Annotated in this window: 38 protein-coding genes and 1 riboswitch; of the genes, 6 read left to right on the top strand and 32 right to left on the bottom strand. The window is 40.2% G+C overall.

The window, feature by feature from the left end; all coding sequences use genetic code 11:
• The 9 genes from AC075L_RS11540 to AC075L_RS11500 all read right to left on the bottom strand — a co-directional run.
• Nucleotides 1-748, bottom strand: a 748-nt coding sequence (locus AC075L_RS11540; protein ID WP_476387696.1) for an SIS domain-containing protein, incomplete at its 3' end; no start/stop codon positions are given.
• 60 nt (nt 749-808) lie between these two features.
• Nucleotides 809-1,660 (bottom strand): class II fructose-bisphosphate aldolase, encoded by an 852-nt coding sequence (locus AC075L_RS11535; protein WP_062808281.1) that lies wholly within the window; start codon nt 1,658-1,660, stop codon nt 809-811.
• 35 nt (nt 1,661-1,695) lie between these two features.
• Nucleotides 1,696-2,715 (bottom strand): LacI family DNA-binding transcriptional regulator, encoded by a 1,020-nt coding sequence (locus AC075L_RS11530; protein WP_070100031.1) that lies wholly within the window; start codon nt 2,713-2,715, stop codon nt 1,696-1,698.
• 108 nt (nt 2,716-2,823) lie between these two features.
• Entirely contained in the window at nt 2,824-3,837 is a 1,014-nt protein-coding gene (locus tag AC075L_RS11525) for an ABC transporter substrate-binding protein (RefSeq protein ID WP_055152211.1), read from the bottom strand.
• A gap of 93 nt (nt 3,838-3,930) precedes the next feature.
• A complete protein-coding gene (locus AC075L_RS11520) occupies nt 3,931-4,722 on the bottom strand; it encodes an ABC transporter ATP-binding protein (RefSeq protein ID WP_055152213.1) in 792 nt (263 codons plus the stop codon).
• Nucleotides 4,701-5,483, bottom strand: coding sequence for an ABC transporter permease (locus tag AC075L_RS11515; RefSeq protein WP_055152216.1), 783 nt, complete (start codon nt 5,481-5,483; stop codon nt 4,701-4,703). Before AC075L_RS11515 ends, AC075L_RS11520 begins: the two co-directional genes overlap by 22 nt.
• A 54-nt stretch (nt 5,484-5,537) precedes the next feature.
• Nucleotides 5,538-6,704 carry a diphosphate--fructose-6-phosphate 1-phosphotransferase gene (locus AC075L_RS11510; RefSeq protein WP_118611041.1) on the bottom strand — a complete coding sequence of 389 codons (1,167 nt, stop codon included), beginning with the start codon at nt 6,702-6,704 and terminating at the stop codon, nt 5,538-5,540.
• A 391-nt stretch (nt 6,705-7,095) separates the two neighbouring features.
• Nucleotides 7,096-7,665: a chromate transporter gene (locus AC075L_RS11505; RefSeq protein ID WP_055152218.1), complete on the bottom strand. Its 570-nt coding sequence runs from the start codon at nt 7,663-7,665 to the stop codon at nt 7,096-7,098.
• Nucleotides 7,662-8,237: a chromate transporter gene (locus AC075L_RS11500; RefSeq protein ID WP_055152219.1), complete on the bottom strand. Its 576-nt coding sequence runs from the start codon at nt 8,235-8,237 to the stop codon at nt 7,662-7,664. Before AC075L_RS11500 ends, AC075L_RS11505 begins: the two co-directional genes overlap by 4 nt.
• Before the next feature lie 271 nt (nt 8,238-8,508).
• Here AC075L_RS11500 and AC075L_RS11495 point away from each other — a divergent pair, with 271 nt between their 5' ends.
• On the top strand, nt 8,509-9,552 hold the full coding sequence (locus AC075L_RS11495) for a LacI family DNA-binding transcriptional regulator (protein WP_055152220.1): 1,044 nt from the start codon (nt 8,509-8,511) through the stop codon (nt 9,550-9,552).
• Nucleotides 9,553-9,841: 289 nt separating this feature from the next.
• On the opposite strand, the gene AC075L_RS11490 is transcribed toward AC075L_RS11495, so the two are convergent.
• The 9 genes from AC075L_RS11490 to AC075L_RS11450 form a co-directional block, all read right to left on the bottom strand.
• A complete protein-coding gene (locus tag AC075L_RS11490) occupies nt 9,842-12,988 on the bottom strand; it encodes a response regulator (RefSeq protein WP_476387695.1) in 3,147 nt (1,048 codons plus the stop codon).
• A gap of 326 nt (nt 12,989-13,314) precedes the next feature.
• Nucleotides 13,315-14,142: a carbohydrate ABC transporter permease gene (locus tag AC075L_RS11485; protein WP_173684581.1), complete on the bottom strand. Its 828-nt coding sequence runs from the start codon at nt 14,140-14,142 to the stop codon at nt 13,315-13,317.
• Complete coding sequence (locus tag AC075L_RS11480) at nt 14,135-15,034, bottom strand: carbohydrate ABC transporter permease (protein ID WP_055054104.1); 900 nt, start codon at nt 15,032-15,034, stop codon at nt 14,135-14,137. The genes AC075L_RS11485 and AC075L_RS11480 overlap by 8 nt, the downstream gene beginning before the upstream one ends.
• Before the next feature lie 197 nt (nt 15,035-15,231).
• The gene (locus AC075L_RS11475) at nt 15,232-16,521 is read right to left on the bottom strand and encodes an ABC transporter substrate-binding protein (protein ID WP_173684580.1); all 1,290 of its coding nucleotides are present in this window, start codon (nt 16,519-16,521) and stop codon (nt 15,232-15,234) included.
• Between the two features lie 316 nt (nt 16,522-16,837).
• Complete coding sequence (locus AC075L_RS11470; RefSeq protein ID WP_173684579.1) at nt 16,838-17,347, bottom strand: hypothetical protein; 510 nt, start codon at nt 17,345-17,347, stop codon at nt 16,838-16,840.
• Nucleotides 17,348-17,353: 6 nt separating this feature from the next.
• On the bottom strand, nt 17,354-18,292 hold the full coding sequence (locus AC075L_RS11465; protein WP_226824745.1) for a helix-turn-helix domain-containing protein: 939 nt from the start codon (nt 18,290-18,292) through the stop codon (nt 17,354-17,356).
• 122 nt (nt 18,293-18,414) lie between these two features.
• Nucleotides 18,415-19,329, bottom strand: coding sequence for a 4Fe-4S binding protein (locus AC075L_RS11460; protein ID WP_330593730.1), 915 nt, complete (start codon nt 19,327-19,329; stop codon nt 18,415-18,417).
• 66 nt (nt 19,330-19,395) lie between these two features.
• Nucleotides 19,396-19,560: a CD1871A family CXXC motif-containing protein gene (locus AC075L_RS11455; RefSeq protein ID WP_019160354.1), complete on the bottom strand. Its 165-nt coding sequence runs from the start codon at nt 19,558-19,560 to the stop codon at nt 19,396-19,398.
• On the bottom strand, nt 19,561-20,757 hold the full coding sequence (locus tag AC075L_RS11450) for a TlpA family protein disulfide reductase (RefSeq protein WP_476387694.1): 1,197 nt from the start codon (nt 20,755-20,757) through the stop codon (nt 19,561-19,563).
• Between the two features lie 385 nt (nt 20,758-21,142).
• Between AC075L_RS11450 and AC075L_RS11445 the strand changes: the two genes are divergently transcribed.
• Nucleotides 21,143-21,811 carry a response regulator transcription factor gene (locus tag AC075L_RS11445; protein WP_019160352.1) on the top strand — a complete coding sequence of 223 codons (669 nt, stop codon included), beginning with the start codon at nt 21,143-21,145 and terminating at the stop codon, nt 21,809-21,811.
• Between the two features lie 4 nt (nt 21,812-21,815).
• Nucleotides 21,816-22,976, top strand: a complete 1,161-nt coding sequence (locus AC075L_RS11440) for a sensor histidine kinase (protein ID WP_476387693.1) — start codon at nt 21,816-21,818, stop codon at nt 22,974-22,976.
• A 25-nt stretch (nt 22,977-23,001) separates the two neighbouring features.
• Here the strand turns inward: AC075L_RS11440 and AC075L_RS11435 are convergent, their stop codons facing one another.
• The 3 genes from AC075L_RS11435 to AC075L_RS11425 form a co-directional block, all read right to left on the bottom strand.
• Entirely contained in the window at nt 23,002-24,057 is a 1,056-nt protein-coding gene (locus AC075L_RS11435) for a threonine aldolase family protein (protein WP_118340483.1), read from the bottom strand.
• Between the two features lie 104 nt (nt 24,058-24,161).
• Nucleotides 24,162-24,566: a DUF1284 domain-containing protein gene (locus AC075L_RS11430; protein ID WP_022381173.1), complete on the bottom strand. Its 405-nt coding sequence runs from the start codon at nt 24,564-24,566 to the stop codon at nt 24,162-24,164.
• Between the two features lie 169 nt (nt 24,567-24,735).
• On the bottom strand, nt 24,736-25,611 hold the full coding sequence (locus tag AC075L_RS11425) for a DMT family transporter (protein WP_055060621.1): 876 nt from the start codon (nt 25,609-25,611) through the stop codon (nt 24,736-24,738).
• A 753-nt stretch (nt 25,612-26,364) separates the two neighbouring features.
• A riboswitch (TPP riboswitch) is annotated at nt 26,365-26,468 on the top strand.
• Nucleotides 26,469-26,582: 114 nt separating this feature from the next.
• On the opposite strand from AC075L_RS11425, the gene thiW reads away from it, so the two are divergent.
• Both thiW and thiM read left to right on the top strand, forming a co-directional pair.
• Nucleotides 26,583-27,170 (top strand): energy coupling factor transporter S component ThiW, encoded by a 588-nt coding sequence (thiW, locus tag AC075L_RS11420; RefSeq protein ID WP_020993246.1) that lies wholly within the window; start codon nt 26,583-26,585, stop codon nt 27,168-27,170.
• Nucleotides 27,100-27,876, top strand: coding sequence for a hydroxyethylthiazole kinase (thiM, locus tag AC075L_RS11415; protein WP_118575902.1), 777 nt, complete (start codon nt 27,100-27,102; stop codon nt 27,874-27,876). Before thiW ends, thiM begins: the two co-directional genes overlap by 71 nt.
• A 58-nt stretch (nt 27,877-27,934) precedes the next feature.
• Here the strand turns inward: thiM and AC075L_RS11410 are convergent, their stop codons facing one another.
• From AC075L_RS11410 to AC075L_RS11370, 9 genes are all read right to left on the bottom strand, one after another.
• Complete coding sequence (locus AC075L_RS11410; RefSeq protein ID WP_476387692.1) at nt 27,935-29,335, bottom strand: MATE family efflux transporter; 1,401 nt, start codon at nt 29,333-29,335, stop codon at nt 27,935-27,937.
• A 254-nt stretch (nt 29,336-29,589) separates the two neighbouring features.
• Nucleotides 29,590-31,701: a glycoside hydrolase family 36 protein gene (locus tag AC075L_RS11405; protein WP_118617529.1), complete on the bottom strand. Its 2,112-nt coding sequence runs from the start codon at nt 31,699-31,701 to the stop codon at nt 29,590-29,592.
• A 46-nt stretch (nt 31,702-31,747) separates the two neighbouring features.
• Nucleotides 31,748-32,590, bottom strand: coding sequence for a carbohydrate ABC transporter permease (locus AC075L_RS11400; protein ID WP_055060617.1), 843 nt, complete (start codon nt 32,588-32,590; stop codon nt 31,748-31,750).
• Nucleotides 32,591-32,607: 17 nt separating this feature from the next.
• Complete coding sequence (locus AC075L_RS11395; RefSeq protein ID WP_055060616.1) at nt 32,608-33,531, bottom strand: carbohydrate ABC transporter permease; 924 nt, start codon at nt 33,529-33,531, stop codon at nt 32,608-32,610.
• 77 nt (nt 33,532-33,608) lie between these two features.
• Nucleotides 33,609-34,874 (bottom strand): extracellular solute-binding protein, encoded by a 1,266-nt coding sequence (locus AC075L_RS11390; protein ID WP_476387691.1) that lies wholly within the window; start codon nt 34,872-34,874, stop codon nt 33,609-33,611.
• 138 nt (nt 34,875-35,012) lie between these two features.
• Nucleotides 35,013-36,581 carry a response regulator transcription factor gene (locus tag AC075L_RS11385; RefSeq protein ID WP_161234123.1) on the bottom strand — a complete coding sequence of 523 codons (1,569 nt, stop codon included), beginning with the start codon at nt 36,579-36,581 and terminating at the stop codon, nt 35,013-35,015.
• A 1-nt stretch (nt 36,582) separates the two neighbouring features.
• A complete protein-coding gene (locus AC075L_RS11380; protein WP_161234124.1) occupies nt 36,583-38,394 on the bottom strand; it encodes a sensor histidine kinase in 1,812 nt (603 codons plus the stop codon).
• A 5-nt stretch (nt 38,395-38,399) separates the two neighbouring features.
• On the bottom strand, nt 38,400-39,734 hold the full coding sequence (locus AC075L_RS11375; protein WP_055060612.1) for an ABC transporter substrate-binding protein: 1,335 nt from the start codon (nt 39,732-39,734) through the stop codon (nt 38,400-38,402).
• Nucleotides 39,735-40,652 carry an AraC family transcriptional regulator gene (locus AC075L_RS11370; RefSeq protein WP_055060611.1) on the bottom strand — a complete coding sequence of 306 codons (918 nt, stop codon included), beginning with the start codon at nt 40,650-40,652 and terminating at the stop codon, nt 39,735-39,737.
• A gap of 204 nt (nt 40,653-40,856) precedes the next feature.
• Between AC075L_RS11370 and melA the strand changes: the two genes are divergently transcribed.
• Nucleotides 40,857-42,320, top strand: coding sequence for an alpha-galactosidase (gene melA, locus AC075L_RS11365; RefSeq protein ID WP_476387690.1), 1,464 nt, complete (start codon nt 40,857-40,859; stop codon nt 42,318-42,320).
• 333 nt (nt 42,321-42,653) lie between these two features.
• Here melA and AC075L_RS11360 read toward each other — a convergent pair whose 3' ends face one another.
• Both AC075L_RS11360 and AC075L_RS11355 read right to left on the bottom strand, forming a co-directional pair.
• Nucleotides 42,654-43,988 carry a chloride channel protein gene (locus AC075L_RS11360; protein WP_022380440.1) on the bottom strand — a complete coding sequence of 445 codons (1,335 nt, stop codon included), beginning with the start codon at nt 43,986-43,988 and terminating at the stop codon, nt 42,654-42,656.
• A gap of 326 nt (nt 43,989-44,314) precedes the next feature.
• On the bottom strand, nt 44,315-46,315 hold the full coding sequence (locus AC075L_RS11355) for a right-handed parallel beta-helix repeat-containing protein (protein ID WP_215680178.1): 2,001 nt from the start codon (nt 46,313-46,315) through the stop codon (nt 44,315-44,317).
• Nucleotides 46,316-46,613: the final 298 nt, after the last annotated feature.

Below are 46,613 nucleotides of genomic sequence, written 5' to 3'. Positions count from 1 at the left end.
CATGACGGTATTCCAGATCATAATATCCTTCAGAATTGCTGAGTCCCATTTCTTTCATCTTATTCATACATTCATTGGCAACACCATAATAAATACCCTGTCCAAGAATAATGTAGAGATTCAGGTTTTTATGCTCATTCATGATTTTTGCAGACAGTTCATCCATTTCTTTCAGAACCTTTTCAGAATATGGAGCATAATCTTTCATTGCAGCAATTTCATCTTTCTTACCACCTATATACATAGCCATGATAACTGCCATATATAACATACTTGTGAAAGAACGGGTCATGATAACACTGTCTTCAGCTGTATCCGGTGAAAGAATGTAATAGTCATTATATTTTTCACTGTCTTTATCACAGGTAATAGCCAGTGTAGTGACCTGAGGATAAGTACGAACTTTATCAATAGCCATTCTTACTTCTGTAGTATAGCTTTTTCTGGTGATCGGAAGGATCAGCACATTTCTTCCTTCTTTTACATAAGTTTCCGGGAAATAATACAGCTCAGAGCATGGAACTCCCTTTGCCGGAATTCCTGTATAAGTGGAAAAAGCTGCTGCTGAAGCCTGTGCCAGGTAAAGAGAAGTTCCGCATCCTGTAAAGATCAGCTCATCATATTTTTTCTCACCGAAGAATACCTTGTCCAGAGTTTTGAAAATATCCTCCAGAGTATCATTGACAGCCTGAAAAGAAGCCGGCTGCTGGTACATTTCTTTATAAGTCAGTTCACTGTTTTTTTTCATTTATATTTCCTCCTGAATTTAATTTTCCCTTGTGATTTTATTTTAATTGCTTTTATCTTCTCAGGCCTTTCCTTCTGAACCTGCAAGACGGATGATCTTTTTAATGTCTTCTGTCAAAGCATCATTTGCAAGCTGTGACAGTTTCCATGAATGTCCCTGATGATTTGTTTTCAATGCTTCTTCATAATGTTCTACATATTTATAACGGATTTCTGTACCAAAGTTGATCTTCGCAACACCAAGCTTAATAGCTTCTTTGATGATATCTTCTCTCATACCTGTACATCCATGAAGAACAAATGGAATATCTGTAAATTTCCTTACTTCTTCCAGAACTTCCAGTTTGATATCCGGTTCACCCTTATAATATCCATGAGCATTTCCAATTCCAATAGCCAGAGAATCCGGCTGACACAAATCCAGAAACTGACGAACCTGTTCCGGATTTGCTACATTTTTATTTTCCATCTGAACCCCGGCTTCATCTAATCTTAAAAGTTCTCCGATCTCAGCTTCTACCGGAACTCCAAAGCATTTCGCCACCTTGATCACTTCATTTGTGAGTCTGGCATTTTCTTCAATCGGTTTTGTAGAGCCATCAATCATCAAAGAAGTAAATCCATTCTTTAATGATTTCATGCAGATATCAAAGCTGTCACCATGATCCAGATGGATCGCAATCGGTACACTTACTTTATTTGCACACCATTTGCATACTTCTACAAACCAGTCATCTCCTGAATAGGCTCCGGTAGCCACATAATGAGCCAGAATCGCAGGAGAATGCATCTCTTCTGCTGCTCTACAGATTGCCCAAATAATATCGTAGTTTCCCCCCTGTGTATTCATCGCCGGTACTGCATAATGTTCTCTGCGTGCCTTTTCCAGCATTTCCTTGCTTGTAACTAACATACCTTCACTTCTTTCTCCTGCCTTTACAGCAGGTTTTATTTATTTTTGTTTTTCTCTGTGCTTTCCCGTATAATAAGTCTCGCTGCAAAACTTATTTCTTTATCCAATTTTTCATTTCGAATCAATGCAAGAAGTGCTTCCATTGCAGCTCTTCCCACTTCTTCTTTCTGAATCTCTACAGTTGTAAGAGTCGGACTTACATAATTACTTATAAAATCATTATCAAATCCTATCACCGACAGATCATCCGGCACTTTTTTTCCCATCTTTCGCGCTACAGAAAGCGCTACAGCTGCCAGCTCATCATATCGCGCCACTACTGCATCAATAGAAGAATTTTTTTCCAGCAAAGACCGCAGCTTTTCTTCAAGTTCTTTTATATTCTCACATCCGGAAATCTTCTGTTCCGGTGCAAAAACAATTCCCAGATCTTTTACCTGATTCAAAAATCCCTTCAAATGAATATCCCTGTCACAAGGTTTTCCCAGTTTATCAAGATAAATAAAATTTCTGCATCCATTTTTTGACAAATGTCGGACACACTCCCTGCTGCCTTCATAAAGTCCCGTGTCCACCAGAACCGTATCCTGAAGTTCGCAGTTAATCTCCCGGTTTAAAAACAGTACCATAGGAATCCCTGACTTTACCAGAAGTTTCAGTTGACTGTCTGTTACACCGGATGCACTGACAAACAGACCATCGAACTGTCTGCTGAGAATATGGCTTACAAATTCATCTTCCTTCTGACTTTCACAAAGAGAAATCATATACCCCTGTCTGTAGGCATCCCGGCTCATCTGGCTTACCATTTCAGAAAAGTAGCCACTGCTCAGTTCTTCTGCAATAAAAAGAATTTGCAGACTGCCCTTTCCGTGAAGAGCCCTGGCAATATTATTAGGCTGATACTGTAACTTTTCCACAGCTTCAAGGACACGCTGTCTTTTTTCTTCTTTTACATAACGATTTTTATTAAGTACATACGAAACAATAGTTTCAGATACCCCTGCCTCTTCTGCGACATCTTTTCTCGTTACTTTCCTTTGTCTGCTTTCCACCGTCTTGTTCCTTTCCGGAGCATTTTCTTTATTTCCGGTATACACACGAGTGTATATTTTCTCAAAGATTACACAGACATTGCTGTCTGTGTAATCCTGTAATCTTTATTATTCTTCTGCGCAAGCTTCTTCCATTACATCGAAGAGAACATAATTGTCAACTGGTGTTTCTTCACAGTCACCGTTTTCAACGAATTTTTTCTGCTGCAGTTCATAATAGCTCTTAACTTCATCCATATGATCTCTGATAAATTCGCTTGTTGTCCAGTCAGCTACTTCTACCTGATCCAGAAGAGAATCTTTTTCAAGTTTAATCTTGTCTGCAATCCAGCCGCAAACTTCATCGTCATGGCTGTGGTCTGCACGATAATCAAATCCCTTGTAAAGTGCTCTTGCAAATCTTACAAGTACATCACGATTTTCTTCTGCATATTTTGGCATTGCGATCCAGCTTGCAAGAGATACTGTGTCATCAATAAATGTTTTGTTATCTGTCAGCTGTACACCATCATCACCAAGTTCTTCCAGAACTTTCAGAGAGTTCGGTACCCATGTAGCGCAGGCATCAACACTTCCGGAAAGCATTGCTGTTACAATGTTTGTTGCATCCATATCCATTGCTGTGATATCATCCATTGTCATGCCGCCTTTTTCAAGGGTTTTTGTCAGGATATCTTCACTGGATGTTCCAGAGGAATAAGCAATTGTTTTTCCTTTTAATCCTTCAATTGTATCTGTTCCTTTTTCTTTGCTTCCGATTACAGCATCACCATTGGATACATGTGCCAGTGCAAAGATATCAGCCTTACCGTTGATGCAGAGTTTATGAGCTCCCTGTCCGATATATCCTACATCAATAGATCCTGATTCCATAGCCTGAATGATTGTCGGTCCATCGGAGAACTCTGTAAGCTGTACATCAATGTTCTCATCATCAAAATATCCAAGTTCAATTGCAGAGATAAGACCATTTAAGCTTGCATAATCAGGCATATAAGCTACATTTACAGTTACTTTTTCCGGTTCTTCCTCTGTCGCTGCACTTACGCCCATTGCTCCGCCACAAATGACCATAGATGCTGTTACTGCCATTGCTGCTAACTTTTTCCATGTTTTTCTCATTGTCCTACTTCCTTTCTTTTCCGCTTTTTAGGGTAGTATTTAATAGTTTCTCTTTATTCTGAACCGTCCCATACCGGCAACGGCCAAAATTCATTATTTTCTTACTTCCAGATATTCCTGATATACCTGACTCCAGATATGATTTTTCAATTCCATAAATCTCGGGCTCATCTTTGTCTCCTGATCACGTGGATATGGAATATCGATATCTACAATATCTTTAATACGTCCAGGTCTGGCACTCATAACGATAACTCTCTGAGCCAGAATGATTGCCTCATCTACATCATGCGTGATAAAGAAACATGTTTTTCTTTCACTTTCCCATGTTTTCAGAAGTTCTGTCTGCAGCTGGGTTCTTGTCTGGGCATCCAGAGCTCCGAATGGCTCATCCATAAGAAGAACTTCAGGTTTTACAGCATAGGCTCTTGCAATTGCAACACGCTGTTTCATACCACCGGAGAGTTCCTTTGGATAATGATTTACGAAATCTTCAAGCTGTACCATCTTGATATATTTCATTGCAATTTCTTTTGCTTCAGCATCGCTCTTGCCCTGCAGTTTCAAGCCAAACATAACATTTTTCAGGACTGTCAGCCATGGGAACAATGCATACTGCTGGAATACAACGCCTCTCTCTGTACCTGTTCCTTCGATCTTTTTGCCATCGATGTATACAGCTCCACTGGTTGGAGTATCCAGTCCTGCGATAATATTCAGCAATGTAGATTTACCGCATCCGGAAGGTCCTACCACACAGATAAACTCATTTTCTTTAATATCAAGATTGACTCCGTTTAATGCAGTCATCTCGCCCTTACGGGTCTGATAAATTTTTTTAACGTTATCAATCTTAAGTTTTGTCACTCTCTCTTCTCCTGCCATCCTGTTAACCTTCCTTCTAAGAATTTAATGATTTTTTCCATTACCAGACCGATGATACCAATGATGATGATATACATCAGCATACCTGCTGTTTCAAAACTGTTTGCCAGAGAACGGATTCTCATTCCAAGTCCAGCAGTAGCTCCTGTTGTTTCTGCCGCAATCAATGTTGTCAGCGCAACAGAAATACCAAGTCGAACAGCTGTCAAAATAAACGGGGTTGTTGCCGGGAAAATAACTTTCACAAAAATATCTCTGTCTTTTGCGCCAAGGACTCTGGCTGCCTTTACCAGGGTATTATCAATGTTTCTTACGCCCTGATAAATTGTAACTGTCATAATCAGGAATGTTGCGATCCAGATAACAATAATCTGAGGTTTTCTACCTACACCTGCTGTAATAACTACCAACGGTACATATGCCAGAGGCGGGATATTACGAATAAACTGAATCCATGGTTCCAGAACTCCTCTTACCGGCAGATACCATGCCATAAGAAACGCAATCGGTACTGCGGTTACAAAACCGAGTGCAAATCCAGCCAGGATTGATATCATTGAACTGCAGAAGTCCTGTCCAAGCGCGCCATTATCAATCATTCGTTTGGCAGCCTCAAGAATAGCCGGAATAAACGGGAAGCTTCGTGCTGTTTTTGGATTAATGGATAATGCATACCATAACAGGATTGCTGCCGCAAGGGAAATCAGTACCCATGCCCATCCCGGGATAGACTGCATTACTCCTTTTTTCTTTTTTTCCATAGTTACTCTCCTTTCAATGGAACATTTTCATTTTTGTTTTGTATATTTTTCGTTTTAAAGATAATCCTTGAAGTTCAGGAATTCCGGAAGTGGATCTCCGATCAGCGGGCGACACCAGTCAACAAATTCCTGTGTTACATCGTTACCTCTTTCATTTATAAAATTGTCAGGCATCTTCCGTTCATAAAGCATAACTTCTTTGATAGGAACAAGCTTTGTTTTCATCTGATACACCGTTCCCGGGACCCGTTCAAAACCTACCATCACTCCGCTGTTTCCTTCAACAGCACTCCTCAGTGCAACTGTGCCGGCCTGTCTTGCTTCTTCTCTGTCCACCGGTGACTGAAGTGCTACAGAAGCTCTTCCGCAAAGTCCGGGTTTTTCGCTTCTTGCTTTTACGCCAAGTTTCTTAACTACCAGATTCGCAAGATGTGAACTTACATCTCCATAATAAACAGCTCTTTCTGATTTAAAGATCGGAGGAACAATAGATTCTCCATTTGCATCATGAAGTCCCTCACTTACCAGAACTACTACTCCACCCTGCTTTTTCTGAAGTTTGGATACATCCTCAAGAAACTCATCTTCATTAAAGTTTCGTTCCGGCAGATAGATCAGGTGAGGAGCATCTCCCTGTTTCCTTCTTGCAAGTGCGGAAGCTGCTGTGATCCATCCTGCATTTCTTCCCATGGCTTCCATAATACATACATGAATGGGAAGAGATTTTACATCTTCACCAACTTCCTGGGTAGAAGCTGCAATAAATCTTGCCGCACTTCCATATCCTGGTGAGTGATCTGTCATTGCGATATCATTGTCAATCGTTTTTGGAATTCCAACAACTTTGATATCCTGATCCTTACAGACCTCATAAATATGTCCGCATGCATCCATAGTTCCGTTTCCGCCATTCAGAAGAACATATTTAATATCATGTTTTTTAAAGATATCCACCATTTTTTCATAATCTTTTTCATATAGAGGATATCTGGAAGATCCAATTGCCGAAGCAGGTGTATGCAAAAGAAGTTTCAATTTTTCATCATCAAACGAAGTCAAATCTATGAAAGTTTCTGAAAAAATTGCTCCGGTTCCACCAATCGCTCCGTAAACTTTTCCAACCTCCGGATTTCGTTTTGCTTCTTCGATCACACCGTAAAGGGATGCATTGATGACTGCTGTAGGCCCACCTCCATGTACCACTAATACATTTTGTGACATATTCCATTTTCCTTTCTTTGTTCATTGTGCATTTTACAATAAACTTTTTGTTTTTCCTGAATATGTTTTATTTATTTTTACTTTGTACTCTTATCTTAACATATTTTTTCAAAAACAAAAGCACAATTAAAGAAAACGTTATCTGTATATTTTGTATAATTTGTCATGTTATTTTTTGTCTATTTTTTATTATTTTATATTATTCTTTATTTTTCCGTCCGTTTTCACTTTTTTTCAAAGATCTGTACCCATTTTACCGGTTTATAAAAGATAAAGAGGTCAAAAAGACTCTGATCTTTTTGACCTCTTTATTTTCTGTTGTTATATACCTGATTAATTTGACTATTTGCAGTCCGTCATTACACAAACGTTTGCTTTATCATATAGTGATTTACGCTTTTTTTACAGCGCTCAAAACCACATTTGCCACACCACACAAAACCATTGCAAGTATAGGATTTATTTTAAATTTACGAAGCAGTACCAACGCGATCACAAAAAATATGATCATTTCCACACATACATTCTGGCGTATAAGATTTACAGTACCATCAATAAAAAATGCAGAAATTAAAATCGTTACCCCTGCTTTGGCGATCATCGATACAACTGCCGGTCTGAGAGATGCCAGTGTTCCCTGAAGTAAGGACATATTCCGATACTTCATATAAACATATGCCAACAAGGTTACAATAATACAGGATGGAAGAATACATCCCAATGTAGCAATTACTGCACCTAAGATTCCCGCTATCTGCATCCCTACAAAGGTGGCAGAGTTTACCGCAATCGGTCCCGGTGTCATTTCAGCGATCGTTATCAGATTCGTAAATTCACTCATGGAAAGCCAGCTGTGCAGATTCACCACCTGTTCCTGTATCAGCGGCATTGCAGCATATCCTCCGCCAAAGCTCAATGCACCGACCTGAAGGAAACTTAAAAAAAGCTGAATATAGATCATTTATCTCTGCCTCCTTTTACTATTGTCCGTACCATTCCAAATACAGCTACCGAAAGTATTATATAGATAATGTTAACATTCAGGAAATAGCTGAGACAGAAGCTGATAATCATTATCACCACATTAACCCAGTCCTTTGACTTTACAACATTTTTCCCCATATCATACACTACAGACATAATAACTGCTCCAACTCCCGCAGTCATTCCTTTTAATAATGCCGCTATATAATAGTTGGAACAAAACGCATCATAAAATACAGAAATGACAGATAAGATCACCATAGGAGGAATGATCGCTCCAATGACAGATACCAGCATTCCCGGTATGCCGGCAAGCTTATACCCCACAATAATCGCTCCGTTTACTGCGATTGCTCCAGGCGAAGACTGGGCGATCGCAACCAGATCCAGCATTTCATCTTCTTCGATCCAGTGATAATGATCCACAAATTTTTCTTTCAGCAAAGTAACAATTACATAACCGCCGCCGAAAGTAAATGTGCTGAGATACAGACATGCAAAAAATAATTTTCGTAGTACATATCCTTTACTTTTTGGTTTTTCTTCCATTATGATTCCCCCAATTTCAATACATTCTTATAAGAATCCGAACATTTTCCGAAATTCTTATAGTTTCTGGTTTTATCTTATCATGTACTGTAAAAAAATCATTCTTTTTATCAGCAAACGTTTGCCTTATATTTTCTCACATTTTCCATATTATAGCTATTTTTTTCTTCTGAAATCCGCTATACTTATCATTGTAATTACAAATTACCACAACAATACGGCATCTTTATGCCGTCCTAAAAGATTTAGTAACCAGGAAAGGAGATCTCCTATGACACTGAGAGAAATTGCGGCAGAGGCAGGCGTATCGATTTCAACAGTCTCACGCGTGATCAACCAGAATACTAAAAGTCCTGTCAGCAAGGAAGTCCAAGACCGAATATGGGAAATAGCCAAACGTACTAATTATGTCCCAAGGCATTCCAAGAAAAATACTTCCGATTCATCTGACCTGTCTTCCACAGAACAGCTTCATTCCATTGCCTGTCTTTTTGCACGAGTTCCGGATGGAGCCTCAGATTATTTTTTCTCTACATTGGCAAAAAATATTGAACAGGAGGCGTTTCGTCACAATTATATTTTAAAATATACCTTTTCTGCTTTTGATATCGACGACCCTTTTACTCTAAGATTAATTGCAAGTAATAATATTGACGGCATTGCCGTTTTAGGTCGTTGTGATAAAGAACTTCTGAAATTTCTGAAAAAACATTTTCAGTATGTTGTTTATTCAGGGCTGAATAATCTTGACGCAAAATATGATCAAATTATATGTGATGGAACACAGATCAGTTATGATGTCGTAACCCGTCTTATTGAACAGGGACATACCAAAATCGCTTACATAGGCGAAACTCAAAACGAAAACCGATATGCCGGTTATTGTTCTGCTTTAGCCGATGCCGGCATTTCCGTCAATCAGAAATATATAGCCAATATTGTTCATTCCACGGAAGAAGGATATAAAGGTGTTCATCATCTTCTGAACAATGGCTGTGATGCAACTGCTTTCTTCTGTGCGGATGACATAACAGCAATCGGCGCAATGAAAGCAATCAAAGAACATGGACTTCACATCCCGGAGGACGTATCAGTTGCCAGCATAGATGATATTGATACCGCTCAGTATCTGACCCCTCCATTAACAACCACACATATTCCTCTTGATGAAATGGGACAGATGGCAGCCAAAGTGCTGATTGACCGTATTGAAGGCGGGCATACAAAGCATTTAAAAATATTATTTCCTTATGATATCATGGAACGTAAGAGTACTGCTGCCTTACGTAAAATCCATGACAATCCTCAAAAATAATTTGCTTATAGCAATCCTCGTAAATAATGCATCTTAATCCAATTAATTCTGCAGTGGGTGAACGCAAAAAAGAAGGTGCAAACCACATTTCTATGATTTGCACCTTCTCTTATTCTATGTCAATAGCTCAATCTCAGAGAAAACTCTTTCAGCAATCAGTCTTATCAGCCTTCATGTGATGGACTCTCAGTTCTGTAACTCACGCCTTTCTCTACTCATATTTTCGTCATCCGGACTTTTAACTCTGTTTCTGATAATTTACTCATAACAACAGACCTTACAGATGGCATCACTTTCCACAGCACTCCACAATGGTTTTCTCCACATCTTCTATCTGGAAAGGTTTTGCCAGGTGTGCAGTCATGCCGGCTGCGAGACATCTTTTGGCATCTTCCTCAAATGCATTTGCAGTCATTGCAATGATCGGAATTGTTTTTGCATCTGCTCTGTCCATGGCACGTATGGCTTTTGTTGCTGCAATACCATCCATAACAGGCATCATGACATCCATCAATATGGCATCAAAGGTTCCCGGAGGATTATTTTCGAAGTGCTCCACCGCCTGTCTGCCGTTTTTTGCAACTGTAACCTTCGCACCGTCATCTGTCAGCAGCATTTCTATGATTTCAGCATTAAGCTCATTATCCTCAGCTGCCAGCAGATGCAATCCACGAATATCATATTTCTCAGCAATTTCCTCATCCTTTTTCTGTTCCCGGGCAATCTCAAATGGAATGGTAATGACAAACACAGATCCAACTCCCACCTGACTTGTTACTTCAATACTTCCATTCATCTGCTCAATCAAGCCTTTAGTGATCGCCATTCCCAGACCGGTTCCCTGATAAACACTACGGGCATCTGTTTTTTCCTGTGAGAACGGATCAAAAATATGACTCAGGAACTCCGGACTCATCCCTATACCTGTATCAGAAATCGTCCATCTGTATGTACAGATTCCATCATGTACATCTGCAGCCTCCATTACCGTAGTGATCTTTCCTCCCAGCCGGTTATACTTAATACAATTTCCATAGATGTTCAGAAAAATCTGGCGAAGATGCAGTGAGCTTCCATAGACATAAGGATAAGGGATATTCTCCTTATTTTTCTCATAAATCCACTGAATATCCTCATCTGCTGCCTTGTGAGTGATAATACTCTCAATCTCATAGACCAGATCTTTGAGACAGATATATTCATGAGTCAGAACAATATGACCTTCCTCTATTTTACTCATCTGCAGAACATCATTGATAAGGGAAAGCAAATAATCCGCTGCTATCTTCATCTTTTTATGATTTTCCTGTATCAGTTCCTTATCCTCAAAATGAGTCTCGTCAATCTTTAACAGACCAATAATACCATTCAAAGGTGTCCTGATATCATGGCTCATACGGCTGAGGAAATTCGTTTTTGCCCTGCTTTCAGCACGCATCTCATTGAAGGCGGCCTGAAGGCGTGCCTGTTCCTGCTCATCCCGTTCATGTCTCTGTGTGGTATCCTGCAGCAGAATGATCGCATAAATCATAGGCACCTCCGCAAGGATTTCTGTATCAAACACCACCATCCTGGTCATAAGAACTGTTTTCTGTACCCAGCGGATACTTCCATCATCTTCGCGGGCACAATATTCCACAGACATATTTGTTTCTCCGTTCTCAAACCTCTTACGAAGTTTTTCACAGTTATCTGTCATGCAGTAACCGGCAATTGTTTCCTGGGTGATTTTTTTCTCATATTCCCAGCAATAATCCCGATAAGAACATGGAAGCGGGTAGTCCATAAAAAGTTCCCGGCTCTTCTGTTCTTTTCCATTCAGTACAATCCTTCTTTCCAGAGCATCCTTTGTCAGATTTACTGTATAGATCACATCTGACAATTCCAGAAGCGCATCCACATAGCTGTCATTTTCCAGGATTGACTGTTTCAGTTGTTCATAATAGAGCTGAAGCTGCTCTTTTGCACCTGTCTGACCTTCAGAAGTCTTTCGGATGGTTTCAAATGCCAGAAGAAAATGATGCAGCTTTTTGTCCTCATCCCAGTCCACCGGAATCAGTGTAAAGCGGTTATATGCCCCCTGTTTTCCGATATTATACTCATATTCCAGAATATCTTTCTTCGTATGCATCTTCTTTTGAAGTTCCGAAATCTGCAGTCCTTCGCGGATATCTGCCTGACTGGATTTTTCAACCTGTTCCTCTATGATCTGTTCCACTGCTCCGGAATATGCACCATCAGAGGCCAGGAAAAAATTTTCACTGGAACGGATTGCCCGATAAGTATCCATCCTGGCATCACAGTACAGACAATCCGAGAAATTACTGCCATGCTGATTAAGCAGCTTTAACAGCTGATATCCCTGATGCTTTTCTGCAGCAGCTTCTTCCCTTTTTACATGATTCTTATTGATATACATGTTTTTGTCTGCGCAGTTAAACAGTTCTCTCATTGTACTTCCGGGAAAATCGCTGGCCAGTGTAAAGCCTGCTGCATAGCTCAGGGGAGTATCCGGATACACTTTGGATTCCTCTCTCATATCTCTGCGCACCTTTTCAAGGCACTGTGTCATCTGTTCCCTGTCCAGTCCATGGGTAACTGCAAGAAACTCATCTCCACCTGCTCTTCCCACAAACTGCTCTGCCGGCATGGAAGCCCGCAGGCAGATGGCAAATCTACGGATATAAGCATCACCGGCTTCATGACCTCTGCTGTCATTAATACGCCGGAGATTATTAAGATCAAAACTGCAGACACCGGTATCTGCATCCGGTTCTTCCTCACTCAGTAATTCTTCACATTTATTTTTGTTCGGAAGCCCTGTCGCATCATCCAGATATACCTTTCGCTGCAGTAAACGATTCATTGCAGCATATTGTATTGCTTTGATGAATTCATATCCGATCAACAGCATCAGCACAACAATATCTGCTGTGATATATTTTTCAAGCAATGATAAGGATGTGGCTTTTTTCTGCGAATATTTTTCAGCCAGGCCTGTTGCTTCATCGCAGATCACAAAAAACTCCTCACTTTCCGGAATAATATCTGTGTTTCTGGCTCCTTTGAACCTCACAAGATAAATTTTCTTATACAGGTCAGAGAATTTATCATCCAGTTCCTGCATTTTATTCTGAAAATCAACATCATTGAGACGTACAAGATTTAATTCATCATTTCCATTTCGCAAACCGTCAATAAAAGTTCTTATCTCATGGATCATCTCATTTTCCTGCTGCGTGGAAAGCTCCAGTTTTATGAGTCTCTGTGTCTCTCCCCTGACTAAACCGGTATAATTTACAATACGGGCCGTTCCCTGAATATCTGAGACAATTCCCATCATTATGATAATAAGGATAGCCAGAATAACTGCCAGAACACCAATGCTGACCTGAATAATACTTGATTTCTTTTTCTTATTCTTTACTTCGGACATGGCCCTCCCCCTTTTGTTTTATTTTGGAAAAATACTTTCTGCATTCTAACTATTTTACCGTACTTTTTCCGTTATGCCTACCACAAATTTATTAATACTATATCGATTCCATAAAATAATGCTACCTTTTCGGAACCATATGGTTCTGTATAGTTGCAGTAATGCATATTAATTAAGAGGCTTGCTATAAATTTCCAAACAGGCATCAAAAACACCCGGCAAAATTACTTTTCATAATCTGCCGGGTGTTCTCTTTCGCCCTCTCTGTATAGATTATTAATAATGTCTTCCAGACGGTCGAAGTTATATTTTTCTTTTTCAGTTTTTTATTTGACTGCTCCGGTAATACCTTCTGCAAACTGTTTCTGTAATACAAAGAATACGATCATTGTAGGAATAGAACAGAACAATACACCGCACATCAGCATACCATAATCTGTCACATAGCCTGTGATCAGGTTGGCGATCAGCATTGGCATAGTCATCGCCTTGTTGTCTGTCATGATTACCTTTGGCCACAGATAAGAGTTCCATGCATTCATAAAGGTAATAACAGCAGCTGCCGCATATGTAGATTTCATTGTAGGAATGAACATCTGGAAGAAAATCCTTACTTCGCTGAGTCCGTCAATACGTGCAGCTTCAATAATATCAACCGGGAATGATCTGGCATTCTGACGGAACATCATTATCATAAACGGCGTGGAAATAATCGGAAGGATAAAACCTACTGCTGTATTCAAAAGTCCTGCCTTGGAGAACATTTTGAATAACGGAACCATAGTAGCAACCTGCGGAACCATCATAGCCAGAAGCAGGATTGAAAATACTCTGTCTTTCCACTTATCATGGTAAACTTCAAATCCGTAACCTGCGATAGAGCAGACCAGAAGACAGATCACTGTAGTAAGGATTGCATAAAAGAAAGAGTTTCCAAGTGCTCTCCACAGTGGCTGCTGGGATGTAAGATTACGGAAGTTTTCCATAAAATAGCTTCCCGGAATAATTCGTCCACGTGATACATCTGTGGATGTATTAGTTGCAGCTGAAATCATCCAGTATAACGGGAATACTGAAATAAATGACACGATGATCAGAAAAATATAGGTTGGGATCAATCTTCTCTGAATGGCTGATTTGTTTTTCTTAGTCACGTGTATCACCTACTTTCAAATTAATAAATGCAAGTACAGCTACCATAATGAATATGATAAATGACATTGCTGCTGCATATCCAAAGTTTGGTACGTTAATAAAACATGTATTGTAAATATAGTGGGACATTGTGATTGTTGAGTTTGCCGGTCCACCCTTTGTCAGGTTGACAGACTCATCGAACAACTGCAGTGTACCATTAATTGACATGATAAATGTCATAATAATTGTCGGTTTCAGAAGCGGAACAGTAATCTTCCAGAAAGTCTTCCAGCCATTGGCGCCATCAATCTTGGCTGCTTCATATACAGAATATTCAATATTCTGAAGTCCTGCCAGATAGAATACCATGTTATATCCGGTCCATCTCCAGATCAGCGCAAGGATAATTACAATCTTGGCACTGGCGGAATTTCCCAGGAAATTATAGCCGGTAGATAAGATCCCAAGTTTGATCAGAATACTGTTGATCAGACCATCTGTAGCAAACATGGAACGGAAGATCAATGAATAGGATACCAGGGATGTTGCACATGGCAGAAATACACAGGTACGGAAGAATCCCTTAAATTTCAAATCTTTGTTATTCAGAAGCTGTGCCAGAAGAATTGCCAGTATCAGCATGATCGGCACCTGAATGATCAGATACAGGAATGTATTTACAATAGACTGCTGAAATACCTTGTCTGCCAGAATACGTTTATAGTTGCTGAAGATCGGATCTGCAAATCTCATATTTGCTCCGGCTCCGGTCTGCAGGGAAATGATAAATGCACGTATCATTGGATAAAAGCTCATGATCGCGATCATGATAGTTGCAGGAGCCAGGAACGTCCATCCTGCTGCTCTCTGCTTGCCAAGCAGAGACATACCTTTTTTCTTGGAATTCACGTGAACTCCTCCTTTCAAAAAACTCTGTAACTGTTCGGCATTTTGCCGGACAATTACCAACTCTTTGCAGTAAGATGGGGGACTGCTGGCAGTCCCCCGCACTTACCTGTTTTCATTCACTTAATCACTGTCTACAGATTGCTTCACAGTTTCACTGTTCCCGCAATCCTGACATCATCTGATCCTGCGATCAGAATTTATTCAGTCATCTTGAATGCCAGAGTATCCTGAGCTTCCTGAAGGGCGTCTTCTACAGATGTGCCGTTTACGATATTTACAACTGCTGTGTTGACGCATTCTCTTGCTTCATAATGATACGGTGTTTTTGTGAACTCCGGAATATGAGAAGAGTATTCTACAATTGTGGAGAAGATTGGCTGTCCACCAAAGAATTCATTTGGCTCGTTGTAAACCTTAGATTCACCTGCCGGCAGATAACAGGAGATTGCACCTGCTTCCGGAAGGATTGCATCATAGAAATCTGTGCTGGAACCAAATGTACTTGCAAGGAAATCTTCTGCAAGTTCTACATTCTGGCAGTTGGATGTAACATACCAGGAAGATCCACCATTGTTTGCATAGTTTGTGGCTGTGTCAACATCATCTACTTTAGGCATTGTTGTGATCTGCCACAGACCCTTCTGATCTTCTGTAGACATCAGAGTAGCTGTGATCCAGTTACCATTTACAATACCTGCTGCCTCACCGCCTGTAATAGTAGCGATATATTCATCCCAGTTATTTACAAGTTTAACAACGTCATTCTTAACCAGATCTACATAAAGATTGATGCATTTCTCTGCAACTTCATTGCCTACGATGTAAGCTTCGCCATCTTCGTTTACGAAGTTAGCTCCGCAGGACTGCATCATCATCATCAGAGTATCGCCACCTGTAGCTTCACTTGTAAGAAGATATTTTCCGGTTTTTTCATGAACATCTTTACCGATTTCCATGAACTTGGACCATGTGATATCTGTCAGATCATCAATAGTATATCCTGCCTCGTCAAGGATATCTGTACGATAGCATGCAATAACAGCACCATTATCAAACGGAACACCATAGTGTGTATCATCTACCATGGAATAGGACTGTTTCAGTTTACCAAAATCATCCCAGTTAATGTTGATATCTTTCAGATCTGTGAATGCATCCGGATAGCTCTTCAGATATTTCTGATAGCTGTTGTCCTGCATAAGAACGATATCAGGAAGTGTGCTGTAATCGCCTGCATTTGCTGCTGTTGTCAGTTTAGTCTGGCAGTCATCAGAAGATGTCTCTACGATATCTACAGAAAATCCCTCATGATCTTTTGCATACTGATCTGCTGCGATCTGCATGGATTTGATGTTGAAGTTCTGATCCCATGCCCATACGGTTAACTTGTTGTCATCATCAGATTTCGCTGAAACAACTGTAGCTGATCCTGCAAAGGATGCTACCATAGCACCGGTCATTAATACTGCGAGTAATTTTTTTCTCATATTTATGTCCTCCTTTATTAAGCTTATTCTTTCTTCCGAATCGCTTGTAAGCTGATTATAACATCCGATTTTCAGGTATAGTTTGCATAACCGTACACATAATGTGCAATTTCGATCATTTTATGTATTTTGCACTATTAAAAATATTTAAAAATATATTTTTTGTTCACTTTCTCATTTACTATGTTATTTTAATAACAAAGACCACTTTCATGGACAAAAAATATATATTTTTTGTCTTTGAAAATGGTCTTTGTTCTTGTTTCATAAATTTTTTATTCAATTTTTGTACATATTTTACAATTTTTAATTCATTTTATGCAAAATAGACTTTACCAGGACATTGTGTCTTCATCGCATGAAGCAGTTCCTCATTAAGATCAAGAAGCAGTTTTATCTTGTGCCCGTCTTCCCGGATAATCATTGTGTAGTAAGGAGTATCATCATCATAAGAGGTATAATCGTACTTTTTCAGTTTCTCCGTTCCGCCATTCCTTTTGTACCTTGCAACACTTTCATGCCAGTGCGGTGCCACTGTCTCCAGACTGCTCAACTCCAATATATGAGCTGTTTTGCGATACTTCTTGCCATAGATCACATCTATTTCAAACTGACCGTTTTCCATCGTGTATTCATAATCCTTCTGACTGAATATATCAAAGACAAAATACAGCCCTGCAAGCAGAAATCCCGGAAGCATAAATGCCTGGGAAATCGTGATTCCCATAACCACAAAAAGCACTGCAAAAACAATCATTACCACACGCAGGACTCCGGACATACTCTTTTTCTTTCTTGATACCTGCTCCACAATCTTATAGTTCATAACTTTTTACCATCCTTCCTCTGAATGAATATCGAAATCCAAAAGCTGCTGTTCATAATTCTCCGGCCGCTTTCTCCATTCAACCGGCGTCACTCCCATTATCTGTCTGAAGTTCCGGTTAAACGTTGAATTGGTCGTGAAACCACATTTGTGCGCAATATCTGCCACCGGTATATCTGTTGTCTGCAGAAATTCACAGGCAGTATGAATCCGCACAGAATTAATATACTCCAGAGGACTTACCTTCATATGCGATGTAAATACTCTTCTGAAATGAGTTTCACTGATATGACAGATTTTCGCCAGGTCCTCAATCCGAATGTCCTCCATATAGTGATAAGAAACAAAATCCAGTACACGGGTGATCATATTTGTAAGTTTCCCTGTTTCCTCTTCCACCCTGTCTTCCGGTGAAGCCCGGTTCAGTCTGGCAATTTCTACTAGTAATGCCGCAAGAACTCCACTGGATTCTTCAATATAAAATTCTTCTCCCTCACGCATGATATTCATGATCTTAAGAATTTTTGCAGCTATAGAGGGGGACTCATTCTCTTTCAGAAATAAAGCCTTAGAATATATTCTCTGAATCATTTTTTCAGCCTTTACCGGATTGTTCAGAAATTTTTTCATGAAACCTTCCACATCTATGAAAAGATACTCCCATTTACTGACCGTACCCAGATCACTGTTAGTCGTATGAGCATAATTGGGTGGAATCACCGTAAATTCTCTTCCCGAAAACCGCATTTTAGCCTCACCAAACGCCATAACTCCATCCCCTTCGTAACAGAAACCAATCTCCAGATAATTATGAAAATGAAGATAATCCACATCATTTCCATAATTCTGAACCCACTTCTGTCCCAGAAGAGCCAGGATCGGACTTCCGGCAGGCATCTGGTAATAGCGGAATTCCATCTTCGGTTTTCTTCTCTTCTTTGCCATACAGTCACCTCATTTTCTGTTCTGTATTTTCACAATATGATTTTACCAGTTTTTTATATATTTTTCGATATTTTTGTACATTTTCCAACAAAAACATACAAAAACACCTGGCAGACTACTTTTTATAGTCTGTCAGGTGTTTTTCTGATCCCACACTGGATTGCATCTGTCGGGCAAACTTTCTTGCACCTGCCGCAGCGGATACATTCCGGACTGTTGGAGTTTTCCACAGGGTCTACGATCATCTGGCATGCTTTTGCACATTTTCCGCATTTTATACACTTATCTTTATCCACTCTGTATTTATACAGGGAAACAGGATTAAAGACGGAATAAAATGCTCCCAGAGGACAGATATATTTGCAGAAAGGACGGTAGATTAAAATGGAAAGAATAATCGTTATGACAAGGATCACATTCTTCCATATGTACAGCCAGCCCAGTGCACTGCGCATGGATTTATTCAAAAGCACCAGTGGCAGTCCGCCCTCCAGTGTTCCTGCCGGGCAGATCAGTTTGCAAAAATAGGGTGCCCCCTGTCCCATAATATCCACAAGGAACAATGGAAGCAGGATCACAAACACTGCAAAAATCACATATTTCAGCTTACGAAGCAGTTTATCTCCCTTGAATGTGCGGATTTTCTTAGGAAATGGGATCTTATTTAACAAATCCTGGATCAGTCCAAAGGGGCAGAGAAAACCGCAGATCAGCCTTCCCACCATAGCCCCGATGAAGATGAGAAATCCTACCACATAATAAGCCATTTTGAAATTCCAGCTCCCTATCACCGCCTGAAGGGAACCAATAGGACAGGCGCCAACAGCACCGGGACAGGAATAACAGTTCAGGCCCGGAACACAGGCATTTTTCAATTTGCCTGTGTAAATTTTGCCTGTGACAAAACCGGTAACATGACTGTTTGTAATGAACGCCCACAGTGCCTGGATTCCGTGGCGGGGCCACTCATTGATCTTCATATTTTTTGTATTTTGTTTCTTATTACTTTTGTTATCGCTGTTCTTTTTATTACTCATGATAATTTATTTTCTTCCTATTCATATCTTCCACAGACTTATCTTATGACAATGTTTCCGGTTAAATCATCCAATTCCCACACATTCCATACAGATGTTAATGGCTTTTGTAAACACCACCGCCAGCTCTCCGCGGGAAATTCCATATCCCATAAAGCAGGCTCCCACAAGCATAAGGATCACAGCCGGCCATTTACTGTTCCATATTTTGCTGGTTTTTAATTTATTCATTTATTTTCCCTCTGTGACATTCGCCAGCTCTTTTTCCACAATCTCTTTCCACTCGTCCAGGCTGTGGCTTCCGGAGTAAGTCTCGCCTACAATATTTCCGTTTTTGTCAACAAAGAATGTTTCCGGGAAAGCGGAGATTCCATTGAGACGTCCGTTCATCATTCCGGAATCCGGGATCAGGAATGGATAGGATGCCTTTGTTTTCTCCTGAATTACCTGAGCCTTTTTCACTGCTTCCTCATCCTGTTTTCCACCACTGCCTACTGTATCCCGTGTAACGCCTACTACTCCCACGCCTTTATCCTTCATCTCCTGATAAAGCTTCTCCAGATCAGGAATCTCATTAATACATGGAGAACACCAGGTAGCAAAAACATTTACCATAGTCAGATCGTATTTGCTGAAGATATCCTGTGTATAGGTTTTTCCGTCAACTCCTGTTGTTTCAAATTTGCCTACATTTGTTACTTCAGCTCCATCTGTACTGTCAGAAGTATCCTGTGGCTGATCAAATGCAGAAAGCATCTGGAACGGAGTCATTTCTGTAAGTGTTACTTCAATCCCCTCCACATCCTTTAACAGGTCTGCATCCGCATCCTTGTTTGTGCTGAGGTAATATTTATATTTGCCGTCACTGCTGGTACCCAGTTCTTTATGCTCTGTGCAGCCGGTAATCGTATCCAGATCTTTCTGGGATTCCTCATCATACATTCCGATCACACCTACTCTGCTGAGACTTTTCAGCCAGTCATCATATCCGGTGCCCTTCTTGTCCACCTCTGCATCCTTCTGCTCATCTGTCAGGGTACACCAGCTGGCTGTGGCATATGTGACTGCCTCTGCATTGTCATCCCATCTCTCATCTGTAAACATGGAAATATTCTTCTTCTCCATCTGCTCTTTCAGGTCTTTGGAAATCCCTAATTTCATTCCAAGGAATGGATATTCATAAGTATCCTGTGCAGGCTGAGCAATCTCTGAGGGTTTGAAGGATTCTGCAATCAGACCCTCGGAAGCTGCCACACTGCCATCTTCTGCTGCCTGAACATCCTTACCATCCGTCTGGACTACACCTGCTTCATCTGCAGGCACTGCAAGAGCCTCCCCTGCATGTACAGTTACAATACCTCCCATAGATGTCACACTTAATACACCTGCTGCAAAAATCGCCATTAATCTCATTCTTCTGTTTTTCATTGTAAGTAAGCTCCCTTCATTTTTTACTGTTATGATTTTTATATTACCTTTAAGCCAAGCCGATAAAAGCATGCACTTCTCTACTTGCCCCTGACCAAATAACTGCTTCACAGTTTAGTTGGTTAACAGGCATCGTTTTATTGATATGCACACATTATAGCATCTGAGAAATAAAATCTGTGTTAAGAAAATAACTTTTTTCAAAATTTTATTTCGTAGCCACTCACAGACAAATTTGAAACTTGTAAAAAAAACTTTATAATCGGATATTTTAGAGGATTGCTATAATATGAAACATTTTCTTTTTTTACACGAATTTTATACTTCGTGTGCTATGATAAAACTGATAATATATCAGAGTCAAAAATTCAAAAAGGAGACTATCATGCACATTTTAATTATAGAAGACGAAGAACAGCTCTGCCGTTCCATGGCAGAGGGGCTCCGCATGGACGGATACGAAACAGATACCTGCTTTGACGGGGAAGAGGGACTGGAATTATGTATGACAGAGAACTACGACCTGATCCTTCTGGATCTGAACCTGCCGGGAATTGACGGTCTGGAAATCCTGCGTCAGTTCCGTACCTTCAATACCAATACTCCTGTTCTCATACTCTCCGCAAGAGTACAGATTCAGGATAAGGTGGAGGGTCTGGATCTGGGAGCCAACGATTACCTCACCAAACCATTTCATTTCGAGGAACTGGAAGCCCGTATCCGCAGCCTTACCCGCCGTAAATTTATCCAGGAGGATGTCTGCCTGAGATGCAGCCGCATTACCTTTGACACACGCACAAGAGAAGCCAGTGTAGATGGCACACCCCTGGCTCTCACCAGAAAAGAAAGCGCACTTCTGGAATATTTTCTGCTTCACCGCAACCGGATCATCAGCCCGGAGGAAATGATCGAGCATCTCTGGGACGGCAGCGTAAACAGCTTCAGTAACTCCATCCGGGTGCACATTTCTTCCTTAAGAAAAAAACTGAGAACTGCCCTTGGATATGATCCTATACAAAATAAAATCGGACAGGGATATATTATGGAGGACTAAATCTATGAAATTTTATTCAGAAAAACTTTCCCCCCGCAGGCTCTCTCTCCAGTGGCGGCTCACATTGCTAATCTCCGGATTGGTTATCACAGCCTGTGCACTGATGTATTTCTTCATCAGCCGTTCTGCTGTGACCGGTCTGGAAGGGATCTCCGACTATGTAGTTCTGGTCACCCCCGACAATTCAAGCCCGATCTCCATCAATGTAGATCCAAAAATCCTCATCCCTAATCTGGAAAACCAGATTCAGAATACCAAAAACAACTTTCTGTTCCAGAGCATGATCGCCACAGGTATCATTATTCTTCTCAGCAGTATCTGTACCTGGTTTGTCACCAGAAGAGCCCTGACCCCCCTGCGCAGATTCAGCGACAGGATCAGCCAGGTACAGGCACAGAATCTGTCTGAACCGCTGGAAGTCCCACTCTCAGAGGATGAGATCTCGCGTCTGACCAGATCCTTTAATGACATGCTTGCCCGTCTGGACAATGCCTTCTCTGCACAGAAACAGTTTGTGGCAAGTGCAGCACATGAGCTTCGCACACCCTTAGCTGTAATGCAGACAAATCTGGAAGTTTTTTACAAAAAGCCGGAGCACGCACCCCAGGAATACGACAGACTTTTCACCATGCTTCAGGAACAGACCGGACGGCTTTCCCATCTTGCGGAAATCCTGCTGGACATGACAGGTCTTCAAACAGTAGAGCGTTCTGACACTATTTCCCTTGCAGCACTCACAGAAGAGGTTTTCTGCGATCTGGATCCGGTTGCAGAAAAACATCAGGTCCGGCTTATTCAGACAGATGGCGACTGTACTGTTACAGGCAGCTATATCCTTCTGTACCGGGCAGTTTATAATCTGGTTGAAAATGCGATCAAATATAACCGGCCTTCCGGTTCCGTTACTGTAAGCATTCATTCTGGAGAATCTGCAGTCCTGGAGGTAACTGACACAGGCATCGGTATCTCCCCTGAAAATCAGGAAAAAATCTTTGATCCTTTCTACCGTGTGGACAAATCCCGCAGCCGTGCCATGGGCGGTGCAGGTCTGGGGCTTGCTCTTGTAAGCGAGATTGCCAGACAGCACAACGGTCAGGTAAAAGTAACCCAGAGCAGCGAAAAAGGCAGCACCATTGCCCTGATGCTGCCTGTAACACTCCTTTAAATCAACTGACCACTGATTTTTTCTCTTATTTATTTTTTTCCAGAATCTGAATCAGTTTCTGTGTATCTTCCATAGTAGTAGCCCAGCTTGTGGCAAAGCGGATCACAGAGTGTGTCTCATCATACTTCTCCCAGAATCCGAACTCCACATCCTGGGCTATTTCTTTCATTACATCATTAGACACAATACAGAAGATCTGGTTGGTAGGCGTATCCAGAGAAAGCTGATATCCATACTTCTTCAGTGCAGCCTTGATCTGCTCTGCAGCTTCCATTGCAGGTTTGCCGATCCGCAGGTACAGTCCGTCCGTAAACAGCTCACCAAACTGGATCCCGGCGATTCTTCCTTTGGCAAGCAATGCTCCATGCTGCTTGATGATTGTAAAGAAATGAGGAATCCGTCCTTTCTGCGGTATAACCACCGCTTCTCCAAACAATGCTCCGCATTTGGTTCCTCCAATGTAAAACGCATCACTAAATTCAGCCAGATCAGTGAGAGTCACATCGTTCTCCGGACTTGCCAGTGCATAGGCAAGGCGGGCGCCATCCACATAAAGGGGAAGATGATTTTCCCGGCAGACTTTGCTGAGAGCTGCTAATTCTTCTCTGGAATACAGGGTACCATATTCTGTTGGCTGGGAAATATATACCATTCCAGGCATTACCATATGCTCATAATTGGCATCATCATAGAAATCCTTCACCAGCTTCTCAATCTGCTGTGCAGAGATTTTTCCATCTTTCTGCGGTACTGTCAGAACCTTATGTCCACCAAATTCAATAGCGCCAGATTCATGGGTTGCAATATGACCTGTATCCGCAGCCACAACTCCCTGATAGGATTTCAAAAGTGCATCGATTACTGTGGCATTGGTCTGTGTTCCGCCAACCAACAGGAATACGTCTGCCTCCGGTGCATTGCAGGCTTTTCTGATCTTTTCTTTCGCATCTTCTGTATATGGATCCTGACCATAGCCCACTGTTTTCTCCAGGTTCGTCTCCATCAGCTTTTTCATGATCGCAGGATGTGCACCCTCCATGTAGTCACTGGCGAAATATAAACGTGATTCTGTATTTTCCATTTTTATCGTTATGTCCTTTCACTGCACTATTTGCGCATTTGACTTTTTTATTCATAGCTTCTGTTCTGTACCGGAACGCTATTCATTCTGTTACTCTATTTTTCTTAGCATTTCTCCCATCTGCTCTTCTGACTTTCACAGATGGAGTTCCACTGACAATTCCCACAGATTTCTTTCCTCTTTCCTGATGCCAGGATTTTCTTTTGAACAACATCTGTAAAATCATCAAATTCCATAATCTGTCCATTTTCCAGACCGCACAGTTCCAGCACTGCATTGTCATATGCTTCTACAAGCGAAAAGGAAGAACAGCATCCTTTTTCATTATTCGGACAGGCAGAACAGATCTCGTCTGTATCTGCATGAAGCTGTATCTTCGCTCCCTTCTGGAAAATATCCAGCATTTCCTGCATATGTGCGGAAAATCCATCACTGTATCCCTCACCTTTGAAATATGCAAGGCACATTCCATGGTGAGGGCGTAGTGGAATATTTTTTATAAAAGACATCTTTGTGCACCCTTCTCCTTAATTTTTTAACATATTGGATACTTTAACACAAAGCGTTTTTATTGACAACTTTTTTTATTTTATAGTTTACAATCCAATAATTCTATATACTGATCGGATTTCATCAGACTTACTGGATAAAATCAGAAAATCCTTTTTTACTTTTTCTTCATTTACCAGCCTTAGCTACCCTCATATTATAAAGAAAGGTACCCAATGATGCCAGAATAATCAGCACATATCCTGTAAAGCTGTACTTATCCGGAATCTCTCCAAACAGGACAAATCCCAGCATCGTGGCAAAAATAATCTGCGAATAATCAAAGATGGAAATCTTCCCTGCAGGTGCATAGGTGTATGCAGCCGTAATCGTAAACTGTCCACCCGCTGCAAATAATCCTGCCATAAGCAAGGTCACAAGCTGTTTCATACTCATCGGAGTGAAATGAAATACCATCCACGGCACAACCGACAAGCAGGAGAAAAATGAAAAATAAAACACGATAACCGGTCCCTTCACTCCGTGAGTTCCCAGTACACGCACCATCGTATACGCAATTCCTGCTCCCAGTCCACCGCAGACTCCTATCAGTGCCGGAACAAGTGCCGCATTCTGAAATCCCGGTTTCACTACAAATAAACATCCGATAAATGCCAGCGCAACACACGCAGCCTGCGCCGGTCTGATCTTTTCCTTTAACAAAAGGAATGAAAAAATAATCGCAAAAAACGGAGACAATTTATTCAGAATCGATGCATCTGCCACCAACAGATGATCAATGGCATAAAAGTTACACAGAATCCCCAGTGTCCCGCACACACAACGCAGGATCAGCGGTCCCCAGTATTTCTTATCCACCTTCGGCACTGTACGATTTTTACAGAGAATCACCGCTGCAAACACCGCCGCCACCAGATTCCGGAAGAAACTCTTCTCCACAGACGGCAGATCACCTGCCAGACGTACGCTCACATTCATACAAGCAAAGAAAAACGCCGACAGGATGATCATTATCATACCCTTTATGTAATTTTCCTGTTTCATCAGATTTAACCTGCCTTTCTGTCCATGCAGACAGCTTCTTTTTATCATATGCTGTCTGTCATCTACCTGTTAATCATAGCACGGACAATCGTTTTAGTACAAATAGATTTTTTATTTCAATTCGTCCTAAACCATGATATGTTACTGTTCACTCCGTTCACAGTAACGTAGCCAAAATTCATTCCAGATTGCCTGTGGCAATGGAATTTTGGCTCGTATGTCTCGGGATTTTGGCATATTCATGCCAAAACACCTCGCGGAATAGTGGTGTGTGAACAGTAACCATGATATACTATAAGAACTGTCGAACCTCCAGCAGAAAGGAGGTGAGTTTCATGGAAGAAATTCTCGTCACATTTCTTGTCTCTGTTTTAGCAGGCGTAGTTAGCTACTACATATGCAAATGGCTGGACGGCAGACACTAGACAGCAACAGCCCAAACGGAACAGCTCACCGTAACGAGCAAGAAAGCCCTCAGAGCTGCAACTCTGAGGGCTTTTGTTTCTTTAGTTCGCTTCATGGAATCTCGTCACATTCCTTAGCTACTGTTAGTATATGCTGAAAAAAATAAAAAGTCAACTTAAAAATAATATTAGGTAGTATAAATTTACTGTAGGAAATTTACCCTGCTTTTACATCCCATTGACTTTTCCAAAAGCTTGTGTTACTCTAAAGCGTGTTTGAAAATTGTAACGCACATCTTGCGTAAAGCATTTTTCAAATACGCTCTAACAAAAGAAAATCTGCATAATGGATAATAACAACGGGAGCCTGTGGGACAGGCTGAGAGGAAGATAGATCTTCGACCGCACCTGATATGGATAATGCCAGCGTAGGGACTGTATTTGTATATTAAAATCTGCCAGTGTGTTATTCCGGCAGATTTTTTTGCAGGATTTTATCTGCTTCCTGCACAACTGATAATGTCTGCTTCGGCAGACCAAATCTTAATTTCAAGGAGGTTCATTATTATGAACACAGACAGATCAAAAACACTCAGAATGGTCATGCTCGCCATGATGGTTGCCATCGGCGTTGTCATCTCACCTATTCTGAGAATCGAGGGTATGTGCCCTACTGCACACCTGATAAACATCGTCTGTTCCGTACTTCTGGGACCGTGGTATTCATTGCTTTGTGCCACTCTCATCGGAATCATCCGAATGATGTTTATGGGTATCCCGCCACTTGCACTGACAGGTGCCGTATTCGGCGCATTTTTATCAGGCGTTTTCTACCGCGCTTCTCATGGAAAGATTATCTGCGCAGTGATCGGTGAAATCTTCGGAACCGGTATCATAGGCTCTCTGGTTTCCTATCCTGTAATGGCATTTCTTATGGGCAGAAGCGGACTGAACGCATTTTTCTATACACCAATGTTTCTGGCAGCAACCTGCATGGGCGGCACCATTGCCTACTTCTTCCTGAAGGCCTTAAGTCACGCAGGAATGCTTGCCAAATTTCAGCAAAGCCTTGGAGCAAAAGTATATGACCGTAAATCAGACAAATCCCAGACAATTGACCAGAGCAGCACAGCCGCTGATTCATTGCATCACTAATCCGATTTCTATTCATGACTGTGCGAATATTATTTTGGCGGCCGGAGGCCGCCCGATCATGGCAGAACATCCGGCAGAAGTAGCTGAGATCACCAGAAACTCTCATGCACTGGCACTGAATCTTGGAAATATCACTGATGCACGTATGAAATCCATGCCTGAATCTCTGAAAATCGCTGCCAGTCTCCACATACCCGTTATGCTTGATCTGGTAGGAACCGCCTGCAGCAATCTGCGCTATGAATTTGCGCAGAAGCTTATGAACATCCACATGCCTGAACTCCTTAAAGGAAATATGTCTGAACTTCTTGCCATGTCCGGACAGACCGCACATGCAATCGGAATTGACGCAGGCGTACAGGATGTGCTTACAGATGCCAATCGTTCCCATCTGAAAGAACTGTTCCAGGAAAAGGCTTCCCAGTGGAATACCACACTTCTTATCACAGGCAAGGAAGATATGATCGTCTCCGCCAACAAGTGTGAATTTATCACAAACGGTACTCCTGCCATGTCACAGATCACAGGAACCGGATGTATGCTTGGAATGATCTGTGCCACCTATCTGGCAGTTACAGACTCATTTACAGCTGCCGTCTCAGCAGCCAGAGAATTTGGCACAGCAGGAGAAAGAGCAGAGAAAAACAGCTCCGGACCCGGAAGCTTCCAGACAGAGCTGTTCGATCAGTTTTACAATCTTTTATAAAAAAGTTCCCGTCAGACAATATGGACAAATTTCTTCCATATCATCTGCGGGAACTTTTTTATACTATTTCCGCACTGCGCATTTTTCCCAGTTCTCGTCTCGCAAACACAATCGCCAGCGCAAATGCCGCTGCATCTGCGATCGGTCCTGCATACATCACTCCATCAATTCCCATAAACAACGGGAAGATAATGATCAATGGCAGAAGAAAAATCACCTGTCGTGTCAGAGACATTACAATACCCAGCTTCGCCATACCGATAGAAGTAAAGAAACCGGAAGATACCGGCTGGATACCGTTTGCAAAGGTCATAAACATAAATATTTTCAGATAACGTTCTGCAAACTGAAAATACAGCTCACTTCCTGTTCCGAAGATACCCACGATCTGGTGTGGAAATATCTGGAAACAGAAAAAGAATATCGTTGCAATTACTGTACAGGCAGTTACAGAATAACGGTATGCCTGTCTTACTCTGTCATATTTCTTTGCTCCGTAGTTAAATCCCCAGATTGGCTGACTGCCCTGAAAAATACCAATACAGATTGCCATAAACATCTGATTAACTTTAGAAATAACACCAACACATGCAATCGGAATGTCACTTCCATAAACTGAATCTGCACCATAATGACGAAGAATATTATTCAGCACAATCTGCACGATTGCCATCGCAATCTGGTTAATGCAGGACGCAAGACCTAACGAAATAATTGCCTTCAGATATGGCATCTTCGGTTTCAGCATAGCTCCTGTCAGATACATATTTCGGAATTTCCAGAAATACACAATAACCAGAACTCCAGAAACAACCTGACCAATCACAGTAGCCCATGCAGCCCCCTTAATTCCCCATCCAAATACGAAAATAAACACAGGATCAAGAATCGTATTAATGATTGCTCCAATCATAATGCAAGTCATAGAATAAGTCGGACTTCTATCAGCTCTGACCACATGGTTTCCACCAACAGACAGAATATAAAATGGAAGTCCGAGTGCCGTGATTCCTGTATAATCAACTGCATAAGGCATCACATCTGTAGTCGCTCCAAACAAAGTCAGCAAAGGTTTCAGAAACACCAGCGCAATTACTGCAAGAATCAAACCGCTGATTACCAATGATGATAATGCAGTTCCTGCAATTCCACTTGCTTTCTTTTCCTGCCCTGCTCCCATCTCCAGGTTATAATTCGACGCACCGCCGATTCCCAGAAGCAATGCCAATGCCGTCGCAATTGTCGTAACCGGAAACGCCACATTCGTTGCCGCATTTCCCAGCATACCTACACCCTGTCCAATAAAAATCTGGTCCACGATATTATACATCGCACTGACCAGCATACTGATGATCGCAGGAATCGCAAACTTAGCGATCAGTCCACCCACAGGTGCTGTACCCAGCGGATTCTGTGCCTGCGAATTTATTTCCTGCGTACTTTGGTTACTTTTTCCCAAATAAACTCCTTCCTCTCTTTACATATTTGACACAATTTCTATCCCTGATAAATAATAACACACTTGTAGGAATAACTTTTATTATGCCGTTTCTTTATGCCGTATTATTTACTTTAACATTTATTCTCCTTCTCTGCAACGAAAAAGCAGGGGATTTATTGCATCCGTCAATAAATCACTCCTGCTTCTATTCTTAATGCCATCACTTTATGAACATTTTATATTTATTTTTCATACAAATCCTCTGATATTTTCTATACCTCCTCCAGACAAAACAGTCTAGCACTAACCGGATTTGGAAATTCTACGGTTAACTCTCCAGCCTCTTTATTCCACTTATAATTACATGGTTCTGCTTTCGGATAACCACATACCACTTTCAAATCCTGACCTTTTCTGTGCTCAACAGGAATTGTTGCAAAAGCAGTCTGACTGTTTCTTCTCCATACAGCCACATAATCTTTCTTACCTGCATTCAATCCCATGCTCACCCACGGATCGCGATATTTAGAAAGACCTAATGGCCAGAACGGTACTGCATTCTTGATATCTACACGGATTGTTTTATAATATGAGATCGCCTCTTTTACAAGATCAAATCTTTCTGGACTCAGGTTTACCAGATGACCACTCTGATGAATTCGAAGTAAAATTGCATTAACCATATTGAAAATTACTTCTTCCTTGTCACCTTCAGTCAGTGGATAAGACCAGATAGCAGCCTGCTCAGGCGTTAATGCCATTGGAGAATTTGCTGCGATTGTAGCATATCTTATATAGTCTTCCTGGTCACTGGTAGACTGAATACTGTAACGTGAAAGCATTGCATAGTCCATTCTCAGACCACCGCTTGAACAGTTCTCAATAACCAGATTCGGATATTTTACAAAAATCCCATCCAGCCATTTCAGGTATGCACGGTTATGACCAAGAAGTCCGTCACCTGCGCTGTCCGCATTCAGTTCTGTACCAATTCCCGGTTCAATGTTGTAATCCATCTTAATATATCCAACGCCATATTCATTTACCAGACGATCGATAACTTCTGTTGCATGAGCAATAACTTCCGGATTACGAAAATCAAGCTGATATCGGCTTCTGTCATAAACCTTTTTTCCATGTCTCATAAAGTACCAGTCATCCGGAACCTTATCTGCTTTCGGGCATTTGATTCCCATAACTTCAAGTTCCAACCATACTCCAGGGACCATTCCTTTCGAACGGATATAATCCATCACTTCTTTTAAGCCGCCCGGAAATCTTTCTTTGGATGGCAGCCATTCTCCAACACCATCCCACCAGAATCCTGCTGAATACCATCCACAGTCAACACAGAAATATTCGCAACCCGCTTCTTTTGCTTTATCAATCAGCGGAAGTTCTTTTTCTGTCGTAGGGTCTCCCCACAGACAATTCATATAGTCGTTAAAGATTACCGGAAGTTTTTCATTATCTTCATTCTTTCTTCTGATAGCACGACGATATTTTGTAAGTTCTCCTGCTGCCTCTTCCACATCTCCACATGCAGAACCGACACTTACCGGAACACTTGCAAAAGTATCACCCGGTTTCAAATTCTTCCACCAGTGAGACTGATGTTCTGTGGGGCCGGATAACTGCAAATACATATGTCCATCCTGATCACTGATTTCCCAGTACCAGGAACCATTCTGCTCAATCTGCCAGAACAGGATAGAATCTGTTTCTTTATTCTTCAGGCATCCCATAGGAAGATAATTCTTAGTAGACCAGTTTCCGGTATTTCCAACACTGATTGTCTGAGAAGAACGTCTTACTTTATCCGGCTGTGAAATAGACATACCTAGCTGATCCATACTGAAACGGTTCCAGATTAATTCCTTCTGCCATGCATTGCGTGCAATCAGAACTTCCAGTTTTTCATCAGTACTTAAAAGACCTTCTTTGTCAATACCAAGCAATGCAAAAGAAGATACATACTCAACTCCCAGATCTTCTTCTCCATTATTTTTTAACTCTGTCCAGCTTCTGATCACAGAGATTCCATCATAGAACTGAATATTACTGCATACTTCCAGTCCTGTAGGTTTATCTTCCATAAGTATCTCAAGTTTTCTTCCTGTCTCGTTTCGATAATCTTTCATATCTTTATATTTCAGGCGATAGCCAGGAGCAGTATAAGTATACTTTGTTCCATGGCGTTCACCCGGACGGTTTAAACCTGAAAGCAACACTTCTACCGGTCTGAAAGAAGCTGTTCCTTCACAGGAATTAATATCATTTTCATCAAACGGTAAGTTTGAAAAATGTAATAACTTAATCTCATTCTCATCTGTGATCTCATAGACCATGTTTAAATTATTTTCTTTAATTTCAATTCTCTTCATGATGTCTCACCAATACTTTCTTCTCTAAACTTATTCTCAATTTGCATCAACCTTTGACAGAACCACTCATTAAGCCTGCAAGGAAATATTTCTGCAGGAACAGGAAAATGATAGTTACCGGAATTACCGCGATAACAGATCCGGCCATCAGACCACCCCAGTCAATAGTATTTGCACCTTTGAATAACATAATCGCCGGTGTCAGTGTTCTGTATTTATCTGTAGAGATAAAGATGTAACCAAACATAAACTCGTTCCATGCATTAATAAATGCATATAATCCGGTAGAAATCAGACTTGGAACAGATAATGGTAAAATAATCTTGAAAATCGTCTGTGCTTTTCCACATCCGTCAATCTCAGCCGCCTCTTCCAGTGCCATCGGTACAGTATCGAAGAAACTGCTCATCATAAACGTACACAGCGGTATAACGAAAGTTGTATATGCCAGAATCAGACAAAGGTAAGTTTCCAGAATATGGAATTTCTGCATGATCATATATAACGGAACCAACAGAAGAACACCAGGGATCATCTGAGACAACATCATTGCAAAGTTGGAAACCTTTACAAGTTTCTGTTTATAGTAACGACTTAATGCATATCCTGCCATTACAGCAATTACCATAGAAAGTCCACAGGCAATTACAGATACGATAAAACTGTTCTTAATATAATTTATAAACCCTGCCTGGAACAGTACCTTCTTAAAATTCTCCAACGTAGGTGCATGAATCACAAAAGAAGGAATCGCCGTACGAATCTCGTCTTTTGGCTTAAATGCTGAAATCACCATCCAGATAAATGGGAATACACAATATATGGCAATTATAATAAGAAGAATATATGAAACGGTTTTTACAATCGTTTGATTTTTTTTATTCAACATATTTCCTTTTCCTCCTTTTAGCTTAAATCATCACTGATTTTCATTCTCTTTCTGTAATAGAAAAGGAACATAATAAACATCGCAGTAAACATCATCGTTGACAATGCAGACGCAGCGCCAACATCAAAGGTCTTCATTGAATACCTGTAGATCATGATTGGAAGTGTCTCTGTTGCATAGTTCGGTCCTCCCTCTGTCATAACCCAGATAAAGTCGAAGTTAATTGCAGTCCAGATAATATGAATAAATACAATTACAAGCGATACAGATTTCAACTGTGGTAAAGTAATTTTGAAAAATCTTGTAAACATTCCAGCACCATCTACTGCTGCCGCTTCATTCAAATCTGCTGGAATAGACTGCATTGCAGACAGGAATGAAATTGTATAATACGGGAAAGATCTCCAGATATTTACAAAAATTACAGTTGCCATTGCATATCTGGAATCACCAAGAAAATTAATCTTTTCAGAAATAAGTCCCACTTTCAGAAGCAGGTAATTGATAATACCAAAGTCTGGATTTAACATCCAGTCCCATGTCATACCTGCAACAATAATCGGAACCAGCCATGGGATAAATACTAAAGTACGGAAGATTGCTCTTCCTTTAAATTTCTGATTCAATAAAACTGCAGTAAGCATACCCATAATATATTCACCAGCTACAGAAAATACTGTCCAGAAAATTGTGTTTCTTATTGCCTGTGCAAAGTGTTCATCTGATACTACTTTCTTAAAGTTATCCAGACCGGCAAAACCTGTCATACTCTTATTGATCAGATGTACGTGTGAAAAAGCATCATGAAGAACCTTTCCCAGAGGATATGCAATCAGGCAGGCAAGGAAAATAAGAGCCGGCAGTAACATAACCAAAGCATATCTTCTTGCCTGCTGATCTCTTGTCAGTTTTCCGTCCGTTTTTTTCAGTAATTTTGACATATATAGCCTCCTATCTAAACATTTTCAGATAAGAAAAGCTGGAATGCTTTCACATCCCAGCATTTCTTTTAAAACGTTTATTCGCTCAGTTCACCATTTTCCTGTAAAGATGCATTTACGGCGTCACTCAGCCAGGAAGCTGCTTCTTCTGCAGCTTTACCTTCCTGAAGGACCTTAGCAATAGAATCTACCATTGCCTGATTGATTCCGCTTAATGTTACAGGAGGGAATGTTACACCTGTGTCAGCCAGTGCTGAGAAGTCTTTACTCCATTTGGAATCTGTAGATACATCAGAACGTGGGGATCTGTCAGCAAATGCTGCTTCCTGCCATTCTTTGCTGCAGAATGCTGTTGCAAGATCAAATGCTTCGTCCTTGTTCTCGCTGCCTTCCATAATAAACATTGGTTTACACTCCATGTATGTAGCAGGCTGTCCATCAGCTGGGTATGGAATCGGAGCTACAGATACATCACCCATAGTATCCGGGTTAGAAGATTCTCTCTCTGCAAGCCAGTTACCAGTTACATATGTTGATGTGATTCCTGTTGCGAAGTTTTCATCTGTTTCTTCCCATCCCCAGTTTTTAGCACTGGAATCGATAATCTTGTTGTCAATCAAATCCTGATAGAACTGGAATACTTTTGTTGCTTTTTCAAGTTCATCTTTGTTTTCATTCCATGTGTTTTTGTATTTTCCATCATCCTGTGCAGATGCGATTTCCAGACCGTACTGTGCAAGATAAACCAGAAGTTCCTGAGAAGCACGAACGCCTGTGCATGCAACCTCTGTCAGATATTTACCATTATTATCATAGTAATCTGACTGAGCAAGTAAATCTTCCCATGTTGCAGGAGTTTCGATACCTGCAGTTTTCAGATCGTCATCATGTACCAGATATGCTCGAACTGTCATTTCATATGGGATACCAATAACTTTGTTATCAATTGTCATTGCATTTACAACAGAATCTGAAAGAGCATCTTTGTCTTCCCATTCGTTGAATTTGTCTGTAAGGTCAGCTACGATTCCCATGTTGTAGAATTCACCAACATATTCCGGAAGTCCCCAGATCAGATCTGGTACATTTCCACCTGCTGCAGCTGTCAGGATTTTTTCATGAAGCATATCATAGGTGAAATTTGTCTGGTTTACAGTATTTCCTGTTTCCTCTTCCCATTTCTGAATCATTTCCTGGCTTGCCTTTTCTGTGTCAGCGCCCTCTGTCCAGCAAGTCCATAATTCAATTGTTTTTCCTCCGTCTTTTGCAGATACACTTACCGGTGCTACCATCGTTCCCACCATTGCTGCAACCATAATTGCGGATACTACTTTCTTAAACATTCCTTTTCCTCCTTGTTTATTTTTAGTGATTTGGTATATTTCATACGATGTATATAGCATACCTTTTGTATATTTACAACAATTTAGGAGGGACTTCCAAATAATACCACTCTTTTCAATTAAAAATCCCACGTAAAATTATCTGTTGTTCTTCTTATATTTTGCAGGACTGCATCCATAAAAATCTCTGAATTTGTCCGTAAAAGTACGCACATCCTTATAGCCAACCTGACTGGCAAGCTCATAGGTTTTCATGTTTGTTTCCATCAGATACTGTAATGCTTTTTTCATTCTGACTTCCAGCAGATATGCCTTAAAATTCTCACCTGTTTCTTTCTTGAAAAAGGCACTGAAATAATAAGGATTCATATAAACCATCTGTGCCATTTTTTCCAGTGTAATATCTTCACTGAAGTGTTCCGAAATATATTCTTTTACTTTAAAAATGGAATCATTCTCCTGGTTTCCTTTGTAAAATACACATTCATTTACAAACCGTTCCATAATACTCTTAAATTTTTTCTTCAGGTCTTCATATGTATTTTGTCCTCTCAGTGCTTCTACTTCTCTTTCCAGTTTCTTCCTGTTTTCCTCATCAATTACTTTACATTCCAACAGATCATGACATACATTCATCGCCAAGATAATACATCTGCTTTCCACTGCATAACAGCTTCCATAATGAAGATTCCTTATAATTTTCAGACTTTCGTCAAAAGAATCCTTCCAGTTTTCATCATGTCCTAATATTTTCTGAGTCAGCTCTTTACACTTCTTTTCAAACTCTTCAAAAGAATAATTATATACTCTTTCTACGCTTTGATAATAAATCGTTTCTTTCTGAGTAAAATAGTAAATACCAGCAGAGAATTTAGCAGTTTTATAAAGATATTCCACCTTATCTGCCTGCGTTGTAATTTCCCCGATTCCTGCTATCAATTCTACTCCATATTTCCCATAAACGATTTCTCTGATTCTGGAAATAATTGTTTCGGTTTCATTCTGCAAGTCTGTAGAATATAATACCAGGATGATAGTGCTACTATTTTCACTTCTTTTGGTTACAAATCCATTCCTGTTTTCTTCCAGATATTCTTCAATCTCCTTAAAAACTGCAAATCTCATTAATTCAAAACGGTTACTGTCCTGAATTCTCTGTACCAGATCACCTTTCAGCACAAAGCAGACACCTGCAAAATATTTCCCTTCATTCAATAATTCTTTTGAAACATGCAATTTTCTTTTTTTTCTTTTTACCGGAAAATTATTAATCTCTTTAAAAACGTTCTCTACATTTTGCTGTTCAATCTTCCAGACTGCCTCTGGCTGTTCCTGAACAATCTGATCCTTTGCCCTGTTGATTGCATTTTCCAGTTCTTCTACAGAAACAGGCTTTAGAAGATAGTCCACTGCCCCATATGTTACAGCCTCTTTTGCATAGGAAAACTCTTGAAATCCACTCAGAAAAATAACCTTTGTTTTCAGCTTACGTTTATTTATTTCTTTTAAAACATCCAGTCCTGTCTTTTCCGGCATACTAATATCCGATATAATAATGTCTGGTTCCAGAGTATCCAGCAGATTCAAAAGTTGTTCTCCATCTTCAGCCTCCCCGACAACCTCCGTGTCCATCTTTCCCCATTCCATCATCTTTTTCAGACCACGTATAATTAGTGGTTCATCATCCGCAATGATAATTCGGTACATCTTAAACATCCTCCCAGATTAATGGCAGCCAGTATTTTACAATGGTGCCCATTCCTTCATATGCATCAATTTCCAGTCCGTACTCATTTCCGTACAAATGTTTAATACGGTCAGAAACATTTTTGACTCCTATGCTCATTCCTTTAATATCCTCTTCTGCTATTCTGGCATCACTCTTTAATAGTGCCTGAACTTCTTCCAGCCTTTCTTTATTTATTCCCACGCCATTATCCATAACTGTAATCTCAAGAAAATCCATATTTTGTTTCGCCTGTACTACAACCTCTCCAGGTCCTTTATTCGGACGTAACCCATGCTTGACAGCATTCTCAACAACCGGCTGAATAATCAGATGCGGTACTCTGCATTTCCATAATTCCTTTGGTATTTCCACACTCAGAGAGAATCGGGAATCGTACCGCACTTCAATCAGTTTAAAGTAATTGGAAATACATGCGATCTCCTGCTGCAAAATAACCATATTGCCGGTTGTCCCGATCAGATATTTTAACTGCCCGGACAAACTGTCGATCATAGTAGCCACCAGCATGTCATCGTTTGTGATTGCAGACATTCTTATGACATCCAATGTATTATACAAATAGTGTGGCTGGATCTGTCTTTTCAGTGCTTCCAGTTCTGCATCTCTCTGTCTGATTTCCGCAACGTATGCCTTCTGAACATATTTGTTCAGATTTTCAGCCATCTGATTCATTCCATTTCCAATATCCTGAAACTCATCATTTGAATCAATATGTACTCTTGCATCCAAATCACCCTTTTCAATACAGCTCATGGTCTCTTTCAGCATCTGTACAGGTTTATTTAGTTTCTTTGAATAATACATATACACAAGCGCCAATAAACTTACTCCAATCACGATCAACAGCATTGTTGTATTTCTTATCATCTTGTAGGCACCTTCAATCGTTCCTGGTATTACCCTGTCAATAACAAGCCAATTTGTACCATCAACCTTCTGATATACAAGACATTCATTTTTCTGCTCCAGATATCCACTTTCCTTATTTTTCATAGCATCCAGGAGAATTCCATCATTTTGAGCATTTATTCCTTCATACTGTTTCTGTGAATGATAAATATATTTTCCGGAAGCAGAATCTACTACATATATTTCATGGTTTGTTCCATAACTTTCCTGTGTCAGCATCTTTTTTAAATAATCCGCCGAAATATCAATAAACAACGTCCCCAGAACTTCTGATCCTGCTTTTCGGATTGTAGCTGTATTCATAATATTTCTGTAAATTGTAAAATCATTTTTCTGTGAATTTCTATAATATTTTGTTTCATGAGTGGACATGATCTGTACATTTCTGGAACCTATCAGATAATGACTCTTATACCATTCCTGCATTTCCTGTTCATCGATCAGCAATTCCGGCGCTTTCATAGAAGAATACATTTTTCCATCCGGAGTAACAAAAAATACATGATCAATTGCCTCATTCATATACAGGATTGTCCGAAGAATTTTTGTAATCATTGCATTCCTCCCTGTTTCAGACATTCCCGTATCTTCAAACAACTCATAAAAATAATCATAATCAGAAACACTACTCTTATAAATATATTCCGTATCATCCGCAATTTCGGTTATAAGATCCGAAATATTCTTTGCCATAATCTGATCTGTCATAGAAAAATTTCCAAGAATATTTTCATACATCGTATTTGAATATACATTATAGATCAGCATTCCCATGAGCAAAAAAGGAATCAAACCCATAAACAGAAACATAATTACCAGTTTTGCGTAGAAACTCCTGAATCTGATCTGTGGTTTTTTCATAAAAATTACTCCTCCTGTGCCTCTCTGTCCCATGCCTGATCTATTTCTTCAGCAGTCTTTTCTACCGTATATTCTCCTGTATACAGTTCTTTTAATATCTTGTTGACATCAGTCAGAAAAGACGATGCTGTTCCCTGCATTCCCAGATACACTGTATTCTTATCTGCATATCTGTAATCTTTCAGAAGTTTCTGCTGAGCAGAAGGTGCCGGATAAATAATCGCCTCCTTCGTTACCGGAAGCCCATACATTCCCTGTATCATACTTCTGTAATTTTCTTTTGTGTAAAAAAATTTCAGAAACCTCTGTGCAGCCTCTTTTTTTCTGGTATCTTCTGTACATGTCTCTGACAATGCCCAGTAAGCATTATTTCTCGTCAAAGCCGTAAGATGTCCATTGTCATTTCCCAGAAAAAACCATCCCAGACGATAAGTTACCGGATCCTGATCTTCTGGAATTTCCTCTCCCAGAGGAGTTTTATCCGATTCTGTAGACATTGGATATGCATCTATTATCTTGGTAAAAAGCCAGGGTCCCGCATATATCATTGCAAACTGATTTTCCGTCATTCTGGTTACAATCTGGTTCTCTGTCATATTTTCCGAATCTTCCAGAATATATCCTTTTGAAAAAAGTTCCTTTAAATCTTCTAACATATGTATGGATTCTGCACTTGTAAATTTCACGCTTCTCTCTTTTCTCATTTCCAACCAGTCCGGATTCTCTTCCATAATATCTTTCTGGAAGAAATAATTAAGCCAGTATGTCATATTTTCTTCCTGATTACCACCAATCGCCAATGGACAAATTCCTTCTGCCTTCAACGTATCACAAATTTGAATAAATTCTTCATAAGAATTCGGTATTTCCAGACCATATTTTTTAAATATATTTTTATTATAAATTACACCATTTGTGGTCGCATATATCGGCAGACCATAACTCTTTTTATTAATCACAATTACATTGGTCACCATATCACTTACCTCTGCATCAATTGCCCCCAACTTTCCCGCATCAGCAAACGCATCAACATTTTCCAGCTCAAAAATATCAGGAAATTCGTCCAGTGCCTCCTTTACCTTAAGTTCGTTTTCACAGTTTGCTTCTCCTGAATTTTCTGTGTTAATAATAATATCAGGGTTCTGTGCCATAAACTCATCGCATAAAGTTTCCATCGCTGCCACCCATGTTACATCTGAACCAGAATACAAAAGTGAAAGTTCAACTATATCCTCTATACTGTCACTGTCTTCTGCCTTTACCTCTTTCATATTTGCACTCCCGATTAAGCTTCCTATAAGAATCACAATAAAAAACATACCTTTTTTTATTCTCATTTACATAATCTCTCCCTTTAAGTTTCTATCATTTTCAAGACTATATCTGATGTTTCTGGTGTCAGTTGTCATATTTCGTGCATGAAGTCCCCTATATGCAGACGGTGTAAGTCCATAAAATTTTTCAAAAGTATAAGAAAAATGCTGTCTGCTGTTATATCCGGAAGCAAATGCAATATCCGTAATTCCAAAACTACTATTGCAAAGCAGAAATACTGCCTGCTCCAATCTTTTCTGGTTTATATAATGATTGATCGTACATCCTATCTTGTCTGTAAACAATGCCTGAAGATATGATTTGTTAATATCCACATATGCCGCAATTTCTGGTATGCTGATTTCTTCCAGAAAATGTTTATCTATATAATCACAAGCTTTTTTCAAATAAATAACTCCTTGTGTGTTCTTCTTTAAGCTTATACAATATGTTAATTCTACCATCGTTCTACTAAGCAGAAGTCCAAAAAGAAACTCTTGATCATCCACCTTATTCTGGCTTTTCTGAAGATAGGAGAGCAAATCTTTTATTGCATATCCAAGACTTCTTCCATCATTTGCAGCGATATATCCCTGTGGCATCTGAAAACATTTCTGAAAATCCCGAATCTTCTCAAGCAAGATTTCTGCCTCCACTGCCGTTTCTTCTGAGGTCAGCGCAAACTCCAAATTCAATACAGAACACGGCCTCCCCTCTGTAATTTCCAGTTGATGCTGTATTCCGGGCAAAATATAAATAAACTCACTGGATTTCATTCGTAACCATTCATTCTGACAAAAAATCCTGCATTCTCCCGACGTTACATACATAATTTCAAAACTATCATGAGCATGACATTTCATATGATATTTTACCAACGATAACGCATAAAATGCAGTTACTTTAAAATACTGTTTCTCTTTTTGAAATATTCGATACATGACCAACTCTCCTTGTGTACCAATAAATTGATTTCCTGAACAATCTCGCATCTATAACAATCCTAACACATTTTTTGCTTTTTTACATCACACTCAAAAATTAAATGCGATAATATCTTGCATTTCATTATACAGCCGATAATAACTGTCACCAAACTTCTTAATAGACTATATACTGTAAAAAAACACAGGAGGGATTTTTATATGAGTTTTAAAATTGCATTTATTGGTGCAGGAAGTCTTGTATTTGCCAGAACATTATTTACAGATATTATATCTGTACCTGAATTTCACAATATCGAAATTGCCTTCACTGACATTAATCCGGACAATCTTGAAAAGACAAGAAAATTATGTCAGAGAGATCTGGACGCAAACAATATTCCAATCAAAATTGAAGCAACAACCAATCGTCGTGACGCCTTCAAAGATGCACGTTATATTGTTAACTGTGTGCGTATCGGTGGGCTTGAAGGATTTGAAACAGATGTAGAGATTCCATTGAAATATGGAATAGACCAATGTGTAGGGGATACCTTATGTACTGGTGGAATTATGTATGGACAGCGTGTTATCGCAGAAATGCTGAACTTTTGTAAAGACATTCGTGAAGTTTCCGAACCTGGAGCAATCATGCTGAACTATTCCAATCCAAACGCAATGGCTACATGGGCCTGTAACAAATATGGAAAAGTCCGCACTATCGGACTTTGCCATGGCGAAATTCACGGAGAACAGCAGATTTCAGAAGTTCTTGGTATTCCAAGAGAAGAGCTGGATGTCATCTGTGCCGGAATCAATCACCAGACCTGGTACATTTCTGTAAAACATAATGGAGAAGATATGATTCCTAAACTTCTGGCAGGATTCGAAGCGCATCCTAAATTCAGTCAAGAAGAAAAAGTCCGCATTGATATGTTAAAACGTTTCGGATACTATTCTACCGAATCCAATGGACATCTCTCCGAATATGTAGCCTGGTACCGCAAACGCCCTGATGAAATCAAAGACTGGATTAATCTTGATAACTGGATAAACGGCGAAACTGGTGGATACCTCCGTGTTACACGAGAAGAACGTAACTGGTTTGAAACAGATTTCCCGAAGATTCTGGCAGAACCAGCAAAAAAATTAGATGGTTCTGAACGAAGCAAAGAACACGCTTCTTATATTATTGAATCTCTGGAAACAGGACGTCATTACAGAGGACACTTTAATATTATGAATGAAGGATGCATCACAAATCTTCCATGGGAATCGGTAGTTGAAGTTCCCTGTTATGTAGATGGAAACGGAATCAGCATTCCTAAAGTAGGTGACCTTCCACTTGGCTGCGCAGCAGTATGCTCACAATCAATCTGGGTACAAAAGCTGGCAGTTGAAGCTGCAGTTCATGGCGATATACAGCTTCTGAAACAGGCAGCTATGATGGATCCACTGACAGGTGCTGTATGCAACCCACCTGAAATCTGGCAGATGATTGATGAAATGCTGGTCGCTCAGGAACAATGGCTTCCACAGTACACAGAAGCAATCAAAGCGGCCAAAGAACATCTTGCAAATGACCCGCTGATTCCAACAAAAGATTACCATGGTGCTGCAAGGCTCCGCGAAAAAACCCCTGAAGAAGTAGCCGCAGAACGCGATGCACGTAAAATCACAGCCTGATTTTTCCAGAATGCTAATATACGAAAAATATACAAAATACAGCATGCTTATTAATACATATATCCTTCTAAATACAAAAGCTGACACATTCATCTGTGCCAGCTTTTTGTATTTTATCTGTAAATTTATATCAAATAATTCCCTGTCACTTCTCAGAAACAATTTATACTGTTTCTAATACTGGCAAAGCCCTGCCCTATGCATATTGCATTTTTTAACCGAATCAAGTAAGTCCCCTGCTTCAATTGCAAATATCCGCTTGACTTGAAACGTATGACTTACTTATTTTTAATCAGTCTATAGCAATTAAAACAGGAAACTTTCTCAGTTCAGCTAAAATCTCGTACGTTTATTCACATATTTCGCCTTATACTTAGAATAAACAATCGTCTGATCCTTATACAATCCATAATATCCCGAAGCCGCATAGCTGATAGAAACCGCAATCAGATAAAAGGAAACGCCCTTAAATCCAAACATCTCAAATGCGATCAGAATCGATGTAATCGGGCAGTTCGTTACTCCGCAGAATACTGCTGCCATTCCACATGCCGCGCATATAGACGGGGAAAGTCCCAGCCAGTTTCCCATCATACATCCAAAAGTAGCTCCTATACAGAACGAAGGAACAATTTCCCCGCCTCGGAATCCTGCACGCATTGTCAATGCAGTCAGTACCAGTTTCCAGAAGAAGTCCAGAGGTCTTGCCTGTCCTTCCTCCACTGCCTTCTCAATCAGCTCTGCACCTGCGCCCATATAATCTGAAGTTCCCAGAAGTAATGTAATTCCAATCACCAGACAGGATCCCACAACTACACGCACATATGGATTCTTAAACCACCTTCCATATGCTCCGGCAACTCCATTCAGCACCATACAGAATACAATACTAATCACTGCACATCCAACAGCGATAGCACCCATTTTCAAACCCGTTTCAATAGTCAGCTTCGGAATATCCACTACATGAAAAGTCTCCGGTGTAACTCCCATTCCTGCCGCAAATCCGGATGCAACCAGGGAAGCAATCATACAAGGCATCAAAGCTGTATAATACATCACTCCTACACTGACTACCTCCAGTGCAAAAACAGCCGCAGCCATCGGTGTTCCAAACAATGCAGAGAATGCTGCACTCATACCACACATAACAATTACATGTCGGTCTTCCTCATCCAGATGAATCCAACGTCCAAGCTGATTGGCAATACTTCCACCAAGCTGTATTGCCGCACCTTCACGTCCTGCAGAGCCACCTGCCAGATGCGTAAGTGCTGTAGAAATGAAAATCAGAGGTGCAGATAAAATCGGCACATCGTCCTGTGATCTCACAGTAGAAAGCACCTGATTCGTACCTCCATCATCCTTACCAAATTTCTCATACAGGTATACAATAATTAATCCCATCACCGGAAGCAGATAGAACATCCATTCATTTTCTTTCCTGCAATTTGTCACACTCTTCAGCACAAAAGAAAACAGTGTACTCGCCGCTCCTGTAATACATCCTACAAGTACCGCGATCATCAGCCATTTTACAAGATTTCCCACATCACGCTGAATCTCACTACTATAATATTGAAGCTTTTTTTTCAGTAAGCTTTTCGCTTCCGTACTTTGTTCTTCCGTGTCATTCTCCTGATCTGCACGCTTTTCCTCTTTCTCCATTTCCCCCTCTTACCTTTCCTTATTATTTTACATACAAATTTGCTATTTCTATTTTAGCATACATTTTCCATATCTGCCAGAAAGATAAGACAGAGAAAATAAAGGTTATTGGAATTATATGTTACTGTTCACTCCGTTCACAGTAACGTAGCCAAAATTCATTCCAGATTGCCTGCGGCAATGGAATTTTGGCTTGTATGTCTCGGGATTTTGGCATATTCATGCCAAAACACCTCGCGGAATAGTGGTGTGTGAACAGTAACAATTATATTACTGCTCACTCAGGCGTAGATTCACAATTGTATCCGATAACTTACTTAATTCGTTTAAAATGCAGTACATATATTAACGTTTTTCCCAACGTCTTCCTTCTCTGCAAAAGGTCCGGGAATTACCTTGGAACCTCTGTGTCCTCCAAAGTAATCGGTATCAAATGTTATCGGTGTTCCATCCGGATTTTCGAAGAATTCTTCCGGCTCAAAAGCTTTTCCCAAAACTTCTGTATTGATCATACGTCCGGAGAAATCTTCAAGAATCTCATATATATTTGTATCCAGGAAATATTTTCCGTCTTTCTCTGTTAATTCTACCTTCACATTCTCAGAAGAAACGAACCCATTTTTCTCATGTTTCCATGCCTTTGCACCATTAAGATAAACATTTCCTTCACTCCATACCGGTAAATGATCAAAATGAACTGATTCCAGTTTCTTCATGTCTGCAGGTTTTGTAAAATCAAACTGTGAAATCCATTCATCATACGTTGGATACTCATCAAACATCCAGGTTCCGACTTTTCTGTTTTCAGAATCAAATCCATCATCAGAATCATGCATTGTAATAAAATCTTCTGAAGGCCATTTCTGGACGAAAATATTATTATAGAAACGATCATCTCCATGAAGTATAGTCATAAATCCCATAACCTCTGTACGATGAGGCATATGATATGGTGTATAACGCCAACTGGTTCCTTCGCCTACACAAGTTAAAGCACCGCAGATCAGATTATGTACCATAGCAACACCCTGAGTAGCAAAACGCAGGCTGGCATCTGATAAAAGGATATTGTTATCAATAAGAGTAGGACCATGACCTACTTCAACAAAAATATCCTGGCACATCATACCACCTTTCAACTGTTTAGCAAATGCCGGACGCTGATTGTCATGGAGCAGGTTCTGAGAAAGTCGTGTACCCTGAGCTTCCCAATCACACCAGATTCCCATAGTACAATGATGAATATGATTTCTTCTCATAATAACATCAATTGCAGCATGCATTTTAATTCCGGCAATTTCTGCTCCGCCCAATTCCATCATATTGTTGATATGGTGAATATGATTATCCTCAATAATACTGAATACACCACCCATACGCCCGATAATACCACCCTGCTCACAGTGGTGGATATTGTTTCGGCGGATAATATGACTTCCTACTTTTTCCTTAAGCCAGCCATGATACTGTCCACGGCATACCGCGTCTCTTTCCATTTGAGTTGGACTCTTAACATATTTATTAGTAAAATAATGATCATTTTCCGGATCATAATATTTTCCAAGAGAAATTCCTGCACATTTGCTGTTAGAAATTTCGCAATCCTCAATGATCCATCCTTTACTCCAGTGAGGCCCGATCATGCCATCCTGATAAGCTGCAGGCGGTGCCCAGGTAGTTGCTGCTTTTGTAACTACGAAACCACTGACTGTGATATATCCAACACCTGTTTTTGATGGCATAAAGCATTCACGGCGTACATTAATTTCTACATTTTCCTCATTTGGATCTGCTCCATGAAAATTCGCATAAATTACTGTCTCATCTTTTTCCTGATCCTGTTCTGTGTACCATTTATAAGTAGATTCCTCCGGAACCCAACTACACTCATAAACCTCGGCTTTAATACATTCCTCTACACTTCCAGCCTCATAAAGTGCTCGGTTATTAAGATATACACATCCTGTATGTTTGTCAGCTTTAGCAAAATACCAGTCTCCATATACCATAGTTGTATATGGATTATAGTTGCCAAAAAGACTGTTCGCAACACGGCATACCCATACGTTTTCCTTATAAGGAACCCATGACTGAATTCGTTCTGCTCCGGTAATAACTGCCCCAAGAGGCTCTACACTCCTGTAAGTAATTCTGGCATCCTCTCTACCCGCATGAACAGGATCTACATATTCCCGATAAACTCCAGGAGCTACCCAAACTTCATCCCCCGGCTGTGCAATTTTTGCTGCATCATTAATATGACGAAACGGCATCTGTTCTGTACCATTACCATCATGACCAGCATTTACATTTACATAAATCTTCATGAAAAACCCTCCCATATATGTTTCTATTATAGCAGTCCTCGTAAATAATGCATTTAAGATAGTTCAGCATGATTTCACACTCTGATGGGCTGGATTAAGATGTATTATTTTAGAGGATTAATAGATTCTATAAATTTTGCTTATAATTTTAAAACCCATTTTCCTGCAAGACAATATATTTTTAATCCCACTTTCTATAATTTTCTATGTACATGGTCAGAAGTTTCAGACATTCCTTTCTATAGATTTTTGCACACAAAAAAACCAGCTAGATGATAGCTGGTTTTTACTGTACCTT

The organism is Blautia sp. ZXY-1-B12, assembly GCF_056339915.1.
Note: the sequence above shows the minus strand (reverse complement) of the source record. Positions and strands in the feature narration are given on the sequence as shown.

Coding starts and splice junctions, on each gene's coding strand:
- AC075L_RS11535 (WP_062808281.1), bottom strand. CDS start 1,660: ATGTTAGTTACAAGCAAGGAAATGCTGGAAAAGGCACGCAGAGAACAT.
- AC075L_RS11525 (WP_055152211.1), bottom strand. CDS start 3,837: ATGAGAAAAACATGGAAAAAGTTAGCAGCAATGGCAGTAACAGCATCT.
- AC075L_RS11520 (WP_055152213.1), bottom strand. CDS start 4,722: ATGGCAGGAGAAGAGAGAGTGACAAAACTTAAGATTGATAACGTTAAA.
- AC075L_RS11515 (WP_055152216.1), bottom strand. CDS start 5,483: ATGGAAAAAAAGAAAAAAGGAGTAATGCAGTCTATCCCGGGATGGGCA.
- AC075L_RS11510 (WP_118611041.1), bottom strand. CDS start 6,704: ATGTCACAAAATGTATTAGTGGTACATGGAGGTGGGCCTACAGCAGTC.
- AC075L_RS11505 (WP_055152218.1), bottom strand. CDS start 7,665: ATGATCTATATTCAGCTTTTTTTAAGTTTCCTTCAGGTCGGTGCATTG.
- AC075L_RS11500 (WP_055152219.1), bottom strand. CDS start 8,237: ATGGAAGAAAAACCAAAAAGTAAAGGATATGTACTACGAAAATTATTT.
- AC075L_RS11495 (WP_055152220.1), top strand. CDS start 8,509: ATGACACTGAGAGAAATTGCGGCAGAGGCAGGCGTATCGATTTCAACA.
- AC075L_RS11490 (WP_476387695.1), bottom strand. CDS start 12,988: ATGTCCGAAGTAAAGAATAAGAAAAAGAAATCAAGTATTATTCAGGTC.
- AC075L_RS11475 (WP_173684580.1), bottom strand. CDS start 16,521: ATGAGAAAAAAATTACTCGCAGTATTAATGACCGGTGCTATGGTAGCA.
- AC075L_RS11470 (WP_173684579.1), bottom strand. CDS start 17,347: ATGAACTATAAGATTGTGGAGCAGGTATCAAGAAAGAAAAAGAGTATG.
- AC075L_RS11465 (WP_226824745.1), bottom strand. CDS start 18,292: ATGGCAAAGAAGAGAAGAAAACCGAAGATGGAATTCCGCTATTACCAG.
- AC075L_RS11460 (WP_330593730.1), bottom strand. CDS start 19,329: ATGAGTAATAAAAAGAACAGCGATAACAAAAGTAATAAGAAACAAAAT.
- AC075L_RS11455 (WP_019160354.1), bottom strand. CDS start 19,560: ATGAATAAATTAAAAACCAGCAAAATATGGAACAGTAAATGGCCGGCT.
- AC075L_RS11450 (WP_476387694.1), bottom strand. CDS start 20,757: ATGAAAAACAGAAGAATGAGATTAATGGCGATTTTTGCAGCAGGTGTA.
- AC075L_RS11445 (WP_019160352.1), top strand. CDS start 21,143: ATGCACATTTTAATTATAGAAGACGAAGAACAGCTCTGCCGTTCCATG.
- AC075L_RS11440 (WP_476387693.1), top strand. CDS start 21,816: ATGAAATTTTATTCAGAAAAACTTTCCCCCCGCAGGCTCTCTCTCCAG.
- AC075L_RS11435 (WP_118340483.1), bottom strand. CDS start 24,057: ATGGAAAATACAGAATCACGTTTATATTTCGCCAGTGACTACATGGAG.
- AC075L_RS11430 (WP_022381173.1), bottom strand. CDS start 24,566: ATGTCTTTTATAAAAAATATTCCACTACGCCCTCACCATGGAATGTGC.
- AC075L_RS11425 (WP_055060621.1), bottom strand. CDS start 25,611: ATGAAACAGGAAAATTACATAAAGGGTATGATAATGATCATCCTGTCG.
- thiW (WP_020993246.1), top strand. CDS start 26,583: ATGAACACAGACAGATCAAAAACACTCAGAATGGTCATGCTCGCCATG.
- thiM (WP_118575902.1), top strand. CDS start 27,100: ATGACCGTAAATCAGACAAATCCCAGACAATTGACCAGAGCAGCACAG.
- AC075L_RS11405 (WP_118617529.1), bottom strand. CDS start 31,701: ATGAAGAGAATTGAAATTAAAGAAAATAATTTAAACATGGTCTATGAG.
- AC075L_RS11400 (WP_055060617.1), bottom strand. CDS start 32,590: ATGTTGAATAAAAAAAATCAAACGATTGTAAAAACCGTTTCATATATT.
- AC075L_RS11395 (WP_055060616.1), bottom strand. CDS start 33,531: ATGTCAAAATTACTGAAAAAAACGGACGGAAAACTGACAAGAGATCAG.
- AC075L_RS11390 (WP_476387691.1), bottom strand. CDS start 34,874: ATGTTTAAGAAAGTAGTATCCGCAATTATGGTTGCAGCAATGGTGGGA.
- AC075L_RS11385 (WP_161234123.1), bottom strand. CDS start 36,581: ATGTACCGAATTATCATTGCGGATGATGAACCACTAATTATACGTGGT.
- AC075L_RS11380 (WP_161234124.1), bottom strand. CDS start 38,394: ATGAAAAAACCACAGATCAGATTCAGGAGTTTCTACGCAAAACTGGTA.
- AC075L_RS11375 (WP_055060612.1), bottom strand. CDS start 39,734: ATGAGAATAAAAAAAGGTATGTTTTTTATTGTGATTCTTATAGGAAGC.
- AC075L_RS11370 (WP_055060611.1), bottom strand. CDS start 40,652: ATGTATCGAATATTTCAAAAAGAGAAACAGTATTTTAAAGTAACTGCA.
- melA (WP_476387690.1), top strand. CDS start 40,857: ATGAGTTTTAAAATTGCATTTATTGGTGCAGGAAGTCTTGTATTTGCC.
- AC075L_RS11360 (WP_022380440.1), bottom strand. CDS start 43,988: ATGGAGAAAGAGGAAAAGCGTGCAGATCAGGAGAATGACACGGAAGAA.
- AC075L_RS11355 (WP_215680178.1), bottom strand. CDS start 46,315: ATGAAGATTTATGTAAATGTAAATGCTGGTCATGATGGTAATGGTACA.